Below are 55,979 nucleotides of genomic sequence, written 5' to 3' on the forward strand. Positions count from 1 at the left end.
CAGCCAGCCATAAACCACGAGCGCGATACTGGGCGGCAGAATTGGCCCGATCACGCTGGAGGCGGCAGTGATACCGGTTGAGTAACCCAACTCGTAGCCACGCTCTTTCATCGCCTTGATTTCGATACTGCCCAGCCCGGCAGCGTCGGCGACCGCGGTGCCCGACATGGTGGCGAAAATGGAGCTGGCCACAACGTTAGCGTGGCCAAGGCCACCTTTGGTGAAACCCACCAGCGCGGTAGCAAAATCAAAAATCCGCGTCGTCGTGGAGCCAATATTCATGATGTTAGCGGCCAGAATAAACAGTGGAATCGCCAGCAGGGTAAAGTTATTGAGGGTTTGCACCATGCGCAGCGGCAGCAGCTCGACGGGTAGCCCACCGGTGCCGGTCGCTACCAAGGCGATAAAGGAGGTCACGCCAATGGCGACCACCACGGGCAAGCCAATGGCCATCAGAACTAACAGGCCACCGACGAAAATCAGTAGTTCGGTCATGGCTGAGAGGCCTCCTCTTCATGGGACGTTTCCAACCACGCCACCGGGCCGCGCAGCATTTGCCAGAGGGCAATCAGCGCCATGCCCACAAAGCTGAAAAAGATGCCGTAATAGAGGTAGCTGAAACTGATACTTAGCGAAACGGTTTTATTGTTGGCGCTCATATCGGACATGATCCAAGCCCCCCAGGCGGCCAGTGCAAAAAAGCCGCAGGAGATCAGCGCGGTGAGCCGGTACTGGATATTCTTTCCCAACCCGGAAAGCTTATGGCTGAACAAATCGACCACCAGATGCTCGCTGCGTACCCAGGCGGATAGCGACCCGAAGCCAATCGCGTAAATCGCCAGCATAGACGCCACTTCTTCGGTCCAGGGCATGCCTAGCCCCAGCAGGTCACGGGCAATTACGGCCGCCACGATCAGCAGCAGAATGGCGGCCATCAGCGCCACGCCCACCCCATCGCACAGGCGTGTAACACCGCGCAGCGTATAGAAAGCAATTCGATCCGGCCCCTTATTGGGCGCTACCGCGTCTTCCACAGGAGAACTCCTTACCCTGACTGCTTTTTAGTCTTACATGAAAACTTATTTGTAATGAAGAAAAGCGACGGCCCGATGGGCCGCCGCAATTTCTGTCCAGCGCGTTTTACTCGCTGTCGTTACCCAGCGCATCTTCACGAACGCCCTCGGCCATGTCAGCCATGACACGATCGATAGCCGGTAACGCTGCCTCGCGGAAAGGCGCAACATCCGGCTCAATGACGGTCATGCCTTCATCCTGCAGGGCTTCCAGATAGAACTCGTCGAGTTCGCGTTCTTGCTCTGAACCATACTGGCGTGCCACCTCAATGGCTTCTTCGATCAGCGCTTGATCTTCCTCTTCTAGGCCATCCCACCAGCGAGAACTAGCTACCCAGCTCCACGGAAACTGCACATGGCTGGTCATGATCAGGTAGTCCTGCACTTCCCATAGACGACGGGTATAAGGCGAGGAGAGCGAGTTCTCGTGGCCATCGACCTGGCCGGTCTGCATGGCGAGATAAATCTCGGGTGCCGGCACGTTGACTACCTGAGCACCGATCTCTTCCCACACTTCCAACCATACCGGCAGTGAGGGCAGGCGCAGGCGGAAGCCATCCAGATCCGCCGGGGTATGAATCTCTTTATTGGCGGTCATATGCCGTGGACCGCGGTGCTGCAGGCCAAAATATTTCAACCCGCCCTGGCTTTCTGCTTTCTCGACCAGCGCTTGGCCGGAAGGACTCTCCATATAGGCGTCGACTTCATCCCAGGTAGTGAAAACGAAGGGAACCGTAATGGCGTCGTATTCAGGCGCATACTGTTGACGCCAGTTACCACCGGTCAAGGAGAGCTGGGTTTGGCCCAGATTAAGGAGTTCCAACACGGCATTCTCACCGCCCAGAGAACCCGCTAAAAAGGGGCGAACTTCAAAGCGCCCGGGGGCCTGTTCCTCTAAATATTCCGCAAAGCGTTCCACCGCGGCGCTTTCCGAGCCGCCTTCACTCATGGTGTTGTTAACTTGAATTTCGATTGGGTTAGCTAAAACGAACGGGGCCGTCGTTAGCATGCCTAGGGTAGCCAGCGTGGCAAACAGTTGTTTCCGCATGGGATGACTCTCTACGGTTGTCGTTATTGGGTGTGGTTCTTTATAGCTCCTGTAGGCAAGAGCTTTATGTCGCTTGCCTGATCTTGAAACAAGCAGCCGACGGGCTCAAATCGACGTTCAAGAAGGATGACTTCGTTAAATACGATGGCTAGAAACGTCGGTATGACGCGCTTTTTGACCGAGGTGCTTGCAGCCATACGACCAAAGATGAATACCTGACCGCCTTCGCTGCTCTTTCAAAAGCCCTCTCAATAGGCTGTGAAGGCATACTTCAGCGCCGCTGCTCAAGGCATTTTGCCACCACAAGATATTTGCCAGCTTTCACGAAGCACGAAGCCATTTGCAGACTTTTGCAATTAGTCCTCGCCCGCCTTCTGGGTAAGGTGGTCTACCAAGTGTCGCGCAGTGACATGCAAAGAGGCGTAGCGGCGCATGCCAATCACCAGCTCACGCTGGGCCCAAGGGTCGCTAAGCGGGATGCTTTTGAGCTGCAAATCCCCCAGATCACGATAGATGGTCTGCTCAGGGAGTACGCCAACGCCCATGCCGTGGTGAATCATCCGGCAAATAGCGTCAAAGCTACGTACCTGAATGCGCATACGCAGCGCTTTGCCTGCCAGGTTAGCTTGTTCATTCAACAGCGATTGCAGCGAGGCGTCCTGCTGTAAGCCAATAAAATCGAAAGCCAGCGCTTCATTAAAAGCGATGCTTTCACGCTCAGCCAAGGGGTGATCAATGGGCGTCATTAACACGAGTCGGTCATGCCGATAGGAGAGCTGCTGGAGATCAGGCGCCGCCACATGCCCAGCGAAAATACCGATATCGGTCAGCCCGTCGCGAACGGCGGCAATGATTTCGCTACTGACTCGCTCCTGAAGATCGATCTTAATTTCGGGATAAAGCCGGGAGAAAGCGCTGAGATCTTGGGGAAGAAAAGCAATGATCGCCGAGGTATTGGAGTGGATACGCACATGGCCGCGCACGCCTTCGCCGTACTCGCTGAGTTCCGCATGCAGGCGCTCGATGTTATCCAGAATACGTCTAGCATGGTGCAAAAATGCCTGCCCGGCGGGCGTCAGCTCAACACCGCGCGGGCGACGATACAGCAGCGTGGTACCTACCAGCGCCTCCAGATCACTGATCCGCTTGCTCACCGCGGCGAGCGCTAAATGCTCACGCTCAGCGGCGGCGGTCAGGCGCCCCTCATCTGCCACGGAGATAAACAGCTTAAGAGTGACGAAATCGAAGCGGCGCATGACACATGACTCCCGTAAGACAAGCGCATTATGCTAACGCACCCCTTCGCTAACCACGAACCCTTTGTTACCGATTGCCTAATTGTCGGCCTGTAGTGGCTCACGCATGCTGAACATCAATGACGATAACGACAAATAGAGGAAAGCCTAGATGAACGCTACCGAAGCCCGCCAGCTTCCGCTAAAGGGCTTAAAAGTGCTTGAGCTTGGCCAACTGATTGCAGGGCCTTTCGCCACCAAACTGCTGGGGGAATTCGGTGCCGATGTGATCAAAATCGAACCGCCAGGCACCGGCGACCCACTTCGCAAATGGCGAATGATAGAGGATGGCACCTCGCTCTGGTGGCACGTCCAGACCCGCAACAAGCGCTCGGTGGCGCTGGACTTGCGCAGTGAAGAGGGCCAAAAGCTGGTGCGCCAGCTCGCCGCCGAAGCTGATGTGGTGGTGGAAAACTTCCGCCCCGGTACATTAGACAACTGGGGGCTGGGCTGGGAAGCACTCTCCAAACTTAATCCACGGCTGATCATGGTGCATATTTCCGGCTATGGGCAAACCGGACCTTACCGCGATAAGCCCGGCTTTGGCGTGATTGGCGAAGCCATGGGTGGGCTGCGTTACCTCACAGGCCAGCCGGGCGAACCTTCGGTGCGCGTTGGCGTGAGTATTGGTGATTCGCTTTCCGCGCTCTACGCCGTGATTGGTACCCTACTGGCACTTCAGGAGCGCAACCGCAGTGGCCTGGGTCAAGAGATCGACGTCGCGCTGTATGAATCGGTGTTTGCGATGATGGAGAGCCTGCTGCCGGAGTTCGATGCCAGCGGTCAGATTCGCCAACCCAGCGGCAGCGCCCTGCCCGGTATTACCCCATCCAACGCCTACCGCTGCCAAGACGGTGATTACGTACTGATTGCCGGTAATGGCGACAGTATCTTCAAGCGCTTGATGGGCGTAATTGGCCGTGACGATCTCGCCAACGACCCGGCCCTGGCCCATAATGATGGGCGAAGCCAGCAAGCCGAAATGATTGATGCCGCGATTCAAACGTGGACGGAAGAGCGCCCGCGCGATGCCATTCTACAAGCTCTGGATGACGCCCGCGTGCCCGCAGGCTACCCCTACACGGCCGAAGATATCGCCTTTGACCCCCATTATTTGGCGCGGGAGATGATTCAAACCTTCACTCGCCCCAACGGCAAACCGCTAAAAGTGCCCGGCGTACTGCCCAAGCTTAGCGCTACCCCCGGGCGAATAGGCGAAGGCGGCCCCAAGCTTGGCCAGCATACCGATGACGTATTGGATGAGCTGGGCATCGATCACGAAACCCGCGCCAAGCTGCGCCAAGCGGGCATTATTTAGGGAGTGTTTTTATGAAGTTGGTAACACCTTGCCCCACCAAAATCGAGATCAACGAAGTCGCTCCCCGGGACGGCCTGCAGATTGAAGCACGCTTTGTACCCACCGAAGAGAAGATCCGCTGGATCGATGCGCTCTCTACCACTGGCCTACGGCGTATTGAAGCAACGTCGTTCACATCGCCTAAAGCGATCCCCAACCTGCGCGATGCCGCTGAAGTGGTGACCGGCATTCAGCGCCGGAAAGGCGTCGATATCACCGTGCTAGTGCCCAACGTAAAAGGCACCGAGCGGGCGCTCGCCTGCCAGGTGGATGAGATCAATCTGGTGATGTCCGCCAGCAATAGCCACGGGCTGGCCAACCTGCGCATGACGCCGGAACAATCCCTTGAACAGTTTGCGGCCATTCTGGACGTCACTGAAGGCAGCGGTGTGTTTATCAACGCCTCGCTTTCCACGACCTTTGGCTGCCCTTTTGAGGGCGACGTCCCTGAAGCGCGGGTGCTGGAACTGGTTGAAAAGCTGATTGGCCTTGGCATTCAGGGCGTCACGCTCTGCGACACCACCGGCATGGCCAACCCTGCCCAAGTCAAACGGCTATGCAAAGCCGTGCTTGATCGCTGGGCTCAAACGCCGTTCACGCTGCACTTCCACAACACCCGCGGAATGGGCTTAGCCAATGCATTGGCGGCTTGGCAGGCGGGCATCAGCCGCTTCGATGCCTCATTAGGCGGGCTGGGCGGCTGCCCCTTTGCTCCAGGTGCGACGGGCAACGTATGCACCGAGGATCTGGTGCATATGTTCGAATCCATGGGCGTCGATACCGGCGTCGATCTGGATGCACTGTTGGAAATCGCCGTCACCCTCCCCGACCTTATCGGCCACGATGTGCCGGGGCAGGTGGTCAAAGCCGGGAAATCGACCCGGCGTTATGCGATGCCTGAGCGCTAGTCTTAAGCGGGCGCTATTTCGGGCCTATCACATGCTTTACTTCTAGATAGGCGCTTAACCCCCAAGGGCCCAATTCACGGCCAATGCCGCTGCGCTTGAAGCCGCCCCAGGCGGTTTCGGGTAGCACCAACTGCTCGCTGTTGTACCAGATGCTGCCAGCCTTGAGCTGGCGGCCGATGCGTTTTGCCCGCTCAGGGTCGCCGCTGATGACCGTCGCTGCCAGGCCAAAGCTGCTGTCGTTGGCGAGCTGAATGGCCTCGGCTTCGCTTGTCACGCTGCGGGCGCAGAGCACCGGGCCGAAAATCTCCTCTTTCCACAGGCGGCTCTCGAGCGGCACGTCCCGGTAAAGCGTGGGCGCCAGGAAGTAGCCCTGGGTCGGCAGCGTGCGGTGCGTCGCATCGCGCACGACTGTCAGTTTTTCCTGTTCGGCCAGATCCAAATAGCGTTGCACGGCGTCGCGCTGTTTGGCACTGCTCAGCGGGCCTAAGTCGGTGCCTTCGGCAAGCGGATCGCCTAGCGTTAGCGCATCCATTCGCTCTCCAAGCGCGGTATAGAGAGCTTCCGCGACGTCTTCGTGTACTAATAGCCGCGAAGTTGCTGAGCAGATTTGTCCGGCATTGAAGTAAATGCCCGCCATCACCCAGTCAGCGGCTTGGGCTGGGTCGGCGTCTTCCATCACCACAATGGGGGATTTGCCGCCTAGCTCCAGCGATACGCTTGCGGTGCGGGCGCTGGCTGCCTGCATGACCGCTTCGCCCACGCGATTACTGCCGGTAAAGGAGATTTTATCCACACCAGAATGGTGGGTGAGCGGTGCACCGATGCCCTCGCCGTCACCATTGAGCAAGTTGAGCACACCCCCGGGCAGGCCAATCTCTAGAGCGATTTCTGCCAGCACTAACTCAGGGAGCGGTGTCACTTCGGAGGGTTTGAGCACAGCGGTACAGCCAGCGGCCAAAGCGGGTGCCAGCTTCCAGGCACTGGTGACGAGGGGGAAATTCCACGGCGCAATCAGCCCCACCACGCCCACGGGGTCGTGATAGGTGCGCGCTTCAACACCCTCCATTTCAACACTCACTAACTCACCCTGACGGGCATCCAACGCTTTAGCCTGCTTGGCGTAGTAGCGGTAGCAGGCAATGGCATCCTCTAGATCGATCTCCGCCTCCGCTAACGGCTTGCCATTGTTGGTCGCCGACAGGGTGGTAATCGAATCACGGCGGGCTTCCAGTGCATCGGCGAAGCCTTCCAAATACTTTGCACGTGCGGCGCCACCCAATGCCTGCCACTCAGGCTGCGCCTGCTGGGCGGCTTGTACCGCCGCATCGACATCGGCAGCATCCCCGGCAGTTACTTGGGCAATACGCTCTTCACGGTAAGGGTTCATTACATCGAGCAGGCGCGTGCCGTTTGAGGGCACCCACTGGTTGTTGATGAACTGCTGGTTGAGTAACTGCATGATGGAATCCTATTCAGAAAATGCGCACGCACGCTGCCAGGCAGCGGCGTCAATTTCGATCAGCAGCGGCCCGTTGGGCTCGCGGTTATCGAGCGCGTTGGCAAGTTCGGCAGGGCTCTCTACCAGCATGCCGGGGCAACCAAAGCCTTCGGCCAAGGTGAGAAAGTTAGGCGCCTGAATATCCACCCCTAAGCGCGCGACGCCGTTGGCATCCATATAGCGCCGGATCTCTTCGTAACCGGCGTTGTGCCACAAAACGATGACGACTGGCAGGCGGGCTTCGACGGCAGTGGCGATTTCCGACAGCGTGAACATCACCCCACCGTCTCCCACCAGCGCCACCACTGGCAAATCAGGCTGGGCCAGCTGTGCTCCCAATGCCGCGGGTAACCCGTAACCCAAGGTGCCGTAACCGGTCGAGGCATTGAAGTAGCGACGTGGTGCAGGCTGGCTAACAAGGTGGTTTCCGGCGTACACCGGCGCGGTGGAATCGCCTACCAGAATAGCCTCAGGCAGATGCTCGGCAAGCGTGGCATAGAGCGGGATAAAATCGCTAAACGCGGGATCGTCTGCCAAACCCAGCGCGTTCAGCGCAGCGGCGGTTCGTTCACCACCCTGGCGCTTCAGCGGCGCCGAGAAATGCGTTAGCAGAAGCTCCAAGCTACGCCCGGCATCACCCACCAAACCCAGCGTAGTACGCTGGTTACGCACCAACTGCTCAGGATCAAGATCGATACGAATCAGCGTCCCGTTGAGGTGAAAGCCGTCATCAAAAACGACGTCATAATCGGTCTCACCCAACTCGGTACCTATCGCCAGAATCACATCGGCGTTGGCGGCTAGTTCACGAACCGCGGGCAGTGCGGCATTGGCGCCCAAATCCAGCGGGTGGTCGCGGCCTAGCAGCCCTTTGGCATTAATCGTCGTTACCGTCGGGGCATCGAGTTTTTCTACCAATGCTCGCGCTGCTTCCGGCGCTGAAACGCAGCCGCCGCCCAATAGCACCAGGGGCTGCTTCGCTGCTTTTAGTAAGCGTGCAGCCTCGGCCAAGCCTTCTGGGTCAGGTGCCGCGCGGTATAGCGTTGGCGCTTGCCAGCTAGCCGGTATGTGTACCGGTGCATTGAACAGATCGATAGGGATTTCAATATGCACCGGGCCTGGGCGCGCGCCGTTGAAAACGGCAAAGGCGCGGGCCAGTACTTCAGGCAGTGTATTGGCATCCAGCAGCGTGTGGCTAAACCGCGCCACGCCGCTGATCATCTGCTGTTGACTGGGCAGTTCGTGCAGCCGCCCTTGGCCTAAGCCCAAAGTATCGCGGCGATTCACGCTGGAGATCACCAGCATGGGAATGGAGTCCGCCAGGGCTTGGCCCATGGCGGTGGCAATGTTGGTCATGCCTGGGCCGGTGATAATCAGGCACACGCCAGGCTTCCCGCTTGCGCGGGCATAGCCGTCGGCCATAAACCCGGCGCCCTGCTCATGGCGCGGGGTTATATGCTGCACATCGCTGCCTTCCAGACCACGATAAAGCTCTATCGTATGCACGCCGGGGATGCCGAACAGGGCGCTCACCCCGTAAGTCTCCCGCAGCAGCCGAATGAGTAGCTCTGCACAGGTCATGGCGGGTTGTTTACGTGCTTCTTCAACGCTCATTACAGTCCCCTTAGAAGAAAAACGTGTGGGCCATAAAGGCGATGATCGGCAGCGTAATCGCGGTACGCAGTAGAAAGATGGCCACCAGCTCCCAGAGTTTGATGGGGATTTTCGACTTGAGCAGCAGCGCGCCTATTTCAGACATGTAAATCAGCTGGGTCAGGGAGAGACAGGCGATCACAAAGCGAGTGAGCTCGCTTTCAATATTGGTCGCTAATACCGCTGGTAGGAACATATCGGCAAAGCCAACCAGCGTTGCGGGCGCTGCCGCTTCTGCCTCTGGAATACGCAGCAGTTCCAGCACCGGTACCATCGGGTAAGAGAGCCACGTAAACAGCGGGGTAAACTCCGCCAGAATGAGCGCCACCGTGCCAATGGCAAACACCAATGGTAGTAAACCTAGGAAAATATCCATCACGTTGAGCAGCGCCAAACGTGCTAGCTCGCGAGGGCCGGGAGCGCCAGCGGCGCGATTGGTGGCTTGAATCAAGCTATAGCGGAACAGGCCGACCTTTTCGGTACGTTCTTCGTTTAACTGACAGCCGACCGGCTCATAGTAATCATTGGACTTGCGCGATAGCGGTGGGATGCGCGGCACAATGACCGCAGCGATTAACCCTGCCACTACGACCGTCGTGTAAAACTGCACAAACAGATGGTTAATATCGACGAAGCTCGTCACTAACAGCGCAAAGGCAATAGATACCACAGAGAAGTTGGTAGCAATGACGGAGGCTTCGCGGCCATTGTAATAGCCCTGCTCATACTGCTGCGTGGTAATGAGCACACCCACGGTACCCGACCCCATCCATGAGGCAGTGGCATCAATGGCGCTGCGTCCCGGCAAGTTAAAAATTATCCGGAACGGCTTGCGTACCATGCTGCCGATAAACTCCATAAAGCCAAACTCGACCAGAAACGGTAGCAACAGCGCGGCAAAGAAGAAGAAGGTTAAGAGCACCGGCGCAAGATCATTGAGCATGACGCCACCGGTAAAGGAGGCAGTAACGAATTCAGGCCCAAACTGGAAATAGGTCATCACCGCAAACAGAGCGCCTAAAGCACGCATTGCCAACCACAGCGGCCCAACATGGAACATCTCGTGCAACATGCCTTTTTTGGCCCAGCCAGGGTTAGCTAGCTTGGCATAAACAGTGACTACCACTGACAGACAAAGCACGACTACCGCGATAGCTGGCAGCGCTGAGCCTAATAGCGTTTGCAACCCCTCCGCCATAAGGCCCATACCAATATTGATGGTATCGCCAAATTGAAAAGGGACGAGGAACAGCAAAACCCCAATTAAAGAAGGCACTATAAACTTCAGTAAATGCGCCTGGGGGATCGGCCCCGACGAGGTCGGCGTTGCGGTCTTAACGTTACTATTCGACATAGGGTTCACCTATTGGAAGTGATTATTAGAGGTGGGCTAGCGGCGTCGTGGCAGGAAGCAGACCTTCCTGCCATATGTCTTTTATTAGCGCCTTGTTAGATCGGCGCTTTTTAAATCAAAACTGTCTTAACAGTGGCTTAATCGCCGCGCTTCACGCCCGGCAGGACGCAGAGCATTTCATACAGCAGCGTGGCGCCCATCAGTGCGGTGTTGCCGCTGGGGTCATAAGGCGGGGATACCTCCACCAGATCACAGCCGACAATGTTCAGGCCCAAGGCGCCACGGACAATTTCCAACCCCTGAGCAGACGTTAGGCCCCCCATCTCGACCGTGCCGGTGCCGGGAGCAACGGAGGGATCCAAACCATCAATATCGAAACTGATGTATACAGGGATATCGCCCATCTGTTCGCGCACTTCCTGCATCAACGGCGCTAGCGAGCGGTACCAACACTCCTCGGCGGGAACAACGCGGAAACCTTGATCGCGGCACCAGTCGAAATCCTCAGCGGCGTAACCCGTACCACGCAGGCCGATTTGCACGACCTTACCGTGGGCCAACAAGCCCTCTTCCTGAGCACGACGAAATGGCGTGCCGTGGGCAATTGGCTCGCCGAACATATGCTCGTTTACATCGGCATGGGCATCGATATGAATCAATCCCACCGGGCCATGCTTTTTGGCCATGGCGCGTAGAATTGGCAGCGTCAACGTGTGCTCGCCGCCCAGGGTCAGCGGAATGCAGTCATGCTTTAACACGTCGTCGTAAAAGGCCGTGATGATGTCGACGCTTTTCGGCAGGTGGAACGTATTAATCGGTACGTCGCCGATATCGGCTACCTGGAGGCTTTCAAACGGCGCGGCGCGGGTTGCCATATTGTAGGGGCGCAGCATGCGCGACTCATCGCGGATCTGGCGCGGCCCGAGGCGCGTACCGGGGCGGTTCGAGGTACCGATATCCATGGGAATGCCGATAAACGCCGCATCTAAACCTTCAGCGGTGTCTTGGGTAGGCAGGCGCATCATGGTGGCGGGGCCTGCAAAGCGCGGCATGGTGTTGCCGCCCAGCGGCTGGTTGAACTCCGACATACACATCTCCTTGGATTTGTTGTGACGATTTAGCCTATGCAACTTTCCTGACTTTCAGCATTAGCTATCTCCTATAGGCGTTGCACAGATCATGCCAAGTCGTAGATCCCTATAAAGCGGTGGGATTACCAGCCAAATGATGCAAAAATGAATCAATTTGACGCTTAATCAATTCATTATTGAATCAAAGATTCAATAATGAATTGTTTGAAGGGAGTCGATGGCAGTGAGTGAAATAGACCAACGCGTCCTGCAAACCATAGTGGAGACCGCTAACGATCACTTCTTTATCGTCAGTGGCGAGGGGCAAGTGTTGGATATTAGTCCTGGAGCCGAAGCGGTTTACGGGGTATCACGAGAAGAACTACTTTCCAGTAGTGTTCAGCAGTTGCAGGCTGCCGGTGTACTGAAGCCGTCGATCACCATGGAAGTAATGCGTACCCGAAGGCCGGCTCAGTTAATGCAGGTCACCGGAACAGGCCGCCGGGTTATCGCCGAAGCCTACCCTGTATTCGTCAATGGCAAGCTAGAGCGTATTATCAGCCGCTCGCGGGATTTAACCGACTTGCAGCTATTGCAGGACGAATACGCGCTGCTACAAAAACGCTTTAGCGAACACTTAAAGCGCAGCCAAGCCGCCCCGGATGCGGAGGAGCAGGCGCTGGATGACGCCCTGGATAACCTGCAGGTGCGCAGCAGCGTCATGCGTGAAATTGCGCTACTGCTCAAGCGGGTCGCCCCTTCAGATGCCAATGTTTTGATGTTGGGTGAATCGGGTGTGGGTAAAACCGCCTTTGCCAAACAGCTGCATCGCTGGAGCCAGCGCTGTGACGGGCCGTTTATTGACGTTAACTGCGCGGCCATTCCTGAGAATTTGTTTGAGTCCGAGATGTTTGGCTATCAGCCCGGCGCTTTTAGCGGCGCGGCGCGGCAAGGTAAGGCGGGACTACTGGAGCAGGCCGAGGGCGGAACGCTGTTTTTGGATGAAATAGGCGAACTGCCGCTGCTAATGCAAACCAAACTGTTAAAGGTCATTCAGGATGGCAGCCTGACTCGGCTGGGTGACACCCGCTCTCGCAAAGTCAATTTTCGTTTGGTCGTGGCCACTAACCAAGACTTGGCTAAACAGGTTGAGGCTGGGCAGTTTCGGTTAGACCTTTACTACCGTCTCAATGTGATCCCGGTCACCCTGCCGCCCCTTCGCGACCGCCGGGAAGATATCCCAGACCTTGTCGAAGCGTGTTTAAACCGGCTCAACCAGCGCTATGGGCGGCAGAAAATTCTCGACACCCGCGTTTGGTCGACCCTGATGGGCAGCGAATGGCTGGGCAACGTGCGTGAGCTGGAGAACTGGCTGGAACGGGCGTGGCTTTCCAGCCCCACGGATCAGATTGAGGTGCCTGCCGCTCAACCATATACCGAACAACACCATGCAAGCCTGCCGAGCTCGTCACCAGCAACGTCGATACCTGCGCTGGAACCTCATGAAACACTTAAGCAGTATATGGCCCGTTTAGAGCGGGAAACGCTTGAGGCGCTGTGCACCACTCACCTCAGTACCTATGCCATCGCCGAGCGGCTGGGCATCAGTCAGTCCAGCGTGGTGCGTAGGCTTCAGCGCTATGGCATTAAAGTTGCCAAATGATTTTCTGCTTGACACAGCGGCTGTCATAAACGATCCATGTAAGTGTCATACAACGGCAACACCTTCAACACAAGCTGAACCAATAACAACCAACAGCCGGTGATGTGTGTGCTATGTCAAACCAATCGCGTATCCGCCTGGAACGCGTCACCAAACGTTGGGACGCGACTGCTGCCGTCGATGATATCTCCTTCGACGTCACGCCTGGGCAATTTGTCATTCTGCTAGGCCCTTCGGGCTGCGGCAAATCTACCACGCTGCGTATGATCGCAGGCTTGGAAGAGGCCAGCGGCGGGCATATCTATATTGGAGAGCGTGATGTGACACGCCTGCCACCCGGTGACCGTGGGCTGAGCATGGTGTTTCAGTCCTATGCACTGTTCCCGCATTTAAGTGTTGCCGACAACATCGTGTTTGGCCTGCGCAGTCGTAAAGTACCCAAAGCCGAACAGCGCGAACGGCTCGCCAAGGTTGCCGAGCTGGTCGATCTCACCGATTACCTGGCCCGCAAACCTGCCCAGCTCTCTGGTGGCCAGCGACAACGAGTGGCGCTGGCACGCTCAATTATCTCCGAACACCCCATTTGCTTAATGGATGAGCCGCTCTCCAATCTGGATGCGCGGCTGCGAAGCGATATGCGCAGAGAAATCAAAGCGTTGCAAAGTCGCCTAAATATGACGGTGATTTACGTCACCCACGATCAAGTTGAGGCCATGAGTATGGGTGATCGCGTCATTCTGATGCAGCACGGCAAAATCGTGCAGGACGGTACGCCCGACGAACTTTATAACCGCCCCGCCAGCGCCTTTGCCGCCAGCTTTATTGGTAGTCCAGCGATGAATCTGCTGCCGTTGGTGGCTGGTGAGACTGGCGCCGTCATTGAAGGTGAGCCAAGCACGCCGGTGGCGCCAATGGAGGCCGCCGGTGGACACTTGGGCGTGCGCCCAGAAGATATTGAGCTACGGCCAGCGGCGTCGCCAGGCGTACCCGCCAAGGTAGTCAGTGAAGAGTACTTGGGGGCAGATACCATCGCCTATGTTGAGGTGGGCTCGCATACCCTGCGCGTTCGATTAAGCGGCAAACCGCTATTGAGCGGCCAGCCATGCAGCCTCTATTGGGCGTCCAAGAACATACACCTTTTCGATGCTAACGGCCTACGGCGCGATGATATGCCACCAAGCGATTTCGCTCCGCCAATCCGCAGCATTCCTCGTCCACCGGCGGTGGGCTCTTTCCAACACTGATCGCTTTTCAACCTTGATTCAGTCCTGACACTTGTGGAGTCTCTTATGCGTTCGCGGATCCCTTTTGCGATGACGGCCCTGGCAGCGGGCTTGTTGAATGCCGCCCAGGTCAACGCTGATAGCGTCGATCTCACCATGTACTACCCAGTGTCGGTGGGCGGTGCGCTCACCAACGTGGTGGATAATCTGGTAGAGGAGTTCGAAAGCGAACACCCGGATATCAACCTGGAAGCGATTTACGCCGGCAACTACGACGACACTCGCGTACGGGCTATGTCCGCCATCGAGGCTGGCGATACGCCGCAACTGTCAGTTCTTTTTTCAATCGACCTTTATGAGCTGATTGAGCAGAACGCCATTGTGGCCTTCGATGATCTGGTCGAAACCGATGAAGAGCGTGACTGGCTGGATAGCTTTTACCCTGGCTTGATGGAAAACGGCCAGCTGGATGGCAAAACCTACGGCATTCCCTTCCAGCGCTCCACCATCGTGCTGTTCTGGAACAAAGACGCCTTTGAAGCGGCAGGCCTAGACCCCGAAACGCCCCCTGAGAACTGGGAAGAGATGGCCGAAATGGCCGCCACCGTTCGGGAAGCCTCCAATGGCGAGCAGTGGGGCGTGATGGTGCCTTCCACGGGCTACCCCTACTGGATGTTCCAGGCCTTCGCGTTTCAGAATGGCCATCGTTTGATGAGCGAAGATGGTACTGAGGTCTACTTTGACGACCCCGCCGCCGTTGAAGCGCTGGAATACTGGGTGTCGCTAGCCACCGAGCACGATGCCATGCCCGATGGCACCATCGAATGGGGCACGCTGCGCCAAAACTTTATCGAGCAATCTACGGCGATGATGTGGCACACCACAGGCAACCTAACGGCCGTACGTAGCGAAGCTGATTTTGACTTTGGCGTTGCTATGCTGCCAATGAAAACCCAGCGCGGCAGCCCCACCGGCGGCGGCAACTTCTACATTTTTGAAGATGCCAGCGAAGAAGAGCAACGCGCAGCGATGACCTTTATCCGCTGGATGACCGATCCCGAGCGCGCCGCGGCCTGGTCAATTGAAACCGGCTATATGGGCGTTAGCCCCGCCGCTTATGAAACCGATGCACTGAAAAGCTATGTGGAAGAGTTCGCTCCCGCAGCCGTAGCCCGCGACCAGCTTGAACATGGCACAGCTGAGCTTTCCACGTATCAGGGTGGCCGCGTGCGTCGTGCTTTGGATAACGCCGTACAAGCCGCGTTAACTGGCCAGATGTCACCGGAAGAAGCGCTTAGTCAAGCGCAGCAAGAAGCCGATGGCGTGCTGCGCCGCTACGCTCGCTAATCGTCATATTTATCTCTATTTGCCGGGGCATGCCCCGGCTTTTCCCACTTGCGGTACTTAACCATGTCCTTCACCAACCACCGCAAAATGCAGCTCTACGGTGCGCTTCTGCTGCTGCCCGCCGCCATACTGCTGGCCACCTTCGCTTACCTGCCCACCATCGCGACGGTGATCAACAGTCTGTTTTTACCTGGCTTTCGCGGTGCACCCACCGAGTTCGTGGGGCTTGAAAATTATCAGGTGCTTTTCGATGACCCGACGTTTTGGAAAGTAGCTCGCAACAACTTAATCTACGCCGTCGGTACGATTCCGACTTCTATCGCGCTGGCATTGTGCATGGCGCTATTTGTTAACGGAAAACTGCGCGGACGCGGCGTTGTTCGCATGGCCTACTTTACCCCGACCATCCTGCCCATGATCGCTGCTGCCAATATTTGGATGTTTTTCTACGCGCCGCAGATTGGCCTATTCAATAAGCTGCTCGGCGCGTTAGGTTTTTCGGGCGTGAATTGGCTCGGCGACCCAAGTGTGGCGTTGGGATCAGTGATCGTGATGTCGGTGTGGAAAGAGGCCGGCTTCTTTATGATTTTCTACCTCGCCGCGCTGCAGGGTATTGCGCCTGAACTCAAAGAGGCGTCTGACCTTGAGGGCACCAGCCGCTGGAGCTTCTTCTGGCGGGTGACCTTCCCACTGCTGATGCCCACCACGCTGTTTGTGCTGATTAATGCCTTGATCAATGCGGTAAGAGTCGTCGATCACCTGTTTATTTTGACCAAGGGCGGGCCCAACAACGCAACGAACCTGCTGCTCTATTACGTCTATGAGAACGCGTTTTCGTTTTTTGACCGCACCACCGCCGCCACCATCACGGTGGTTATTCTGCTGGTCCTCGCGGTCGTCGCCACGCTTAAGTTCACGATTTTAGATCGCAGGACGCACTACCAATGAACACGACCACATCCTATGCGCCCCGCTCCCGTTTTTTCTCAATTCCAGCGCTGGAAACGGTGGCCGCGTGGCTGCTGGCGGTTATTTGGATTTTTCCGTTGCTCTATGCCTTTTGGGCCGCCTTTCACCCCAGCGAATTTATGGTGAACTTCGAGATTTTCGCCCCGCTCACGCTGGAGAACTTCACCAATGCCTGGGCTCAGGCACCTTTCGGGCGCTACTACCTGAATACCTTTGCCCTCGTCACTGGCGTTGTATTTGCCCAGTTTGTGGTTTGTACTCTGGCGGCGTTTGCCTTTGCGCGCTTTCCAATTCCCGGCAAAAATGTGCTGTTTATGCTGGTGCTGATTCAGCTATTCGTATTTCCCGAAGTGCTGATCGTCGAGAATTATCGTATTGCCAGTGAGCTGGGGCTGATCAACACCATTACCGGCATAGGCCTGCCCTACGTCGCCAGCGCTTTTGGTATTTTTCTGCTGCGCCAGACGTTTAAAACCATTCCCCGGGAGCTGGAAGACGCCGCCCGGATTGAAGGCTGCAACTGGCTGGAGATCTTATGGAAGGTCTACGTACCGCTGGCCAAGCCGACTTATCTCGCTTATGGGCTGGTTTCAATCAGCCACCACTGGAATAACTTCCTGTGGCCGCTGGTAGTCACTAACTCGGTAGAGAGCCGACCGCTAACGGTCGGGCTAGGCGTTTTCTCCGCTCCGGAAACCGGCGTCAACTGGGCAACGGTGAGTGCCGCAACGCTGCTGAGCATCGCCCCTTTGCTGGTGGCTTTCTTACTCTTCCAACGCCAGTTTGTGCAGTCTTTCCTGCGCGCCGGGATTCGCTAAGCAAAACCCCGTGAGTTTTCGTGCGACAATTCTCCCTCAAGCACGCGAGAAGGAGAGCATTGATGCATGGCGACCCTCACCCGGCAGCCCTCAAGGTACTGCAGGAAGTATTTGGCTACGACAGCTTTCGCGGCGCGCAGCAGGCTATCATTGAGCATGTGATCGCCGGAGGCGATGCGCTGGTGCTGATGCCTACCGGTGGAGGCAAATCGCTGTGCTATCAGATCCCTGCGCTGCTGCGCGAAGGCACCGCGATTGTGGTCTCGCCGCTGATTGCGCTGATGCAGGATCAGGTAGCGGCCCTTGAACAGAACGGGGTCAGGGCGGCTTACCTCAATTCCAGCCTCGACTATCACGAGGTGGTCGAGGTAGAGAATCGCCTGCGGGCGGGCGATCTGGACCTTTTATATATCGCCCCCGAGCGGCTGGCCACGCCGCGTATGCAGATGCTTTTGGAGCAGAATCAGATTGCGCTGTTCGCTATTGATGAGGCCCACTGCGTCTCCCAGTGGGGTCACGATTTTCGTCCGGAGTATCGCCAGCTTTCCCATCTGCATCAGCGTTTCCCCCAGGTGCCGCGCATCGCCCTCACTGCCACTGCCGATGTGCCCACCCGGCACGACATCATGGAGCATCTGCAGCTCCAGGAGGCGGCGCTTTACAACAGCGGCTTTGACCGGCCCAACATTCGCTACCATATCGCTGAAAACCAGGGTAACGCCAAGGAGCAGCTGCTGCGTTTTATCCGTGAGCACCACGACGGCGAGGCGGGTATCGTCTACTGCCTTTCCCGGCGCAAGGTGGAGGAAACCGCCGCCTGGCTGGAGCGTCAGGGGCTGACCGCCCTGCCCTACCACGCAGGGCTTCCCCCCGAGCAGCGCCAGCACCACCAGACCCGTTTTCTGCGTGAAGATGGCGTGGTCGTCGTGGCCACCATCGCCTTTGGCATGGGCATCGACAAGCCGGACGTGCGCTTTGTCGCTCACCTTAATCTGCCCAAAAGCATCGAAGCCTATTACCAAGAGACCGGTCGCGCCGGGCGTGACGGCTTGCCCGCCGATGCCTGGATGGCCTACGGACTCCAGGACGTGATCACGCTGCGCCAGATGCAGCAGGGCTCCAGCGCCGCCGACCAGCAAAAGCGTATCGAGCAGCAAAAGCTAGATGCCATGCTGGGGCTGTGTGAAATCATCAGCTGCCGACGCCAGGCGCTTTTGCACTACTTTGGCGATCACCTGGACGACCCTTGCGGCAATTGCGACAACTGCCTCACCCCACCCGAGACCTGGGAGGCCACCGTAGCCGCACAAAAAGCGCTGTCGTGCGTCTACCGCACCGAGCAGCGTTTCGGGGTGACCTATCTCGTGGATGTCCTGCTGGGCAAGCGCAACGAACGTATCACCCGCTTTGGACATGACCAGCTAAGTACCTTCGGTATTGGTCAAGACCTTACGGGCAGCGAATGGAAAGCGCTCTTTCGTCAGTTGATTGCCAGCGGCTTTTTAAGCGTGGATATGGAAGGTCACGGCGCCATCAAGCTCACCGCCAATGCCAAGCCGGTGCTGCGAGGCGAGCAGAACCTCACCCTGCGCAAGCCAAGCAAAGCAAACCCTGCCCGACGGGGAAGCAAAGGCGCCTCAGCCACTCTGGGCCATGGCGCGCTATGGGAAGCCCTTCGCCAGCACCGCAAGGAACTTGCCGAGGCGCAGGGCGTGCCTGCCTACGTGATCTTCCACGACGCCACCCTGGCCGAACTGGTCGAACAGAAACCCCAGAGCATGGAAGCCCTGGGCGCGATTTCAGGCATCGGCGCGCGCAAGTTGGCAGATTACGGCGTGGGCTTTCTGGACGTTATTCTGGCGCATCAGGAAACCGAGCAAAACAGCTGAACCGGCGCGCCCTCAAAAAGCTCAAATGGTCGCTATTTTCAAAAATCGCTCACTTGGCGTAATATAACCATAAGTGAGGAGGGAAATAGATGGCTATTCAGCACAAAACAGCCGACAAGCGGCGCGAAATGGGGGCCGCAGCGATGCGCACCTACCCCAGCATTTCACACAGCTGGGGGTTAAAAGAGAGTGAAGCCGCTCTTCTATTGGGAGTACCTGATTCCACCTATCGGCGTTGGAAGCAGGCACCAGAGAATGCCCGCCTGGATGCTAATCATCTAGAACGGATGTCGTTGATTCTCGGCATCTACAAAGCACTGCATATACTGTTGCCCAACAAAGAAGCGGCCAACAGTTGGTTGCAGAGATCCAACAGCAACCCTCTTTTCGCCGGTCACTCGCCAATGGAGCGTCTGTTAAATGGGCAAGTCTCAGACCTCTACGTTGTTCGCCAGCATTTAGATGCAGCGCGTGGTGGAGGCCATGCATGACATTCCCGCTGAGCAATGTCACGTGGCGGCCCAGTTACCGCGTTATCCCCTCGCGTTTCCCACCGATTGATTTATTCGAAGGCGTCAATAGCAACGCTGATGACTGGGGCTTACTTAATGAGTTGGAGGGTGAAACCTCCGCAAGGCTTCGTGAGGAAGCGGGAGCCATCCATCTAGTCCGCGATGACGACCGCCGCTACGGCCCCGGCTGGACGCCAATCATGGCTGCCTTCTGCCACTTCCCCGCTACCGGTTCGCGTTTTAGCGATGGCACTTTTGGTGCCTACTACTGCGCACTCACCGAAGCCACCGCCATTGCCGAAACCGTTTACCACGCAGAACGCTTTATGGGGGAATCAAACGAACCGCCCATGATGCTTCAGCAACGTGTTTATCTGTCGGATTTAACAGGCCAACTACTTGATTTACGTGGGCAGGATGCTGCCCAAACGCTTCTCACGACGGATAGCTGGGCAGCCGGGCAAACCTTAGGTAGACAAGCCTGGGAGGAGCAAACGACTGGCATCGTTTACCCAAGCGTTAGGGACCCGGAGGGAGAGTGTGCTGCTGTGCTACGACCTCCCGTGCTCTCTGCGACAAGGCAAGGGCGTCATCTCGGGTATGACTGGGATGGTCAGCGTATCCGCCATGTCTACGAGCTCACGCTATTGGGCTAACAATTAACTTTCGCCCCTATTTTTCGCTCCGTCTCTGACAGTGCTCACCGCGTGCGATCGCAGCGGCATCAAATACGCCGGTATCCAACACCCAGGCAGTGACGAGCTTGGCGGGGGTGACATCAAACGCCGGGTTCCATACCGGGGCATCGTTGGGCGCCCACACGACCTCACCAAACGCGCCTGCGGCGCCGCGCACCTCAGCGGGATCACGCTGTTCAATAGGAATGTCCGCGCCGGTGGCGCAGGCAGGATCTACTGTGGTGTAAGGGGCCACCACATAGAACGGCACCTGATGGTAGTGAGCTATCACCGCCAGCATATAAGTACCCACTTTATTGGCGAAATCGCCGTTGGCGCAGATACGGTCAGCGCCCACCATTACTTTATCCACCTTGCCTAACGCCATCAGGCTCGCGGCCATACTGTCGGTAATTAACTGGTAGGGAATGCCTAGATCAGCCATTTCCCAGGCGGTTAAGCGGCCACCTTGCAGCAGCGGGCGGGTTTCATCCACATACACATGAAGTTCTACGCCGCGCTGTTTGGCCACTGCCAGCGCGCCAATCGCGGTGCCCACTCCTGCGGTGGCCAGCGCCCCGGTGTTGCAGTGGGTGAGCACACGATCACCCATTTCCAGCAAGTCAGCGCCCCGTTCGGCCATTTGTTGGCACAGCGCACGGTCTTCTGAAAACAGCGCAGCAGCGCGCTCGGCCAAGGCGCTTGCGCCTTGCTCAAAGCAGGCTTCCATGGCATCCAGGCAGTACATTAAGTTAACTGCGGTGGGGCGTGTGGCGCGTAAGCGATCACTTACCAACTGCCAATCACTTTGTGGATGGCGAGCGGCGTATTGGGCCAGCACAAAGGCGGCGCTCAAACCAATCAGCGGCGCACCGCGAATCGCTAAGCTTTTTACCGCTACCTGCCACTCTTCTGGCGAGTCACAGCGCACCCACTGCTCCGCCTGGGGCAGTTGGGTTTGATCCAAATACTCAAGGTGGTCGGCATAGATCCGCAAACTGCGTGACTGAAGTTGAGGCATCGATGGACTCCTTGAGCACTTGATCGGAACAGCTACACGGCTTATCAGCCGCGAAGCTTATCATATAGAATGGCTGCCAATAGAAGAGGCGACGCAGACCTTATGATGACACTACAAACTGAACTGCTGGCCGCCATTTCATGGGCGGCGCAGCAAGGCTGGACGCCTGCTACCGGCGGCAACTTTTCCGCCCGCACCGAGGCGGGCTATCTTGTGACCGCCTCTGGCCGGGATAAAACCCATATTCAGGCTGATGACCTATTGCTGTGTGACCTGGATGGCAAGGTGCTATCAGGTGATGGTAAGCCGAGCGCGGAGAGCGATCTGCATGCCGCGCTCTATCGCTTAGACGCTTCGATTAACTGCGTACTCCACACTCACACCGTGGCCAGCACGGTGCTGTCGCGGCGCTTTCCAGAGGGTGTCGAGCTAAGCGGTTTCGAGATGCAAAAAGCGCTACAGGGTAACGTTACTCACGATGCCTCCATCCATTTGCCCGTCGTGCCCAACTCCCAGGATATGGAAGAGCTAGCCGAGCATGTGCGCCTCGGCTGGCCAATGCCTTGGGGCTTTTTGGTCGCAGGGCACGGCATTTATGCCGTGGGTGATAGCATTGCCAGCTGCCGACGCCACTTGGAAGCGATTGAGTTTTTACTAGCCTGTGTTCTTGAAGAGAGTCGCTGGTCTTAAATGAGCAGTCTTTAATGAGTAGCCTTAAATGAGTAATCCAACTGTTCGCGCCATTGTGACCGATATTGAAGGCACCACCTCGGATATTAACTTCGTCCATAAGGTGCTGTTTCCCTACGCCCACAATAAGTTACCTGAGTTTCTACGCGCTAACGCAGAAATCCCAGCCGTCGCCGAGCAGATCGACGCCGTGCGCAGCGAAATGGGTGACCCTGATGCCACGCTGGAAGCTGTCATTGCTGAGTTGCTGCACTGGATCGAAACCGACCAAAAAGTCACCCCGCTGAAAGCACTTCAGGGCATGGTATGGGCCGACGGCTACCAGCGTGGCGATTTTAAAGGTCACCTATATAGCGATGTAGCACCTGCATTGCACCAGTGGAAAGAGGCAGGCAAAGCCCTTTACGTTTATTCGTCAGGCTCCGTACAGGCCCAAAAACTGCTATTCGGCTACAGCGATGAGGGCGATTTAACCCCGCTGTTTAGCGGATACTTCGATACCCATATTGGTCATAAGCGCGAGGCGACTGCTTATCAGCGTATTGTTGCCGAGCTTGACCTGCCTGCGGATGCGGTGCTGTTCTTATCGGATGTGGTCGAAGAGCTGGACGCCGCCAAGCAGGCGGGCATGCAAACGCTGCAACTGGTACGTGAAGGTACTCAGGCTGGTACCCATCATGCATGCGTCACCCGCTTCGATGAGATCGTTCTGTAACGTTCATCGCCTGTCACTTTTAAGGAGAGTTGTTGATGTCGCAACTAAAAGTATTTGCTGATCAAAACCCGAACGATGCCCTGATCGACACCACTGACGGCGAACAGATGACCACTGAGCTCAACAAGGTGGGCGTGCTGTTTGAGCGCTGGGCAGCGCCGGGCGAGATTGCTGACGATGCCACCCAGGAAGATATCTTGGCGCTTTACCAGGAAGATATTGACCGGGTCAAAGCTAAGGGCGGCTATCAAACCGTGGATGTGCTGCATATGGTGCCCACGCACCCTGAGAAGGACGCCATGCGGCAGAAGTTCTTAAACGAGCATCGCCACCACGAAGATGAAGTGCGTTTCTTCGTTAAAGGCCAGGGGCTGTTCTGCCTGCACATCGATGACAAGGTGTATCAGGTCCTGTGTTCTCGCAATGACCTAATCAGCGTGCCTGCCAATACGCCCCACTGGTTCGATATGGGCCCGGCACCGGAATTCACCGCGTTACGTTTCTTCGACAACGTGGAAGGCTGGGTACCCCACTGGACTGAAAGCGATATCGCCGGGAAGTTCGATCGTTTGGATCAGCTTTAAATAGTTCTGCTGTAAGCCTAGGCAGGGCCGGAACAAACCTACGCGGGGGCGCTGTAAACCCATCCCTGGGCGCTACTTTCGCCATCCATGGCGAAAGACCCCCGCTACGGCTTGTTCCGGCCCTGCCTGCTCGTTCTAACTCTCCTGTAAACCGCTTACAGCACTTCTTGCTGGTTATAAGCCCTGGCTAAATCCGCCAGCGCATTCAGGTCACAGTAGGCTTCCGGCTCCATGATCAGCGTTTGTCCCATCAGCACATTGCGCGCTTCAAGCTTGGCGCGTAGCGCGGTGTCTTTAATCTCTTCAAAGTCGGCGTTGTGGGCCAGTGATAAAACACGGCGGTGCATTTCGATGCCGCAGTAGGCCAGCGCATCCAGGCGTATCTCTTCAAGCAACGCATCGCAGGCGTCATCAGCGCTATTGCCCTGCTCTTCAAATAGAGACTTAGGAAACAGAATACCGGTGCGCTCGGTTTGCCACAGGTGGCGGAATTCGGCATCAAAACGGGTAAAGCAGGCTTCGATCGCCTCCAATATCCACGCCTGATAAGCCTCAAGCTCATCTTCTAGGCGATGAGCGGGCTGGCTGAAATAAGCCATTAGGAAGTTGGCCACCGCCATGCCCAAGTCAAAGGCCATCGGACCGTATTGGGAGAACTCAGGGTCAATGACCCGCACGTCAGTATCCGTGGCCATAATCGAGCCAGAGTGCAGATCACCGTGCAGCATGGTTTCGGTGTTCGAGGTGAACTTCATCAACAACCGCTGCACCTTGGCTTTCAGACGCGCATTGCGGCGCAGCTCGTCCACCACCGGTGAAAGTTCCGGGGTGTGGTGGTTCATTTCGGCGCCGTAATAGGGGTCGGTAAACACCAGCGACTCGGTGATGGCGGGAATCGCCACATTGCCTGAGAACAATCCTACGTCCGCTTTTTTCTCCGGGCTGCTCAGCGAAAGCTCCGAGCCACGAAATGCCGTGCGTGCGCAGAATTGGCCGATGGTTTCGCCAAGCTGGGCAACTCGCTCACCGTTGATTAACTTGCGGCGCAAAATCGTGTGCGGGTGAAGGTACTCCATCACAAACAGCGCCTGGGGTTTGTCGAAGTAGTACACCTCGGGGGCAATGCCGGGCGCACGCTTGGCTTGGCGAACCAGCGCATAATATTCAAAGTGGGCGCGATAAATCGGTAGCGGCCAGCTTTCGCCCACCATGCGTACATAGGGAAGCGCCTGCTTAACCACGACACTGCCTACGTCACCGGAGACGATAAACACTAGGTTGAGGTTGCCGTCACCCACCTCGCGAATGTCCCAGCTAGTGGGTTCTCCGCCCACTCGACTCGCCACCGCTTCAACCCCTCCCAAGCGTTGGGATAGCGTGTCGACGCCGAGCGCGCGATAATGTTGATCAATCTCCACAGGCCAATCCTCACCAAAACGTTGCATATATTCAGGCCCAAAGGGGGCTTTAAGACGTTTATTATCAGAGAGTAACGTTTAAAAGTTAATAAGGGGACTATCGTCATCGTTATTAATGGTGATCCCAATAGGGCCGTTCGCCAATCTCCGCGAACAAATACTCTAAAAAGGCGGCCACTTTCTGCGAGCGCAAGCGGTTTTCGGGGTAGATAGCATGGATTCCTTCTCGCGTCGCTTCGCCTAGGGCTTCATAGGTTTCCAAAATGGGCGTTAGGCCGCCATCGCGCAGCGCATCGAATAGCAACCATGTGGGGAATAGCACAATACCTTGACCTTGCAGAGCGGCTTCCACAAGACTCTCGGCATTGTTGCTATGCAAATTGCCTTTTACCGAATAACGCTGCGCTTGAGGATTGCCAGCCCCTTGGAAATACCAAGGCTGAATACCGCGTGTTCCTTTATAGACTAAGCAGTTATGGTCACTCAATTGTGCAGGCTGGTGGGGCTCGCCGCACCGCGTTAAATACGCGGGGGAAGCGCAGGCGACAAAGCGCTGGGTCGCGAGTTGCCGGGCCACCAGGCTTGAATCCCCCAGCGATCCCACCCGTATTACGACATCGGCGCCCTCTTGTACCGGGTCGATAAAGGCATCGCTTAAGGTTAGCTCTACCTCCACAGCCGGGTTTGCCTGCTGAAAACTAGCCAATAAAGGCGCGATATGCCGACGCCCAAACGCCACAGGTGCATTAAGACGCAACAATCCCTGCGGTTGCTTAGCGCCGCTAATCACCTGCTCGGTAGCGGCATCCAAGCTTTCTAATATGCTTCTTACCTCCCGATAGTAGCGCTCTCCGGCATCGGTGAGCCTTACCGCTCGCGTATGACGGTAGAGCAACCGCTGGCCTAGCGAACGCTCTAACCCTGCAATGTGCCGCGAGACCGAAGAGGCCGGCAAATCAAAGTAGCGCGCGGCTTCAGCAAAGCTGCCGCTTGAGGCCACTCGCACAAAAAGGCGTAACGCTAACAGGCGAAGCGAGTTGTCCAAAATGCAATAGTCCTTTGCTGTTTTGACGCATTGTAGCAATAACACTAACTCTCTACAGTACGCGCTTCTTTTACTTAGCGGAGCCACCTATGCGTCACGCACTTATTCTGCTCGGCGTGCTAATTGCCGGGATGGGGCTATCGGTCGAAGCCGGCTTGCTAGGCCCGCTTGGCGAGCAGGTTGGACACTTATCGGCCACCTTGTCGATTTTTATGGTGGGCGCGCTACTGCTCTCACTAGCACTGGTGTTTGCGCCTAAACGACAGCTGGGAGCCCTTTTTAAGCAGCCGCGCTGGCTACTGACGGGCGGCATCTTAGGCCCGGTCTACGTCATTGTGTTAACGCTTGCGACGCCGCTGGTAGGTGTTGGAATGACGATGGTGGGGATTTTGTGCGGTCAGGTAGCAGCCAGCGTCGCTATCGACCACTTTGGCTGGCTGGGAAGCGAACAGCGTAAAGTCGACGGCTACCGTATTGGCGCCTTGGCGATGATTCTTGCCGCCCTGTGGTTAATGTAACGGCTAACGTATTCAGGAGCTAAACCATGCTACTCCCTCTTATCTTTATCTTACTGCTCGTCGGTGGTGCGGTGCTGGCAGCCCAGTCCTCCATCAATGGCCGTTTGGGTGCAAAAGCAGGCGTCATCGAGAGTTCTTGGCTGACCTTTGTGATCGGCGCCGTCCTGACCTTTTTATTGATGTTGACCCGTCCTGAATAGAGTTGACACGTTCCCGTCCTTATTTTGGGAGAGCGTGATGAGTCAACGAGTTAAGCGCACACAGAAAGACTACACACTGGCCTTTAAACAGGCCGTGGTAGAGCAAGTGGAACGTGGCGAGATGACCTATAAACAGGCGCAGAGTCGTTACGGTATTCAAGGTCGCACGACGGTATTAAAGTGGTTACGTCGATATGGTCATCAGGACTGGAGTCCCGGTGCCACACAGCGCTCTAGAAGGAGTCCCGACATGCCCCGGCCACTTACCCCTGAACAACGGATCAAAGAGCTTGAAGAGAAGTTGCGGCTTGCTGAGCAAAAGGCTCAGTTCTTCGAAGCTGTTGTGGAGGTGATGGAGAAGGATTACGGGGTGTCCGTAAAAAAGCAGCCAGACAAGTCCTCACGCAAGAACGTGTTGCCGGATTAACCATCAGCAGGGTATGCCACCTTCTCGGCATCAGCCGCCAGGCTTGGTATCAGGCCAAAAAAGCGCAGCAGTCGCGAGAGGCCCGGGAGCAGCGGATCGTCGATTTTGTTCGAGACATACGACTTACCCAGCCTCGACTAGGCACCCGCAAGCTGCATCACTTGCTGCACCGCCAAGCAGATCAAGAGTTGCACGTGGGACGAGATCAGCTCTTTCAGGTCCTTCGTACGCGGCGTCTGCTGGTGCCCATACGCCGAGCTTATCATAAGACGACGCACAGCCATCATCGCTTCCGGCGACATCCGAACCTGCTCAAGCCAGGCCCCGAGCAGGTGGTTGCCTGCCGCCCTAATCAGGTCTGGGTCGCTGACATTACCTATCTACCGACGCGTCACGGGATGAGCTATTTAAGTCTGGTCACCGATGCTTACTCCCGCAAAATCGTCGGTCATCACGTCCATGAGAGCTTACGTAGCCAGGACGTAGAGCAAGCGTTACGCAACGCTCTACGCCAACGGTTAGGAAGCGAGCCGTTAATCCACCACTCGGATCGAGGCATCCAATACTGCTGTGACAGCTATCAGAAGATACATCGCCAGTACGGTATCCAGTGCTCAATGACAGACGGTTATGACTGTTATCAAAACGCTCTCGCAGAACGTGTAAACGGAATATTGAAGACTGAATTTCTCTTGGTTCAGCCAGGAGATGTTTGTCAGGCGCGTACGATGGTGAATGAGTCCGTCGAGATATATAACAGTCAGCGGCCGCACCTAGCGCTGAAATACAAAACGCCCAATGCAGTGCACTGGGCGTTTGAGATGAAATAAGTGTCAATCTATTTTAGGACTAGACATGTTCTTTTTTGAGCCAGCACAGCAAGCGACGCTCTTCAGCGTACCCAAATGGCAGCTAACCGGCGCGCTGTTTGGCGTGGTCTATATGTTGGCAATTGTGTTTGCCGTACCCCGAGTAGGCACCGCAGCGGCCACGGTAGCGGTCATTTCTGGCCAACTGTTGATGAGCCTGCTGATTGATCATTTCGGCTGGTTAAGCAATGCCGTGCGACCGTTAGATGCGTCACGCTACATTGCGATGGCGCTGCTCATAGGTGCTATCGGCTTAATCTATCTAAGTCACCAGCAGCGTCATCGTCGACTGGCAAGCCAGCCAAGTTAGTTACTCAGGCTCACCACTTTAACGTAGCTGGCTATCTTTGCTGCCGCGGCGATTATAGCCACTAAAGCTCGACTGCTTTTTATCTAGTTCACTCTGGCATTCCACGCAGAGCCGAACGCCTGGAATTGCCTTGCGGCGCGCTTCGGGAATGGGTTCGCCACACTCCTCACAAGTCTCAAGACTTTCGCCGCGAGGCAATTGGCTACGCGCACGCTGCACCGCATCTTCCAGCGTGCTCTCCATCTGCTCTTGTTCGGCGCCATCTTTCGCCCATCCACCTGCCATTGTCGCGTTCCTCGCTTCGGCACTAGGAATCTATCAGCATAGCAGTAACGCCCGATATTAACATTGCAAGCTCAAGGGGCTCATTGACAGTGGCTGGCGGTTAAAACTGAACAGGCACCCACCCACAGGCTAACTTGAACGGTTATTATGAGTAATCACCTCAAGCACTTCCGGATCTTCGAACACGTCGGGATATTTACGTTTTGCCCGCGCTAAACGAATGATAGTGATGATATTGGTCACTACGATTAGCCCTTCTGCAAGGGTGCCGCCGATGGAGCCAATTAATAAATTGTTCAACATCCATAGCGTGGCCGCCAAACCTAAAAACACTCGCATTGATATCCCGCGCAGCAGGAACATACCAAAGGTACCGAGCACCATGGCAGCGATGGGTAGAAAGTCCACCCAGCTTTGCCAAGTGAAAGTAGCAGCGACGCCGCTGGCCAGCAGCACGCCGACCATCACCGTTTTACTCCCCATATAACGACGGGCCAACACAATCCGCACAATCACTAACAAGGTCAGTACGGCAGCTGTCCAGCTTTCAAAAAATACGAATTGCAAGACAAACGCCACATTGGCGGAAATCAGTAACATCAACAACCTGTCATCGCTCTTACTGGCAAAGGCGATGACACAAATAACCAGCGCGACTAATCCACACACCTGACCAGCCAGGGCAGTGTCGCCGAGGTTTTCTAGCATCATGACCTGCCCTCTTTTAGCTCTTTTCGTTGCCCTATACTCGCATATAGAGCACTAACCCATCTTCATAAACCTCTTCCTGAGGAGCTATAAATAAGTAGTCAGACGATGGGAAGACAGGCAATGGCGATAACATCGTTGTGGTAATGATCGTTGCGCTTATATTCGCGATAGCCTGTCGATGCGACCATGGAAGACGCCCTCTACGAGATCGAGTCCATGCGCCAATTCGCCGGTTTGAAGCTGGATCGATTGCCGGACGAAACCACGATTCTCAAGTGTCGCCATTTTCTGGAACGCCACGGCCTTAGCAAGGTGTTGTTTCAGGAAGTGAACAAGCACCTGGAGGAAAATGGCCTGATGCTGCACGAAGGGAGCATTGTCGATACCACTATCATCTCTGCGCCTAGTTCCACCAAAAAAAAGGCGAGCGCGCCCCCGAAATGCACCAGACTAAAAAGGGGCTCTTGGCACTTTGGCATGAAAATGCACATAGGTGTCGACGATAAACTTGGGTTGATTCACAGTATCGAGACCACAGCTGCCAATGTCCTTGACATTGTGTCTGCCGATCAGCTGCTTCACGGTGAAGAGATTGCGCCCGTTTTCCGTTCAATGAGCGGGAAACGGGCAAAAATACACAAAGAAAGGGAGAAGAGTGTCTGAATTTTCGATTTTTGTCAGCTCAAGTGAGCGTTAATGAATATCGGCATTTATTCAGACCTTCCTTAAGTCTAATAAATGAGCATCTGCAGAGTGTGTAAGCACACGTTCAAATCTTCGATGATGCCATGCTGCTTTTTCGCTGCCACAGCAGCACCATCAACGGTACCAACGCAACGGGAATCAACAGCAAGTTAAGTGTCGCCCAGCCTAAGCCGCTGACCAAGGGCCCAGCGAGCAGCGCAGTGATAGCCGCGGTGCCAAACACCAGAAACTCGTTGGCTGCTTGTGTTCGCGCTTTATCCACCGGACGGTAGCTTTCGGTGAGCAGCCCGGTGGCGGGCAGAAAAGTAAAGTTCCAGCCAAGCCCCAGCAACATCAGCGCCACATTGAAACCGGCTAAACTGATACCTAATTGTGCGACTAAAGCACTCGCCACCAGTAGCAAGCAACCTGCCACAATGACTTGTTTGGCGCCGAAACGGGTAGCCAAATGCCCGGTAAAGAACGAGGGCAGAAACATCGCCACTACGTGCCACTGAATGGTCATTGAAACGTGGTTAAAGTGGTGTCCGGCTCCCGCCATAGCGAGTGGTGTGGCGGTCATGGTCAGGTTCATCACGCCGTACCCAACCATCGCCGCGCTTACTGCCACAATAAACCCAGGCTGGCGCATTATCTTACCCAGCGGCAGTGCGATGCCTTCGCCATGGGTGCGAGATGCGGGTGGTAGTTGTGTCCGCATCAACACCACCAAGGCCAACGCGTAGAGCGCGGCTAAACCCACAAAGCTGCCCAGAAACGGCACTTCGCCCAGCTCACGGCTTACTCTTGCCAGCCATGGCCCGGCAAACGCGGCCAGCACACCGCCCCCCATTACCAAGCCAATCGCGCGATCACGCATCGGCGTAGGCGCAGCTTCTACCGCGGCAAAGCGATAGAGCTGGCCAAAGCCAATGCCGATACCAATTAACCAAGTTGCCAGTAAAAACAGCCCAAAGCGCTCGCCGATCAGCGCCTGCACAGCAACCAGCGCGCCGATTAGACCAACGAGGTTGCCCAGCATGAAACCGCGCTTACGGCCCAACCTTGCCATGATCAACGAAACAGGAATGGTCGCGCACATCAGTCCAAGCCACTGGGTGGCAACCGGAGCGGTCGACCAAGACGCGTTTGGGGCTAACGATGCGCCAATCAGTGGCGAGACGGCAATCAGCAGGACATTGCCGGTGACCAGCAGCGCTTGGCAAAGCGATAACAGTGTGACGGTTAAAGGCATGAGGCGCTCTCCTGAAGTGGATCGGTATGGGAAGACGCAAAACGTTGGCGATAGACCGAAGGTGACACACCGTAGTAGCGCTGAAACTGACGGCGCAACTGCTCTGCACCGCCCAGTCGCCAGCGTTGTGCGAGCCGCTCAAGGGAGACCGGCTCGCGTTTACTGAGCAGTGCCAGGCGCGCTTGTTCAAGGCGTAGCTGGGTCAGGTAAGCACCAGGGGTCGTATTTAGGTGGCGTCTAAACAGCCGGGTTAAATGGCGTGGAGAAACCGCCATCAGGTCGGCCATGCTATCAAGCCCATGATCCACACTCGGGTCGGCATGAAGTTGATCCAGTAAGCGACGTAGAGGTCCCGCCGCCTGCTGGTGTCGCAGTATCTCGCTGAACTGCGACTGCCCACCTGGGCGCTGTAGAAATACCACTAACTCACGGGCCACTCGCCCGGCTAGATCAGCACCGTGATCCGCCTCTACCAGCGAAAGCGCCAGATCAATACCCGCCGTGACGCCTGCGCTGGTATAGCGACCGTTGCTTTCGATATACAGCGCATCGGGCTCGACGCTTAGCGCGGGGTACTCCTCAGCCAGTTGTTGTGCATGGCGCCAGTGGGTAGTGACGCGGCAACCATCCAGCAACCCTGCCGCTGCCAGTAAAAACGCGCCAGAACAGATAGAGCCAAGACGTCTTACTTCTGGGGCGACCTCAACAAGCACCTGCTTCACGGTAGCTATCTCACGCTGCTGTATTACGCCACTACCGCCCGCCACCAATAGCGTATCCAGTGGCAGTAAACGAGTAAGTTGCTGGTAGGTGTGGGTAGCATGCACGGCCAGGCCGCCGTTGGTGACAACCGGGCCGACGGCATCGGCAATCAGAGTCAACTGATAGAGCGGCTGGGGGCTTAACGCATTGGCGCTGGCAAACACCTGCCAGGGGCCGCTGACATCCAGCAGTTGGCAGTCGGGGTAAGCAAATAGGGCAATATGGCGAGTCACTGTCTCTCTCCGCTAGCGGGTATCGAAGCATTAGAGAGAGTGTCAGCGCTGCGCTCGATGTCGGCAAGGACCATTACCCCACCGATTCGGACATGGGGCTGGGTCAACCCTCAGCGGGCCAAAATTAGCCCGTTCTTTCTAACGGTGCCTCCATACGGCGGACGCTGGAAACGAAGTCACTAAAGCGCTCGCCCTGAATCAGTACATGGTCACTAAGCGCTTGCTGTGCAGCCAAGGGATCACCTTTTTCAATCGCTTCCACGATGGCTTGGTGCTCGCTGAGGGAATTATTTACCCGTTGGCGCACCTGCAGCTGCAGGCGCCGGTAAGGCTTTAAGCGCTGCTTTAGTTGGCGCGCTTCGCTGGCCAAAAAGGCGTTGTGGCTAGCGGTGTAGATACAGTCGTGAAAACCTTCGTTTTCGTAGTAATACTCATCGCTATCACCGGCCAGCGCCGCCGCTTCGCAGCGTTGGTGTGCTTCGCGAAGCGCGACCAGCTCGGGCTCGGTGATCCGGCGGGCCGCTAGGCGCCCGCACATGCCTTCAAGTTCCGCCATGACCTCGAACATCTCGATCAATTGATCAATTCCTACCTTCGCCACAAAGGTGCCTTTTTTGGGCGAAACCGTCACTAGGCCACTCGCTACCAACTGCTGAAAAGCTTCACGCACGGGTGTTCGCGAGACCTGAAACTCACGCCCCAAGGCTTCCGGGTCCAGGCGCTCTCCCGGCAAACGGCGGCCATTGATGATGTCATCCTCAAGAGAATCCCTTAATCGCTGAGCGTTGGAGCGCTTGGTGCCCGTCATGTTTACCTCCATGGATCGCGACTTATTTCAGGCCATTAAAATTGTCATAAAGTTGACATTAGCATATTTAAGCGCTATTGAAATATATATCAGATCTTCTGATAAACATATAAAGCTCATCCAAACACACAACAACAATTGTTGGAGACGCCACATGCAACGCTATTTAATCTCAACTGCCGCCGCCCTAGGCCTCGCCATTGCGGCGTCACACGCCTCTGCCGATACCGTACTGCGTGCTTCGCATCAATTCCCCGGTGGCCAAGGGGACGTGCGTGATGAAATGGTGCAAATGATGGCCCGCGAAGTAGCCGATGCAGATGTCGGGCTGACCATTGAAGTCTATCCCGGCCAATCGCTGTTTAAAGCGCGTGAACAGTGGGGCGCCATCGCCCGTGGTCGCCTGGACATCACTTCTCTACCGCTGGATTACGCTAGCGGCCGCCATCCTGAATTCTCGGCTACGCTGATGCCGGGGTTGGTGCGTAATCAGGAACATGCCCAACGCCTGAATGACTCTGAGTATATGGAGATGATTAAAGAGGTCATTCGCGAAGGCGGCGCTCGGGTACTTGCAGATGCTTGGCTATCGGGCGGTTTTGCCTCTAGCGAGCAGTGCGTTACGTCCCCCGATACCGTCGAGGGCCAGAACTTCCGCGCCGCCGGGCCTGCGTTTGAACAAATGCTGGAAGCCGCCGGTGCCTCCATCGCCTCGATGCCCTCTTCCGAGGTTTATACCGCCATGCAAACCGGCGTGCTGGATGCCGCCAATACCTCATCAATGTCGTTTATCTCCTTCCGGCTTTACGAACAGGTTGAGTGCTTGACCGAGCCCGGCGACTTCGCGCTGTGGTACATGTACGAACCCATTCTTATTTCCGAGCAGGTATGGCAAGGGCTCAACGAAGAGCAGCAAACAGCCCTGATGGAAGCAGGTGAAGCCGCCGAGGCGTTCTTTGCGGAAGAGGCCGCCGCCATTGACCAGGAGATGGTCGACCTCTACGAAGAGAATGGCGTGGAGGTGGTCAGCATGAGCGAGGACGACTACAACGCCTGGCTCGATATCGCTAAGGAAACCTCCTACAAAAACTTCGCCGAGAACGTTCCCAACGGCCAAGCCATTATCGATGCGGCGCTGGCCGTCGAGTAAGCAATAGCCAATCGCCTTACGGCACGGCCATTCCGACAGGAATGGCCGCGTTCTACTGATGATTGCTTGGCTTGGTGAGATAACCAGCTTGACGAGGGAACTATGGCACCTGCAACGACACACACTGCCCTTGCGCGGCGGGGCATCATTGGCGGCTACATTCGCGTCATGGACAAGCTCTCGCGGCTTTCTGCCTACTTGGCCTGCGCCCTGTTTATCGCTGGCGTACTCGTGATTTGTCAGATGGTATTTATTCGCTACTTACTGGGAATGAGCACCAGTTGGCAGACTGAATTCACCATCTTCTCAGTAACGGCAGCGATGTTGATGGGCAGCCCCTATGTATTGATGACTGGCGGCCATGTCGCCATCACGATTGTTCCCGATGCGCTAGGCGGTATTACCCGCACTATCATGCGCTTGATCGCGTCGCTGTTTGGGTTAGGTTTTTGCGCTGCATTGGCGTATGCCAGTTGGGTCTATGTTTTTGAGGCGCTCCACGGCGAGTGGACCACCGGCTCGGTATGGAATCCGCCACTGTGGCCCGCCTTACTGCCTATGGCGGTCGGCGCCACCCTACTTTCGCTGCAGTATATAGCTGAAATTTTGCGTGGGGAGAACTGAGTATGGATCCCATCACGTTAGGCATTATCGTTGCCATCGCGCTGATTGCTCTGATGGCCATTGGCACCCCTATCGCTTTCGCCCTGGGCGGTGTATCGCTGCTGGCACTGATCTACGACCGTGGCCTTGCTGAGCTCACCTACTTCGGGGAAACCTTTTTTGACCGCATCGCAGAGTTTGGTTTTGTCGCCATTCCGATGTTTATTTTGATGGGCGCCGCAGTGGCCTCCTCCCCCACCGGGCGTGACCTGTATCGCTCGCTGGATCTGTGGATGGGCAAACTGCCCGGCGGTCTGGCGGTTTCCAATATTGGCGCCTGCTCCATTTTTGCGGCTCTGTCGGGATCATCCCCCGCCACCTGTGCGGCAATTGGTAAAATGGGCATTCCTGAAATGCGCAAGCGCGGCTATCCCGATGGCGTGGCAGCAGGCTGTATTGCAGCGGGCGGTACCCTGGGCATTTTGATTCCGCCGTCGGTCACCATGATCATCTACGGCATTTCCACCGAAACCTCGATTGGTCGGCTGTTTATTGCCGGAGTGGTGCCGGGCTTCATGCTCGCTGGCCTGTTCATGATCTGGACCATGATCGCCTGCAAGATGGCCGGTGGTTATAACAACCCAATGGCAGAGTCCGTCGAACGGCTCAAAAACAATGTTAAACAGAATGTCGATACCAACCTAAAGGCCTTAGTGCGCGTGCTGCCCTTCCTTGGCGTGGTCGCGGGCATCCTGTTTGCCCTCTACGGCGGGGTGGCAACGCCTTCTGAAGCCGCTGGCGTTGGGGCATTTCTCTGTTTGGCGTTGGCCATCCTGATTTACCGCATGTGGCAGCTGGGCCCCATCAAGCTGATCATGCGCGACTCGCTGCGTGAAAGCGTGATGATCATGTTGGTGATCGCCACCGCCGAGGTATTCGCCTACGCCCTCTCCTCCATGTTCATCACCCAGACGGTGGCAGCCGCGATTGCTGGTCTGGAGATTAACCGCTGGGCACTGATGGGGGTGATTAACCTCTTTTTGCTAGTAGCTGGCTTCTTCCTGCCGCCCGTGGCCGTGATCGTAATGACGGCGCCGATTTTGTTGCCCATCATCCTGGCGGCTAATTTTGATCCCTATTGGTTTGCGGTAATTTTGACCATCAACCTGGAGATCGGCCTGATCACACCGCCGGTAGGTCTCAACCTGTTCATTATTAAAGGCATCGCGCCGGATATCTCACTGCGCGACATTCTGATGGGGAGCTTGCCCTACGCGCTATGCATGGTGCTGGGAATTTTGTTGTTATGCCTTTTCCCAGGCATCGCGCTTTGGCTACCTAACTTGATCATGGGGTAAGGAGTTCGACCATGAACATGATGTTTTTGCAGGAGCTGTTTAACAACATCACCCAGCGTGATGCCTTGTTACGGCGACGTCAGCCTGAGACAGTGACGCCCGACCATCAGCAGTTGGTCAAAGCGTGCCACAAGTTGCTGGAAAGCGATGGCGAAGCCTCCAGCATTGCGCTAGCAAGCCGTGCTTTGGCGATTTACCAGCGGCTCCCGGCAACTGAAAAAAATAGTTTCTTTGACCGTTTAATAACAGACTTTGCCGCCGACCCAGGCCCTATTGATGCGGCCTATACGGCGTATCGGGAAGCCCGCGACAACCCCACTTTACAGCGGCTATTTGAAGCCAGCGAACCTAGGCGCCAGGAACTTTTCCGGCGTTTAAATCTGGCCAGCGATGGTACCTATGAGTTGGTTAAAATGCGTGAAGATCTTCTGTCGTTGCTGCGTGAGCAGCCTGAGCTGAAGGCCATTGACGACGATTTTGCTCACCTGTTCGGCTCCTGGTTCAATCGCGGCTTTTTGATGCTCAAGCGCATTGATTGGAATACCCCCGCTTCGATTCTTGAGAAGATCATCCGCTACGAGGCGGTACACGAAATCCAGGACTGGGACGATCTACGTCGGCGGCTGGATGCACGTGATCGCCGCTGTTTCGCCTTTTTCCACCCAGCGATTGGCGACGAGCCGTTGATCTTCGTGGAAGTCGCCCTGCACAAGGGACTGCCCAGCCGTATTCAGCCTATTTTATCGGGAGAAAGGGCGGGCGAAAGTAGCGCTAAAAAAGCAATCGAAGAACCTGAAGACGCTGATACCGCGGCGTTCTTTGGTATTAGCAATTGCCAGACCGGTCTGCGCGGCATCTCCTTTGGTAACTTTTTGATCAAGCAAGTGGTGCAGGAGTTGTCTCAAGAGCTGCCGCAGTTGAAATACTTCGTCACTCTTTCGCCGGTGCCCGGCTTCGCCCAGTGGTTACAAGAACAGCGCGATGATGAGCAGTTGCCCGAGTCACTGCGTCAGTCGCTAAAAGGGCTTGAAACGCCTGGCTGGCATCAAGATAAAACCCGTGAGGAGCCATTGAAAGCCGCGATCCGCCCGTTGGCGGCGCGCTACTTAGCTGAGGAGAAGAACCGCCACGGCCTGCCGCTGAACCCTGTGGCCCGTTTCCACCTTGGCAATGGGGCCGAACTCCACCGTATCAATTGGCTGGGCGATATCTCCGAGAAGGGCTTTAACCAGGCCGCAGGCTTGATGGTCAACTACCTGTACGTGCTGGACGATATCGAACGCAACCACGAAAACTATACCGCCAAGGGCACCGTTGCCTGCTCCAATGAGGTGCGCGACCTCGCTCGACGCGCCCGCAAGCTGGCCAAGGGAGAGACCACCAAATGAGCCACAATCTATTTGAAACCTTTGCTGCCAAAATGCGTGAGCGCGCAGAGGCCGATTTTATTACTACCCGCGATGGCCGCCGCTACAGTTACACCGATGCGCTGAGCATAAGCGCGAAACTTGCCGGTGCGTTGACTGAGCTGAGCGTTAAGCAAGGCGATCGTGTCGCTGTGCAGGTGGATAAAAGCCCTGAAGCGATACTGCTTTATTTGGCCTGCCTGCGCATTGGCGGGGTCTACTTGCCCCTTAACACCGGCTATACCGGCGATGAAATCCGCTACTTTTTGAATGATGCCGAGCCTGCGTTGTTTGTCTGCCGACCCAAGATAGAAGAGGAAGCGCGAGCGCTTGCCGCTGAAACCGGCTGCCCGGCCGTGGCCACTCTAGGCAGCGCCGCCGATGGCAGCCTGATGGAAGCTACCAGCGCAGCAACGCCACGGGAGGATATCGTGGCACTGGGCGAACGCGATCTGGCCGCCATTCTTTACACATCCGGCACCACCGGGCGCTCCAAAGGCGCCATGCTGACGCACAAGAACCTCGCCTCCAATGCTGAAACCTTGGTAACAGCTTGGCACTTCAGCGCCGATGACCGGCTAATCCACGCGCTGCCGATCTTCCATACTCACGGTTTGTTCGTTGCCTGCAACGTCACTCTGATGGCGGGTGCCAGCATGCTCTTCCTGCCGAAGTTTGATGCCGATGTCATTTTTGAAGAGTTGCCCCGTGGCACTGTGATGATGGGCGTTCCTACCTTCTATACGCGCTTGGTTCAGGATGAGCGCCTGACGCCTGACGTTACCGCCAATATGCGGCTGTTCGTCTCCGGCTCTGCCCCGCTCACCGCCGAGACCCACGAGGCGTTTGAAGCCAAAACGGGCCATGCAATTCTTGAGCGCTACGGTATGACCGAAACCAATATGAACCTCTCCAACCCCTATGAAGGCGCGCGGCGAGCAGGCACCGTGGGCATGCCGCTACCCGGTGTGGAGATGCGTATTACCAATCGCGAAACTGGCGATGAAGTGCCTTTAGGTGAGATCGGCATGCTGCAGATTCGCGGTCCGAATGTGTTTATCGGCTACTGGCGGATGCCCGAAAAGACCCGCGAGGAGCTGTTAGACGACGGTTTTTTTATTACCGGCGATCTCGCCATGGTCGACGAGCAGGGCTATGTGCATATTGTGGGCCGCGACAAAGACCTGGTGATTTCCGGCGGCTACAACGTCTACCCCAAAGAGGTCGAGCAGGTGATCGACGAGCTCGATCAAGTGGCTGAATCCGCGGTCATCGGCCTACCCCATCCTGACTTTGGCGAGGGCGTGACCGCTGTGGTCGTGCGCCAGCAAGGAGCTCTTGAAGATCAGCTTAATGAAAATAAGGTGATCAGCCACTTAGACGGTCGGCTAGCCAAGTATAAGCAGCCCAAACGGGTCTTCTTTGTCGATGAACTACCCCGCAATACCATGGGCAAAGTGCAGAAAAATGAGCTGCGCAAGCAGTTTAGCGATACCTATCGCACTCCTTAGTCGCCCGTCCTTACAGGATACTCCTCCCAGCCTTTTGCCCCGCCGCGCGCGGGGCTTTTGGTACGGCTTTGCTGGGAAAAGGAACCATTTGCTCTACTAAGTGTTAAGGTGAAACGACTTAACGAACGATGGAGCAAATCACCTTGACTACGCCTACCGTCACGAGCGGCATCACTGCCAGCGAACTATATAAGTTAGTCAGCCAGCCAGCATCCGTCAGCAGCGAAAACGCGACCTTTGAGTGGCCCGAAGCGACCATTAGCCTGGATGAGACGAACCAGACGCTGATCTGGGAGCTCAACGACTACGGCAACTTGCCGATTACCCTCTCGCGCAGCGAAAATGAGTGGGTCGCCATGGCGCCCATTGTGGCCGTCGACAGCGTCAAAAAAAGCGCCGAACTTAACGAAGTGCTGCTGCGCCAGGGCATCTCGTTACCGCTGGCCTCTGTGGGTATTGTCGAGATCGACGGGCACGACTTTTATGTGGCCTACGGACAGCTATTTGGCGATTCCAAGCTTGAGTCAATTTGCGCTGAGCTGCACGCCACGGCCAGCGCAGCCATGGACGTCGCCGAACTGATACAAACGCACTTCGCCTAACGTTTACCCATTGTTCGTCTATTATCCAAATCACCGTTATCAATTAGTGTCACCACCCAGGTGACGTATAAGCGAGATTATTTATGTTAAGCAAAATCATGACCGCCCTACGTGGCAAAGCGACTGAAACCGGTCAAACAGTGGTAGATTCCCAGGCACTGCGCATTTTAGACCAGGAGATCCGCGACTCGGAAAATCACCTGAGTCAGTCTAAAACCGAGCTCACCCGCTTGATGGGCCAGCGCCAGTTGAACAGCAACAAAGCCGATACGCTGGAAGCCAAGATTGCCGAGCTGGAAAAAAGTGCCGAAGCCGCGCTGGATAAAGGCGAGGAAGCGCTTGCAGTAGAGGTGGCTGAACGCATGGTCGCCCTGCAGGATGACCTGGAAGCAGAGCGCGCGATTGTTAGCGAGTACGACGCCAGTATCGAAAAACTGCGTGGCGCGATTCGTGGTACCGACAACCAGCTTCGCCAGCTCAAGCAGCAGGTCAGCGTCGTTAAAGCCACCGAGTCAGCGCAAAAAGCCCAATCTGCCGTCGCGTCTCGCCATTCAGGCCAGAACAGCGCGATGAGCAGCGCTATGGAATCACTCGATCGCATCAAAGAGCGTCAGCAGCTTAATTCGGCGCAAATGCAGGCCGCTGACGACATGGCCGCGGAAGAGAGCGGTAGCTCGCTGGAAGCCCGCCTCAAGGCTGCCGGGATTGGCGGTCAAGAGCGTAAAGCGGATGATGTGTTAGCGCGCCTGAAAGCCAAGAAAAACGCTCCACAAGAGTAAGTTCTCTCTAAAACCAGCACATTAGCGAGGCAGGCCATGCTTAACAACTTGAAAGCACTTTTTCGCGCGACTACGCAGAAGCAGCCTGAGCAGGCAACGGGCCGCCCGGTAGCCGCAGGCCTGCCGATGGGTGTCAGCCAGGAAGATCTTGAAGGCTTGCGGCTGGATGGTCGCGTCAATATTAAGCTGATTGGCCTGCGCGCCCATGCCGATGCGCTGTTTCACTGGGACGACGATGCCTATCACCACATTGCCGCCGTCGGGCATGTCGATTTAGGCCAGGGGGCGCACCTCGTGCGTTTCTATCTGGATAACGATACGTGGCTGCAGGCCAATATTGAGAACGGTCAGGTGCTTGAATATAAGCTGTTCGACTTTTACCGTGTTGCCCATCTCTCGGATGCCGAGTTTGATAATTTGATCAACGGGGAAGATAAGCAGCCCGACAGCCTTGGCGCTCAAACTGTCTCGCTTACCTCGACCACTGAGGAGCCACGCACCTGTACGTATCAGCGAGTGTGGGGGGATAGCGACAGCCTTTGGTCGCCACCGGTGGTTTTTGAAGAACAAGTAATGACCACCGAGAGCGTGTCTGCACGCCATGTGACCCATCATGCGATGCTCTATGAGCGCACTATTCTAGATACTGAACGCATGGAATACCTGCTGCTGAGCGCTGAAAACGACGGTGAAGGCAGCTTTATGTTGGTTCAAAACGTGGGGGTTGACGTGGCCTCCATCGATATCGACGCTATGTAATTTAAAAGGAAACGACCACCATGGTGAATTATCTCTACGGCTTGCCGTCATTTATCGCCTATCTAGTGACCGCAATTGTACTGCTTGCCGCTTTTATGTACTGCTACAGCCGCATTACCCCGCACCACGAGTGGACACTGATTCGCGAAGGAAATGCGGCGGCGGCCTCCGCCTACGGCGGCTCCATTCTGGGCTTTACCATTCCGCTGTATAGCGCAATGGCGCACTCGATCAACTTTATCGATTTTGTGCTTTGGGGCATCGTCGCTTTTATCGTTCAGTTAGCCACCTTCTTTGGCGTTAAGCTGTTTCTGCGCAAACAGGGCGAAAGCCTTTCCCAGCACATCACCGAAGGCCATCAGGCCTACGGCATTTTAATGGCCAGTGTGGCCGTGGCAGTCGGCTTGCTCAACGCCGCTTCGATGACTTGGTAACGACGACGTGGTAAAGGAGAGCCTGCATGTCTAAACACGATCACACACCCCATCTGCCCCGCCGTAAACGTAGTGCGCGTCTGTCATTGGCGATGATGGGCGCCAGCGCCTTTGGACTCACCGCCTGTGGCCAACCGCCCCAGGAAGAGCAAATCACCGAGATCGAATTTGACGAGCCGCGCAGCTTTGAAAGTGTTGAAGCCTGCGTCGCTGAAAATGTCTATACCCGTAGCGCCTGCGAAGACGCCTACGAAGCCTCTTTAGAAGCGGTGCCGCGTTATAGCACCCTGGAAGAGTGCGAAGCTGAGAATGGTGAAGGCGCTTGCACCGCGCCAACCGAAGAGCAGTCTCAAGCCGCGACGGGGAGCACCGGTGGTAGTTGGTTTATGCCCGCCATGATGGGTTATATGGTTGGCAGCATGATGTCCAACACCAACCGTGGACGCTCCTTCGAGCGGGTTTACCAGGAGCCGGTGTACCGCAACCGTCAAAACCAGGGCAACTGGAATACGGCGACCAATCAAGCGACCCAGCGGGTAAGCCAGCGTAACGATGCCATGCGTAATTCGGTAGCGACCTCTCAGCGTCGGGGCTTTGGCTCGCGCTCTTCGGCCCGGGGCGGCTGGGGCTCCTAGCTATCACCGGATACCAACATGCTGCGAATTGATATCCCTGAACGGAAAGAGTGGAAAGCCCTGGCCCACGAGCTGGGCTTTCATTTTCACACCATCGACGGTGAGCCCTACTGGAAAGAGGACGCCTACTACCAGTTCACCATGGAGCAAGTAGAGCAGGACATTGAAGCGCCTACCGAAGCGGTGCATGAGATGTGTATGGAGCTGGTTGATAAGGTCTGCCACTCCAATGCATTAATGCAGCGCTTAGCACTGCCAGAACATATGTGGGACAGCATCCATAACTCGTGGAAATCGGGCCAACCGCACCTCTACGGGCGGATGGATTTTGCCTACTCGGGCGATGGTCCGGCGAAGTTACTAGAACTTAACTACGATACACCGACCTCGCTTTACGAAGCGGGCTTTTTTCAGTGGGTGTGGCTTGAGCAGGCCATCGCGCAAGGTATCCTGCCGCGCCACGCGGATCAGTACAACTCGATCCAAGAGCGGCTGATCAATGCCATGGCACACCTTGGTGATCGCATTGAAGCGCGCACGCTCTACTTCTCCTGCATCAAAGATAACGCCGAAGAGCGTGCCACCGTGCACTACCTGCAGGATGTGGCGGTGCAGGCGGGACTCAAGGCGCCGTTTATCTATACCGAAGATATTGGTTTGCGGCCCGGTGCCGAGCATTTCGTTGATCTGGATAATCAACCTATTCACGCACTGTTCAAACTCTACCCGTGGGAGGAGATGGCCGACGACGCGTTTGGCGAGTACATCCCACAGCTAAACACGCACTGGTTTGAGCCGCCCTGGAAAGCCATTCTCTCCAACAAGGGTATTCTGCCCCTGCTATGGGAGCACTTTGAGGGCCACCCCAACCTGCTACCGGCGTTTTTCGAGGATGCCAATAGCCCGCCGCTGCCAGCAGGCTGGGTGCGTAAGCCATTCTTCTCTCGAGAAGGCAGCAACGTTGAGTTGATCACACCAACCGGCCATCGCGAGGCAGTAGACGGCCCCTACACCGACAGCCCCTGGATTCGCCAGGCCTATCACCCCATGCCCCGCTTTGGTAACAACCACGCGTTAATTGGCAGTTGGGTCGTGGGTGACCGCGCTTGTGGCATGGGCATTCGCGAAGATGTTGGCCGCATCACCAAAGACTCCTCCTGCTTTGTGCCCCACGCCATCGTGTAAACGCAAGCACCAAAACTAGTCAATACAGGCTAGACAGTTCTCATAAAAAAAGCTGAAATCGTTGCTAGCACCCTAAGTAGAGTGGTAAGTATCACTCTACTTTTTACCCTGAGCGCTATTAAGCAGCGTCGTTAGGGACACCGTTTATTTTGGAGCAACGGCAAACATGATGGCGCGCTGGAAATCCCTACCTCTACGGCTTCGGCTATTTCTCTCTTTTGGAACGGTCTTAGCGCTCGCGATGCTCCTGGCACTCTACCTCCAGGCTCGCACACAGAGTCAGGCGCGGCTGGATAACTTGCTAAACAATGAGCTACCGGCTCAGGTCGAAGGGCTTGCCGCCCATATCAATCTTAGTCTCAGCAAGGACTTGGCCGTTTCTGAGAGTCTTGCTAACAGCTACTTTATTGAGCAGTGGGTACAGGATGGGCTACCTCAAGAACGCCAAGATGAGATTACCGCTTACCTCACGCGTTTAATGGCACAGCTAGATACTGAGCTACTGTTTATCGCCGCGCAGTACCAGGGCCGAGGCTACTATTTCCAACTGCGCGACGGCGAATTTCTGCAGCGCATTATTCAACCGCCGGGTAATGAAGACGACTGGTACTACGATTTTACTGATAGCAATGCTTCTTATGAGTTGAATTTAGATAGCGATACCTTCTCGCCCGATGATGCTTTTGTATACATTAACTACCGCAGTGCAGTAGACGCCGCTAACGGGCGGCCTTCAGTGGTAGCCGGTGCCGCGCTTGATCTTTCTGAAATGGCCACGCTCATTGAAGACTTTCAGCTAGGCGAATATGGCCGAGCCTCGTTGCTTAGCGCCGAAGGCGAGCTGCTTATTCGCAGTGATGCAGCCACCATGGATACCCTGCCTACACAAGCATCGCAGCGCGTGCTAAATGACGACCAGCTACAGATACACGACATTGAGCGTGACGGCCAAACCCTATTGGTCAACACGCTTTGGTTACCCGAGCTGCAGCGCTATTTAATGGTCGAAGTCGACAAAGAGACCTACCTGACGTCTACCCGTGAGCGCTTTCTGGAATCCAGTGGTATCGGCCTGCTCATTTTGCTGGTGGGTTTACTAGTGCTCTATCCACTGACCGGCACGCTGGTACGACCAGTGGTTCAATTTCAGCGCCAGTTGAAAGAGATCACGCACAGTTTAGACCTAACACGCCGTGTCAGCACCGATGACCGAGCAGAGCTAGGCGATTTAGCGGATCAAACCAACGAACTCCTTGAACGCCTCTCCCGCGCTATTGTGGCGGTAGCTAAGAATTCACAGGCACTGACACAGATAGCAGAACGACTTGCCAGCACCGCCGGCCTTTCCGGTGTGCACGGCAGTGATATTCATCATGAAGCTAGCCAGACCATGGCGGCGGCAGTCGAAGAGATGGCCTCATCGGTAGCCGAAATCACCTCCACCATGGAAGAGCTTTCCACCTCTTCGACCCAAATAGCCGATCACTCCCAGTCGGTGGTCGATGTGGCCAACCAAACGCTAGAGCGTAGCCGTAAAGGCAGCACCGCCATGCAACTGCTACAGTCCAAAATGCAGGGCATCCGAAGCGATAGCGAGCAGAGCCTGGCCGAAATTATGGTGTTGGGAACCAAGTCCAAACAGATCAGTAAGGTCATGGAGCTGATCAACACCCTGGCAGCCCAGACCAAGCTGATTGCCTTCAATGCCGCGTTGGAAGCCTCAAGTGCGGGCGAGTCAGGACGTCGCTTTTCGGTGGTGGCCAATGAAATACGTCGCCTAGCGGATAGCGTGACGGACTCGACCCAAGAGATTGAAAGCCATACCGATGATATCCAGACAGCGATTAATCGCTTAGTGATAGCGTCTGAAAAAGGCGCTGCTTCCATTGAGCAAGGCGTTGAGGCAAGTATGAGCACCGCTCAAGATTTAGATGCACTGCTTAAAGCGGCTAGTCAAACGAGTAGCGCGGCACAACAGATTTCGCTATCCACCCAACAGCAAAAAACAGCCAGCAGCCAAGTAGTGATTGCACTACGCGATATTGATACCGCCAGTTCACGCAATGCGCACTCGGTGCGTAGCATTACCGACATCAGCCAAGAAATGATACATATGTCGGCAGAACTTAAAGAATTGGTGAAGGAGTTCAACTTGGCTCAAACAGAAACAGTTCTTAACAATAGTTAAAGAACCGCTGATAAGGATACCGGATGACTGTAATTCGGGTAGTCATTGCTGACGACAGCCAAGTAGCCCGCGACGTGCTACGCGATATCCTTAGCCGCGATGGTGATATTGATATCGTTGGGGAAGCCACCAACGGCCGAGAAGCGGTGGAGCTTGCTAAACGTTTAGTGCCGCAACTGATCACCATGGACCTCAATATGCCGGTGATGGATGGTTTAAGTGCCATAGAAGAGATTATGCACACCAAAGGTATCCCTATTTTGGTGATTAGCGATCGCTCCGATGCACAGACTGCCTATCAAGCCATGGATGTGGGCGCACTGGAAGTGATGCCGAAACCCTCACTGGACGAAGCTGATGGTGAGCGACTGTTAGCGCGTGTGCGCTTGCTCGCTGGGGTGTCAGTGTTTACCCGCCTGCGGCGGCGCAGTATTGCGCCTGCTCCGCTTAACACCATGTCAGCAACGCCTACCAAAGCACGTGGCATACCACGGGACTTTCAACACATCATCGCCATTGCTTGCTCCACTGGCGGCCCACAAGCATTAGTACGCTTACTGCGAACACTCCCCGCCGGATTTCCAGCGCCCATTGTGATCGCCCAGCACATTAGCCATGGGTTTATCAATGGCATGGCCCAGTGGCTGGCGTCGCTGTGTGCCATGCCGGTCAGTGTTGGCCAAGAGGGCGAACAATTGCGCCCTGGGCATATTTACCTGTCACCTTCCGAGTGTGATTTATGCGTGACCTCACGGCACCGTTTTCGTCTTCAACCCAGCCACGAAAGATCGCTATACCACCCTAGCTGCGATGTGTTGCTGGTAAGTGTCGCTGAGGTCTACGGTAGCGATGCTATTGGCATTATTTTGACGGGTATGGGACGCGATGGCGTTAATGGCATGCGAGCTATTTACCAGGCAGGCGGGACCACCTTCGCCCAGGATGAAGCTAGCTCGGTTATTTACGGCATGAATCAAGAAGCGGTCAAAGCGGGTGTTATTCAGCATGAATTACCGCTCGACAGTCTTCCGGACCGGCTATTTCGCGATGTAAGCGCTACCTCCCATCGCCGCCCGGAGCCCTCGGCATGAGTGCATTGGCCGCTTTTAAACACCTGGTTCATGAACGCTGCGGTTTACATCTGGAAGAGTTAGCGGAAGCCAGACTCTACCGGGCAGTCGCCAGTTTACAAGCCTCTACAGGGCTCACCGACACCACGCAATTAATCAAGCGTTTAACCATCGATCCAGCGCTGTTCGAACACTTTGTCAGTCAGTTGACGGTTAACGAAACCTATTTTTTTCGTGAGCCGGACGCGCTGAATTGGCTGGTTAACACCTATTTACCCAAGCATTTAGCAGCGGGGAAGGCACCGTTATCTATCTTCAGCGCGGGCTGCTCTTCCGGCGAAGAACCCTATAGCGTCGCGATGATGTTGTATGAACGTTTTGGTGAACGCGCCAAAAAGCTGTTTAACATCTCAGGTGGCGACCTCGATCATCAAGTTCTCGCCAAGGCACGCCAAGCCGTTTACGGCGGCATGGCGTTTCGCGCCCTTACGCCCGCCTTCAAAGAACGTTATTTTAGCCCTTATCAGGGGCGCTTTAAGCTTTATGAATCACTGCGCCAATGGGTTACCTTTCACTCCTTCAATTTACTAAACGCCAACGAGAGCAGCCCAGGCGGCCCTTTCGATGTCATCTTGTTTCGCAATGTATCGATTTACTTTGACGAGCAGACACGGCGCCATATTCATCAGCAGCTCAGCCAGTTACTGGCACCGAACGGTATTTTACTCTGTGGGGTCACGGAAACCTTAGGTAATGATCTGGGCGTTCTTGAACTGACCGAAGCTCAGGGAGTGTTTTATTTTCGCCGCGCAGAGCAACCTCCGGCCTTGGTCACGGCTCCTCTTCAGTCTCCCTGGGTCGCCATCGATAACAAGGCCGATGAGCGAATTGAAAGCAGTGATGGTTTCGCTATTGGGGATGACATAACGAGCAGTGATGACTTAATCCCCACAACTCCACATGAGCCAACAGCGGAAAGCAAAAAAACAGACAGCATCACCCAACAACTTTACACCGCGCATAGGCTGCTCAATCAAAACGCCTTCGACGAAGCCGCTACACTGCTAGAGGCGCTGCTTAAGCAACAGCCGTGGTCAATCGATGCGCTGGTACTGGCCGGGTTAGTCGCACGCTGGCAACAACAGCCCCATCTGGCCTACGACCACTTTAAGCGAGCCATTTATGTGGCACCGGAGTGTTGGCCAGCGCACTTCTATTTAGCCGAGCTTTATCGCCAGGGCGAGCTAACCGACGAGCCGTTACAGCGTCAACGAGGCTATGCCGCCGTGGTTCGTTTGCTCAAAGCCGCGCCTACCTCAAACGGTGGGCTAGCCACCATTGCCCCGCCGCTACCTCCAGGCGATGCAAGCTTTCTAGCCGAACGTCATCTAAAAGCGGTTAATACCACACTGGCAACGACCAGTCACACACAGGGAGTGGGATAATATGGCGCTGGATATTCGCCGCTTTATACAGCGCTTTGTGGAGGAGGCTGCCGATCATTTGCCCCGCCTGCGCGAAGGGATTAATGCCTTGGAGCAGGGTAACGCTGACCGCGAGCAGATCAACGAGCTGTTTCGCGCTGCACATACACTGAAAGGCTCATCGCGGATGCTGAAGCTGGTGCCCATCACGGCACTAGCGCATAGCACCGAAGAACTGCTCAGCGCCCTACGCGAAGGCACGCTCACCATAACGCCTGAGATGACAAACTTGCTCAACCAAGCGGTTGATGAGCTGACAGGCTTTGTTGGTCGACTGGCCGAAGGGGCAACGGGAGAAGAGCTACCCGCGGCGGATGCGGCGCTATGCAGCGCGCTGGAAAACGCAGCGCATGGCCAACTGCCCACTCAGCCTAGTTCACCCGTTCCCGTTGCACCGGCCACCGCGCCACTCCCTCCCTCAACGCCAGTGTCGGAGAGTGAATTACGCCTTAGCGATACGGTACGCGTGCGCCTGAACCGACTGGACGACGTGATTCGTTTGATGGGCGAAGTCCTTTCTGGTCACCATCACCTGCACTCACTCGTAGATCAGGCGCGCGAGCTGAGCGCTACACTCCCTGCCGACCAACAGTCGCCGTTTCAAGCCTTTCACCGGGAGCTGAAAGATAGCGTTTTGACGCATGATTCGTTGATGAGCGACCTGCATGATCGCGCCCTGCAAATGCGGATGCTGCCGCTCAGCGTGGTATTGGATCCTTTCGCGCAGATGTCGCGTGAATTAGCCCAGTCCCTTGGCAAACAGGTCGACTGCCGTGTACGCGGCAGCGAGATTGAACTTGATCGCCAAATGATTGACCGTCTGTCTGACCCGCTCATTCACCTGCTGCGTAATGCGTTAGACCACGGTTTGGAGCCCCCCGCCGAGCGCCAGGCGGCAGGTAAGCCGCCTCGGGGTCAGCTAGTCATCGAAGCGAGACAAGACGCTGGCTGGGTGGTGATTGAGATGCATGATGACGGCGCCGGTATTGCGCTGGACGCGGTGCGCCAAAAAGCGCTCGCTAAGCAGCTGGTCAGCGAAGAACAGTTGAATGCCCTCAGCGAACAGGAAACGCTAGAACTTATTTTCCTGCCCGGCTTCTCTACCAAAAGTATGATTACCGACTTTTCTGGCCGCGGCGTAGGTATGGATGTGGTGAAACGCACCGTGATGGATGAGCTTAACGGCGATTTACAGCTTGCAAGCGTCAGTGGCCGTGGCACACGCTTCACCTTGCGCTTGCCACTATCGCTGGCGATGATGCGGGTATTGCTGGTCAATGTCGGTGGCGTCACTTTGGGTGTAACGGCGCCTTACGTATCGGAACTCGTCGAGTGTTCAACAGACACCTTTATTGATACCGCTGGGCAGCGCACGCTAATTTTACGCAATGAATTTGTCCCCGTCGTGTCCCTGGCTCAGCTACTCAAACTGCCTAGCACCACATCAAGCAATGAATCTTCCCTGTTACTGGTCGTTCACCAACGTCATCAAAAACTTGCCCTAATCATTGATTCATTGATTGATGAACGCGATATGGTCATCAAGCCACTGCCTGTGCATCTACGCCATTTACCGCTGGTATCGGGGATGGTGTCCATGGGACGCAATGCACTGGTAAGCCTGCTGCACGTACCCGCCTTATTGGAGGCAACCCGGCGTAGTGTGCTGCACCCAAGCGTTGAGCGCCCATCATCAACCAGCGCGCAGCGAATTTTGGTGGTCGACGACTCGCTGAACACCCGTGAAATAGAAAAAGATGTCCTCGAAGCATGGGGCTATCATGTGACCCTTGCCGAAAACGGACGTGATGGCTTAGCCAAAGCACTGGCTGAGCCGTTTGATGCGGTACTGACCGATGTGGAAATGCCGGTGATGGATGGTTTTGCGCTGACTGCCCGACTACGCGAAAATGAGGATTACCGTCATCGGCCCATTATTATCATCACCTCGCGGGAAAAAGAGGCCGATCGCCGACGTGGCATTGAAGTCGGCGCTGACGCTTATATCGTCAAGGGCAGCTTTGATCAAAACAACTTGGTAGAGACACTTCAGGCCTTACTGGGCTAACCGCGAATATCACTTACAGAATAATCATTACGAGGTTATGGGATGCACATTCTGGTCGTAGACGACGATCCGCTTGCAGGGGAAATGACGGCCGCACTGATTGGATCACAAGGTTATGACACCTTAATGGCCTTTGATGCGATGGGTGCCGTCGAGCAACTGGACACACACAGCGATATCGCACTGATTGTCAGCGACATGCATATGCCTTTGATTAGCGGGTTAGCGCTGCTGGCAATGCTCCGTGAACAAGATAATGACCTGCCGTTTATCTTACTCACCGGAGATACTCCAGATGCTGAGCTGCGCCAGACGCCAGGCCTCCACGCCTGTCTGAGCAAAGATGCAGAGCTGGCTAGTAATCTGGAAACCGCCATAAAACAGGCGCTTAACAAGTAAGTAACGCAAGATGGAAGAAATAATGGATGGAATGGATCGCCGCTTTCGATCACTCACGCAGGTAGTTTGATGTCTAAGCCCGCCCCCTCGCTGCACGATAAGCTAAACCAGCTGCGTGAGCGATTTATTGAGCAATTGCCCCAACGCTTGGCGACAACCACTGAGCAGTGGCAGCAGAGCCGCCTGTCGGCGGAAGAACAGACGCGACTAGCACCAGAGCTGCATCGTTTCTTCCACAGCCTAAAAGGCACCGGTCGCTCACTGGGTTTTGAGCGCCTTGCGATGCTTGCAGAACAGGCAGAAGAGGCGCTCACCACCGCGTCTCCACGCGACGATATTGATGCTTACATCAGCCAACTGTTACTAAAACTTGAGGCTGAACAACAGCACCTGCGTTCTCACCATGGTCAACAGAAAGCGCTGGCGGCAGTGAATAGCTTTGAGTTTTCTAGCCAAGCCCAGCCTTTGCGTAATAAGCGCCAGCGGTTAATTTACCTGTGTGACGATGAGCCAGACCAGGTCGATCAACTGATTCATCATCTGCGCTGCTTTGGCCATGAAGTCGTGCATTTTATCGACACGGAAGCATTTTTTAACGCCGTGTTAACCTGTCGCCCAGACGCGGTGATTATGGATGTCCACTTCCCCTTAGGACAAACTGCCGGCACTGAAACCATCACCAGCTTGAATAAACTCACTGGCGAGCCACTCCCTACCATTGTGTTGTCTGCCTATGGCGATTTTCACTCGCGCCTCAGTGCCGTTCGAGCAGGCTGCGACGGGTACTTCACCAAGCCGGTGAAACCGCTAGACCTAATGCTGGCCGTAGATGAAATCACCGCCCCAACGGCAGAAGAGCCTTTGAAGGTGCTGATTGTGGATGATGAGCCCGAAGCAGCTGCGTACCACGCCTTATTGCTTGAAGAAGCCGGTATGATTGCCCAGCAGGTACACCACCCCGCTGATGTGCTTCATGCATTGGACCACTTTAGTCCTGATTTACTATTGGTCGATGTGTATATGCCTGTCTGTTCGGGTGAAGAACTGGCAACCATTATTCGTCAGCAGCCGGAACACTTGGGCCTGCCGATCATTTATCTCTCAAGTGAAACGGATAGCCAAAAGCAGATTTCCGCCATGGCCGCTGGCGTTGAAGCATTTCTGACTAAACCCGTGCAGCCCGAAGAGCTTGTTTCAGCCGTGCGACTGCGCGTCGAACGCCTGCGCTTGCTGCGCTCATTAATGACCCGCGATAGTATGACCGGGCTGTATAACCACAGCACGACGACCGAACTGATTAATAAGACCCTCGCTCAGGCGCACCGTGAAGATAGCCAGCACGCCATGGCGATGATTGATATCGACCATTTCAAGCAAGTGAATGATACCCATGGCCACCTAGCGGGTGATCAAGTGATTATCACCCTGGCAAGGCTGCTTAAAAGTCGCTTGCGGCTCTCGGATATTATCGGCCGCTACGGCGGTGAAGAGTTCGTCGTATTGCTGAAAGGCGTTAGTGGGGAGCAGGCTGCTAGGCTCATCGAAAGCTTACGTGAAGACTTTGCACTGGTTGATTTTCACGCCGGTGATGTTCGCTTTCGCTGTACGTTCAGCGCAGGTGTTAGCAGTTTTCCCGAGCAGCCGTCGACCGAGTCGCTGCGCCTAAGCTCCGACCAGGCGCTTTACCGCGCTAAAGAGCTGGGTCGTAATCAGGTGAGTACGGAGTTAGCTGATGAATTCTGAAACCTCCCGCGACAGCCACGCTAATGATCAGCAGCAGATCTCCCAAACATTGGAAGAAGCGTTAGCTGCCCACCATGATGACGAAAGCGTTGTGGATGTTGATGAGCCCACGCAGCAGCTAGTGTTATTTCGTATTAACGGCCAGCGTTTTGCGCTGCCCGGTAGCGCGGTGAGTGAGATTTTACCCAGCGACCAGCCTGTCTATTATGTGCCAGGGCTACCCGCATCTACCGAGGGTGTGCTGCACCTGCGTGGCAAAATTGAGTCGGTAATAAATCTGCAGCCGCTGCTCGGTTTACCCACACTGGAAGGCACGCCTAGTGGCATGATTTTGTTGGTCAGTGCATCGGGTATTCGCAGCGGCGTGCGGATAGAGCAGCTTGATGATGTGTGTGAAGTCGCCCAGAGCCTGCTACAGCCACCCCCCGAAACGCTTTCCAGTACATTGCTTCCTTACGTCAGCGCGTTATGGCAGATTGATGAACGCCAAGCGCTGGCCCTGCTTGACCCGGAGGCGTTGTTTAGTGCCTACCAGCAAGGGTTGGGTTAAGGTGCCCCTGGAACGCGAGCATCATGAGCAAGCCCAAGTCACCTTGGTGCTATTTTGGGTAGGGCCTTATCGTGCTGCTCTGGAAGCGCGTCATGTGCTCGCCATGACCGAACGCCCTACCGAATTACGCACTACGAATGCCCACTCGCTACTCTATGAAGGCGGCGACCATCAGCCCCCACCTAGCCGCTGGTTAACCTTGCGCGATACTCAAACAGCCAAGGGCCAAACCGCCAGCACTTGGCAATTGGGCGTGGACGGCGACATCACGCTTCAGCAACTGCCCGCCAGCACGCTCTATCCACTGCCTAAGCTGCTCCAATCCCGCCACTTCTCGCCAGCGCTATGTGGTTTCACCTTTGAGCGGGAAAAACTTGTGCTACTGCTGGATGCAAACAAGCTTAGTCTTCATAAGTCTTAGCTCGCCAGCCATAAGCAGCTAATCAAATCGCCTTCTGCTATGTCGCTATTAGGGGGAATCACCGCAAAGGCATCAGCGTTGATACACGACGAAAGCACGCCAGAGTTCTGATCCTCAAAGGCCATCGCCGTCACGCCACGGGGCGTAAATTTCAGCGTCACGCGCATATAGTGCTCGCGTGGGCCAGTGGAGGTGGCGAACCCAGCGCTGGCGGTAATCGTCGGTAGTGTTCTCAGCGCAGGACAGCTAAGCATTGCCCCCAGCAATGGGCGCAAAAATAGCCAAGCACCGACAAACCCTGATACCGGATTCCCTGGCAAACCAACAAACCGCGCCTGGCTGCCATCGTCGCGAGGCAAACGACCGAGTGCTAGCGGCTTACCGGGACGAATTGCCAGTTTCCACATATCCAGTTGGCCAATCGCTTCCAGCGCAGCTTTGACGTGATCCTCTTCGCCTACGCTCACACCGCCGGTGGTAACCACTAAATCTGTCTCAGCAGCGGCAGCCCTTAACAGTGTCACGGTGCGGGCATAGTCATCCGGCACGCTAACGGTACTTACTACCTCGGCGCCAAAGTTCTCCAACAGACGTTTAAGCATTGGTCGGTTGGAGTTGTAGAGCTGACCCGGCTTGAGCGGCGTGCCCGGATCGATGATCTCGTCACCAGTCGAAAGCAGCGCCACACGGGGCCGTCGACGCACACTGACTTGGGTAATCCCCTGGCCCGCCAAGTGACCAAGTGCCGCCGCTTCGAGTCGCTCACCGGCATTTAGCAACACACTGCCTTGGCGCACATCGCGGCCCTGGCTCCGAACATTATCACCCGCTGGAATATCGGCAGGAATCAGCGCACGCTCACCATCAACCTCCACACGCTCTTGCATCACTACGCAGTCAGCCCCCGAAGGGATCTCGCCGCCAGTAAAAATCCGTGCACAGCTGCCGGGCGCAAGCGCTTGAGCCTGCGTACCTGCAGCAATACGTTGGCTGACCGGCAGCCACTGCCCCGCATCGGCGGTGCGCAAGGCGTAGCCATCCATCGCGCTGTTATCAAACGGCGGCACATCCAGCTGTGCTGTCACTGCTTCGGCCAGCACACGCCCGGCGGCGGCTTCCAGTGGAACGCTCTCTGCTTTTAGTGCGCTCACATCTGCCAATAGCGCTTCAAGCGCGGCTGAAATCGGCTGCAAATCAGCCATGTTGCCCCCGGCCTGGGATGACCAGGTTGGCGAAGTTGCAAGGTTTGTGACGGCTATCCAACTGCTCAGCCAAAATGCCGTCCCAGCCGGTGCGGCAAGCGCCCGTTGAGCCCGGCAGGCAGAACACCACCGTGGCGTTGGATAGGCCGCCGAGGCAACGGCTTTGAATAGTGGAGCTGCCGATCTCATCACCGCTTAGTTGGCGAAAGCGCTCACCAAAGCCTTCGATATGCTTATCCAGCAGCACAGAGATAGCTTCAGGCGTAGAGTCGCGGCCGGTAAAGCCGGTGCCGCCGGTGGTGATCACCACCTGCACGGTTGAGTCGGCTATCCAGTTCGCCACTACCGCACGAATACGGTAAACGTCATCAGGCACAATGCTTTTTTCAGCCAGCGTGTGGCCCGCCTTGGTTAAGCGCTCCACAAGGGCTTGGCCACTGCGATCGGTCTCTTCATTACGCGTGTCAGAGACCGTCAATACGGCTATGTTGAGGGGCACCATTGGCTCACTCATTGACGTCACCCTTGTTTGGCTGCTTTCTTCTTGGCGTGGTGTGCTTCCCAAGCCGCCATTTGCTCTGGCGTGGCTTCCGGTTGATAAAGCTCTTTCCACTCGCTATAGGGCATACCATAAACGTACTCACGGGCCTCATCGTAGTTGAGGCTTTCATCCCGCGCTTCAGCGGCACTCACCAGCCACTTAGATAAGCAGTTACGGCAAAAGTCCGCCAAGATCATCAGGTCGATATTCTGGACATCTTTGTTATCGTCCAGGTGTTGAAGCAATCGACGAAATGCGGCGGCTTCCAGCTCAGTGCGGGTCGCTGGGTCTAACTCATCAAATGCTGACATAACCGTTGCTCTCCTAAAATGACGTTTGGCTATTTAAGAACTTAAGGTGAAGCATAACAAAAGACACCGCCAAAAGGCGGTGTCTTCGCTACCATCAAGCACGTATCAACTGGTTCGCGTTGCCGACGGTTCACTGCTACCGCCAGATGACTTACGCGCAGCCACCTCTTCTTCCGATAGCGTTTGGTCTTTGACCTCGTCGTACCACAGGTTGTGGTGCTCTTTAGCCCAGGTTTCATCTACATAGCCAGTGGTCATACCCTCTAGCGCGCCTTCGGTACCCAGCGTGCCGATATAGATATGACCTAAGGAGATGGCGGTGAGTCCTAGCGCACCGACTGCGTGGATAATGTTAGCCCACTGCATGGTGTCGCGCCCCTGATTGAAGTTGGGGAAGTCGAGCACAAAGCCACTGGCGATGACGAGAATACCGACCGTCGCCAATATCCAGTACCAAGCCTTCTCCCCACCGTTGGCAAAACCCGCATCCACATGCTTTTTGCCAATCATGCCGCCGCCTTTCTTAAACCACACCCAGTCGTGCTTTTTGGGAATGTTCTCTTTGATCAAACTGACCAGCAGTATGACGAGCAGAATGCCAAAGATCGGCCCCAGGTAGTTGTGCAATACTTTCGTGGCCGCAATCATCCACGCCCAAATCCCATCGCCAAACAGGGGGCGGAACACGAAC

General features: G+C 55.8%; 57 protein-coding genes (2 of these 57 cut by a window edge). 37 read left to right on the forward strand and 20 right to left on the reverse strand.

The features are described 5' to 3' along the window. The 4 genes from ACWI0H_RS18355 to ACWI0H_RS18370 form a co-directional block, all read right to left on the reverse strand. Positions 1-495, reverse strand: the 5' end (the start) of a protein-coding gene (locus ACWI0H_RS18355; RefSeq protein WP_485874170.1) for a TRAP transporter large permease. The gene continues 801 nt to the left of window position 1, outside the view; only the first 495 of its 1,296 coding nucleotides appear in the window; the start codon lies at positions 493-495; its stop codon lies off the left edge, out of view. After that, complete coding sequence (locus tag ACWI0H_RS18360; RefSeq protein ID WP_485874171.1) at positions 492-1,034, reverse strand: TRAP transporter small permease; 543 nt, start codon at positions 1,032-1,034, stop codon at positions 492-494. The genes ACWI0H_RS18355 and ACWI0H_RS18360 overlap by 4 nt, the downstream gene beginning before the upstream one ends. A 106-nt stretch (positions 1,035-1,140) precedes the next feature. After that, positions 1,141-2,121, reverse strand: coding sequence for a TRAP transporter substrate-binding protein (locus ACWI0H_RS18365; RefSeq protein WP_485874172.1), 981 nt, complete (start codon positions 2,119-2,121; stop codon positions 1,141-1,143). A gap of 356 nt (positions 2,122-2,477) precedes the next feature. Further along, on the reverse strand, positions 2,478-3,377 hold the full coding sequence (locus ACWI0H_RS18370) for a LysR family transcriptional regulator (protein WP_101148072.1): 900 nt from the start codon (positions 3,375-3,377) through the stop codon (positions 2,478-2,480). Positions 3,378-3,528: 151 nt separating this feature from the next. Here ACWI0H_RS18370 and ACWI0H_RS18375 point away from each other — a divergent pair, with 151 nt between their 5' ends. Together ACWI0H_RS18375 and ACWI0H_RS18380 are read left to right on the forward strand one after the other, a co-directional pair. Beyond that, positions 3,529-4,734, forward strand: a complete 1,206-nt coding sequence (locus ACWI0H_RS18375) for a CaiB/BaiF CoA transferase family protein (protein WP_485874173.1) — start codon at positions 3,529-3,531, stop codon at positions 4,732-4,734. An 11-nt stretch (positions 4,735-4,745) separates the two neighbouring features. Next, a complete protein-coding gene (locus ACWI0H_RS18380; protein WP_176304011.1) occupies positions 4,746-5,681 on the forward strand; it encodes a hydroxymethylglutaryl-CoA lyase in 936 nt (311 codons plus the stop codon). Between the two features lie 13 nt (positions 5,682-5,694). Here ACWI0H_RS18380 and ACWI0H_RS18385 read toward each other — a convergent pair whose 3' ends face one another. The 4 genes from ACWI0H_RS18385 to speB all read right to left on the reverse strand — a co-directional run bounded on the left by ACWI0H_RS18385 (position 5,695) and on the right by speB (position 11,274). Continuing rightward, positions 5,695-7,140, reverse strand: a complete 1,446-nt coding sequence (locus ACWI0H_RS18385) for an aldehyde dehydrogenase family protein (protein ID WP_485874174.1) — start codon at positions 7,138-7,140, stop codon at positions 5,695-5,697. 9 nt (positions 7,141-7,149) lie between these two features. Continuing rightward, a complete protein-coding gene (locus ACWI0H_RS18390; protein ID WP_485874175.1) occupies positions 7,150-8,793 on the reverse strand; it encodes a 5-guanidino-2-oxopentanoate decarboxylase in 1,644 nt (547 codons plus the stop codon). A gap of 10 nt (positions 8,794-8,803) precedes the next feature. Then, positions 8,804-10,186: a YjiH family protein gene (locus ACWI0H_RS18395; RefSeq protein ID WP_485874176.1), complete on the reverse strand. Its 1,383-nt coding sequence runs from the start codon at positions 10,184-10,186 to the stop codon at positions 8,804-8,806. Between the two features lie 137 nt (positions 10,187-10,323). Then, a complete protein-coding gene (speB, locus tag ACWI0H_RS18400) occupies positions 10,324-11,274 on the reverse strand; it encodes an agmatinase (RefSeq protein WP_485874177.1) in 951 nt (316 codons plus the stop codon). A 220-nt stretch (positions 11,275-11,494) separates the two neighbouring features. Between speB and ACWI0H_RS18405 the strand changes: the two genes are divergently transcribed. The 8 genes from ACWI0H_RS18405 to ACWI0H_RS18440 all read left to right on the forward strand — a co-directional run bounded on the left by ACWI0H_RS18405 (position 11,495) and on the right by ACWI0H_RS18440 (position 20,333). Then, positions 11,495-12,919, forward strand: a complete 1,425-nt coding sequence (locus ACWI0H_RS18405; RefSeq protein ID WP_485874178.1) for a sigma-54 interaction domain-containing protein — start codon at positions 11,495-11,497, stop codon at positions 12,917-12,919. A gap of 113 nt (positions 12,920-13,032) precedes the next feature. Beyond that, positions 13,033-14,163: an ABC transporter ATP-binding protein gene (locus tag ACWI0H_RS18410; RefSeq protein WP_008959396.1), complete on the forward strand. Its 1,131-nt coding sequence runs from the start codon at positions 13,033-13,035 to the stop codon at positions 14,161-14,163. Positions 14,164-14,208: 45 nt separating this feature from the next. Continuing rightward, positions 14,209-15,489 carry an ABC transporter substrate-binding protein gene (locus ACWI0H_RS18415; RefSeq protein ID WP_101148078.1) on the forward strand — a complete coding sequence of 427 codons (1,281 nt, stop codon included), beginning with the start codon at positions 14,209-14,211 and terminating at the stop codon, positions 15,487-15,489. A gap of 63 nt (positions 15,490-15,552) precedes the next feature. Further along, positions 15,553-16,437 (forward strand): carbohydrate ABC transporter permease, encoded by an 885-nt coding sequence (locus ACWI0H_RS18420; RefSeq protein WP_008959394.1) that lies wholly within the window; start codon positions 15,553-15,555, stop codon positions 16,435-16,437. After that, positions 16,434-17,276: a carbohydrate ABC transporter permease gene (locus ACWI0H_RS18425; RefSeq protein WP_485874179.1), complete on the forward strand. Its 843-nt coding sequence runs from the start codon at positions 16,434-16,436 to the stop codon at positions 17,274-17,276. Before ACWI0H_RS18420 ends, ACWI0H_RS18425 begins: the two co-directional genes overlap by 4 nt. A gap of 62 nt (positions 17,277-17,338) precedes the next feature. Continuing rightward, on the forward strand, positions 17,339-19,165 hold the full coding sequence (recQ, locus tag ACWI0H_RS18430; protein WP_485874180.1) for a DNA helicase RecQ: 1,827 nt from the start codon (positions 17,339-17,341) through the stop codon (positions 19,163-19,165). An 89-nt stretch (positions 19,166-19,254) separates the two neighbouring features. After that, positions 19,255-19,656: an MbcA/ParS/Xre antitoxin family protein gene (locus tag ACWI0H_RS18435; RefSeq protein ID WP_008959391.1), complete on the forward strand. Its 402-nt coding sequence runs from the start codon at positions 19,255-19,257 to the stop codon at positions 19,654-19,656. Next, positions 19,653-20,333, forward strand: a complete 681-nt coding sequence (locus tag ACWI0H_RS18440) for an RES family NAD+ phosphorylase (protein ID WP_008959390.1) — start codon at positions 19,653-19,655, stop codon at positions 20,331-20,333. The genes ACWI0H_RS18435 and ACWI0H_RS18440 overlap by 4 nt, the downstream gene beginning before the upstream one ends. 16 nt (positions 20,334-20,349) lie before the next feature. On the opposite strand, the gene mtnA is transcribed toward ACWI0H_RS18440, so the two are convergent. Then, complete coding sequence (gene mtnA / locus ACWI0H_RS18445; RefSeq protein WP_485874181.1) at positions 20,350-21,375, reverse strand: S-methyl-5-thioribose-1-phosphate isomerase; 1,026 nt, start codon at positions 21,373-21,375, stop codon at positions 20,350-20,352. A 102-nt stretch (positions 21,376-21,477) separates the two neighbouring features. On the opposite strand from mtnA, the gene mtnB reads away from it, so the two are divergent. From mtnB to ACWI0H_RS18460, 3 genes are read left to right on the forward strand one after another with little or no spacing between them, the layout of a single operon-like run. Next, a complete protein-coding gene (gene mtnB, locus ACWI0H_RS18450; RefSeq protein ID WP_281662122.1) occupies positions 21,478-22,065 on the forward strand; it encodes a methylthioribulose 1-phosphate dehydratase in 588 nt (195 codons plus the stop codon). Positions 22,066-22,093: 28 nt separating this feature from the next. Further along, on the forward strand, positions 22,094-22,780 hold the full coding sequence (mtnC, locus tag ACWI0H_RS18455) for an acireductone synthase (RefSeq protein WP_485874182.1): 687 nt from the start codon (positions 22,094-22,096) through the stop codon (positions 22,778-22,780). A 35-nt stretch (positions 22,781-22,815) separates the two neighbouring features. Next, positions 22,816-23,364 carry a 1,2-dihydroxy-3-keto-5-methylthiopentene dioxygenase gene (locus ACWI0H_RS18460; RefSeq protein WP_336273885.1) on the forward strand — a complete coding sequence of 183 codons (549 nt, stop codon included), beginning with the start codon at positions 22,816-22,818 and terminating at the stop codon, positions 23,362-23,364. Positions 23,365-23,519: 155 nt separating this feature from the next. Here ACWI0H_RS18460 and mtnK read toward each other — a convergent pair whose 3' ends face one another. Both mtnK and ACWI0H_RS18470 read right to left on the reverse strand, forming a co-directional pair. Continuing rightward, complete coding sequence (gene mtnK / locus ACWI0H_RS18465; RefSeq protein WP_485874183.1) at positions 23,520-24,782, reverse strand: S-methyl-5-thioribose kinase; 1,263 nt, start codon at positions 24,780-24,782, stop codon at positions 23,520-23,522. 112 nt (positions 24,783-24,894) lie between these two features. Continuing rightward, on the reverse strand, positions 24,895-25,827 hold the full coding sequence (locus tag ACWI0H_RS18470) for a LysR family transcriptional regulator (RefSeq protein ID WP_485874184.1): 933 nt from the start codon (positions 25,825-25,827) through the stop codon (positions 24,895-24,897). An 89-nt stretch (positions 25,828-25,916) separates the two neighbouring features. Here ACWI0H_RS18470 and ACWI0H_RS18475 point away from each other — a divergent pair, with 89 nt between their 5' ends. The 4 genes from ACWI0H_RS18475 to ACWI0H_RS18490 all read left to right on the forward strand — a co-directional run bounded on the left by ACWI0H_RS18475 (position 25,917) and on the right by ACWI0H_RS18490 (position 28,151). After that, positions 25,917-26,345, forward strand: coding sequence for a DMT family transporter (locus ACWI0H_RS18475; RefSeq protein ID WP_008959383.1), 429 nt, complete (start codon positions 25,917-25,919; stop codon positions 26,343-26,345). 26 nt (positions 26,346-26,371) lie between these two features. Continuing rightward, on the forward strand, positions 26,372-26,545 hold the full coding sequence (locus ACWI0H_RS18480; protein ID WP_485874185.1) for a DMT family transporter: 174 nt from the start codon (positions 26,372-26,374) through the stop codon (positions 26,543-26,545). 37 nt (positions 26,546-26,582) lie between these two features. Then, positions 26,583-27,802 (forward strand): IS3 family transposase gene (locus tag ACWI0H_RS18485; RefSeq protein WP_336274203.1). Its coding sequence is split into 2 segments (ribosomal slippage): positions 26,583-26,930 and positions 26,933-27,802, totalling 1,218 coding nucleotides; the frame shifts between segments, so codons are not numbered across the junction. A gap of 25 nt (positions 27,803-27,827) precedes the next feature. Further along, complete coding sequence (locus tag ACWI0H_RS18490) at positions 27,828-28,151, forward strand: DMT family transporter (RefSeq protein WP_485874186.1); 324 nt, start codon at positions 27,828-27,830, stop codon at positions 28,149-28,151. Between the two features lie 18 nt (positions 28,152-28,169). Here ACWI0H_RS18490 and ACWI0H_RS18495 read toward each other — a convergent pair whose 3' ends face one another. Together ACWI0H_RS18495 and ACWI0H_RS18500 are read right to left on the reverse strand one after the other, a co-directional pair. Next, positions 28,170-28,436, reverse strand: coding sequence for a DksA/TraR family C4-type zinc finger protein (locus ACWI0H_RS18495; RefSeq protein ID WP_008959381.1), 267 nt, complete (start codon positions 28,434-28,436; stop codon positions 28,170-28,172). A 129-nt stretch (positions 28,437-28,565) separates the two neighbouring features. Further along, positions 28,566-29,144 carry a YgjV family protein gene (locus ACWI0H_RS18500; RefSeq protein ID WP_339882806.1) on the reverse strand — a complete coding sequence of 193 codons (579 nt, stop codon included), beginning with the start codon at positions 29,142-29,144 and terminating at the stop codon, positions 28,566-28,568. A gap of 189 nt (positions 29,145-29,333) precedes the next feature. On the opposite strand from ACWI0H_RS18500, the gene ACWI0H_RS18505 reads away from it, so the two are divergent. Further along, a complete protein-coding gene (locus ACWI0H_RS18505) occupies positions 29,334-29,810 on the forward strand; it encodes a transposase (RefSeq protein WP_485874187.1) in 477 nt (158 codons plus the stop codon). Positions 29,811-29,916: 106 nt separating this feature from the next. Here the strand turns inward: ACWI0H_RS18505 and ACWI0H_RS18510 are convergent, their stop codons facing one another. From ACWI0H_RS18510 to ACWI0H_RS18520, 3 genes are all read right to left on the reverse strand, one after another. Next, a complete protein-coding gene (locus tag ACWI0H_RS18510; RefSeq protein ID WP_101148092.1) occupies positions 29,917-31,086 on the reverse strand; it encodes an MFS transporter in 1,170 nt (389 codons plus the stop codon). After that, positions 31,077-32,081 carry a GlxA family transcriptional regulator gene (locus ACWI0H_RS18515; RefSeq protein ID WP_485874188.1) on the reverse strand — a complete coding sequence of 335 codons (1,005 nt, stop codon included), beginning with the start codon at positions 32,079-32,081 and terminating at the stop codon, positions 31,077-31,079. Before ACWI0H_RS18515 ends, ACWI0H_RS18510 begins: the two co-directional genes overlap by 10 nt. Before the next feature lie 124 nt (positions 32,082-32,205). Next, positions 32,206-32,889, reverse strand: a complete 684-nt coding sequence (locus ACWI0H_RS18520; RefSeq protein WP_101148094.1) for a GntR family transcriptional regulator — start codon at positions 32,887-32,889, stop codon at positions 32,206-32,208. A gap of 154 nt (positions 32,890-33,043) precedes the next feature. On the opposite strand from ACWI0H_RS18520, the gene dctP reads away from it, so the two are divergent. The 19 genes from dctP (at position 33,044) to ACWI0H_RS18615 (ending at position 53,234) form a co-directional block, all read left to right on the forward strand. Continuing rightward, positions 33,044-34,039: a TRAP transporter substrate-binding protein DctP gene (gene dctP / locus ACWI0H_RS18525; protein ID WP_101148095.1), complete on the forward strand. Its 996-nt coding sequence runs from the start codon at positions 33,044-33,046 to the stop codon at positions 34,037-34,039. 102 nt (positions 34,040-34,141) lie between these two features. Next, entirely contained in the window at positions 34,142-34,663 is a 522-nt protein-coding gene (locus ACWI0H_RS18530) for a TRAP transporter small permease subunit (RefSeq protein ID WP_101148096.1), read from the forward strand. Positions 34,664-34,665: 2 nt separating this feature from the next. Next, complete coding sequence (locus ACWI0H_RS18535; RefSeq protein ID WP_101148097.1) at positions 34,666-36,000, forward strand: TRAP transporter large permease; 1,335 nt, start codon at positions 34,666-34,668, stop codon at positions 35,998-36,000. Positions 36,001-36,011: 11 nt separating this feature from the next. Continuing rightward, a complete protein-coding gene (locus tag ACWI0H_RS18540) occupies positions 36,012-37,388 on the forward strand; it encodes a malonyl-CoA decarboxylase (RefSeq protein WP_485874189.1) in 1,377 nt (458 codons plus the stop codon). Further along, entirely contained in the window at positions 37,385-38,917 is a 1,533-nt protein-coding gene (locus ACWI0H_RS18545) for a malonate--CoA ligase (RefSeq protein WP_485874190.1), read from the forward strand. Before ACWI0H_RS18540 ends, ACWI0H_RS18545 begins: the two co-directional genes overlap by 4 nt. A gap of 143 nt (positions 38,918-39,060) precedes the next feature. After that, the gene (locus tag ACWI0H_RS18550; protein ID WP_485874191.1) at positions 39,061-39,519 is read left to right on the forward strand and encodes a DUF2170 family protein; all 459 of its coding nucleotides are present in this window, start codon (positions 39,061-39,063) and stop codon (positions 39,517-39,519) included. An 83-nt stretch (positions 39,520-39,602) separates the two neighbouring features. Further along, positions 39,603-40,298, forward strand: coding sequence for a PspA/IM30 family protein (locus ACWI0H_RS18555; protein WP_485874192.1), 696 nt, complete (start codon positions 39,603-39,605; stop codon positions 40,296-40,298). A 36-nt stretch (positions 40,299-40,334) separates the two neighbouring features. Then, positions 40,335-41,057, forward strand: a complete 723-nt coding sequence (locus ACWI0H_RS18560; protein WP_101148102.1) for a DUF2491 family protein — start codon at positions 40,335-40,337, stop codon at positions 41,055-41,057. Positions 41,058-41,077: 20 nt separating this feature from the next. Next, a complete protein-coding gene (locus ACWI0H_RS18565) occupies positions 41,078-41,491 on the forward strand; it encodes a DUF350 domain-containing protein (RefSeq protein WP_101148103.1) in 414 nt (137 codons plus the stop codon). Positions 41,492-41,517: 26 nt separating this feature from the next. Beyond that, positions 41,518-42,126, forward strand: coding sequence for a DUF1190 domain-containing protein (locus ACWI0H_RS18570; RefSeq protein WP_485874193.1), 609 nt, complete (start codon positions 41,518-41,520; stop codon positions 42,124-42,126). 18 nt (positions 42,127-42,144) lie between these two features. Then, positions 42,145-43,311 (forward strand): glutathionylspermidine synthase family protein, encoded by a 1,167-nt coding sequence (locus tag ACWI0H_RS18575; protein ID WP_485874194.1) that lies wholly within the window; start codon positions 42,145-42,147, stop codon positions 43,309-43,311. Between the two features lie 166 nt (positions 43,312-43,477). Then, positions 43,478-45,499, forward strand: a complete 2,022-nt coding sequence (locus ACWI0H_RS18580) for a methyl-accepting chemotaxis protein (RefSeq protein ID WP_485874195.1) — start codon at positions 43,478-43,480, stop codon at positions 45,497-45,499. 23 nt (positions 45,500-45,522) lie between these two features. Continuing rightward, a complete protein-coding gene (gene cheB / locus ACWI0H_RS18585; RefSeq protein WP_485874196.1) occupies positions 45,523-46,590 on the forward strand; it encodes a chemotaxis-specific protein-glutamate methyltransferase CheB in 1,068 nt (355 codons plus the stop codon). After that, positions 46,587-48,014 carry a CheR family methyltransferase gene (locus ACWI0H_RS18590; protein ID WP_485874197.1) on the forward strand — a complete coding sequence of 476 codons (1,428 nt, stop codon included), beginning with the start codon at positions 46,587-46,589 and terminating at the stop codon, positions 48,012-48,014. The genes cheB and ACWI0H_RS18590 overlap by 4 nt, the downstream gene beginning before the upstream one ends. A gap of 1 nt (position 48,015) precedes the next feature. Continuing rightward, the gene (locus ACWI0H_RS18595; RefSeq protein WP_485874198.1) at positions 48,016-50,121 is read left to right on the forward strand and encodes a hybrid sensor histidine kinase/response regulator; all 2,106 of its coding nucleotides are present in this window, start codon (positions 48,016-48,018) and stop codon (positions 50,119-50,121) included. Positions 50,122-50,163: 42 nt separating this feature from the next. Further along, the gene (locus tag ACWI0H_RS18600; protein ID WP_485874199.1) at positions 50,164-50,520 is read left to right on the forward strand and encodes a response regulator; all 357 of its coding nucleotides are present in this window, start codon (positions 50,164-50,166) and stop codon (positions 50,518-50,520) included. Between the two features lie 69 nt (positions 50,521-50,589). Further along, complete coding sequence (locus ACWI0H_RS18605; RefSeq protein WP_485874200.1) at positions 50,590-52,263, forward strand: diguanylate cyclase; 1,674 nt, start codon at positions 50,590-50,592, stop codon at positions 52,261-52,263. After that, the gene (locus ACWI0H_RS18610) at positions 52,253-52,813 is read left to right on the forward strand and encodes a chemotaxis protein CheW (RefSeq protein WP_485874201.1); all 561 of its coding nucleotides are present in this window, start codon (positions 52,253-52,255) and stop codon (positions 52,811-52,813) included. Before ACWI0H_RS18605 ends, ACWI0H_RS18610 begins: the two co-directional genes overlap by 11 nt. Next, positions 52,788-53,234 carry a hypothetical protein gene (locus tag ACWI0H_RS18615; protein ID WP_485874202.1) on the forward strand — a complete coding sequence of 149 codons (447 nt, stop codon included), beginning with the start codon at positions 52,788-52,790 and terminating at the stop codon, positions 53,232-53,234. Before ACWI0H_RS18610 ends, ACWI0H_RS18615 begins: the two co-directional genes overlap by 26 nt. On the opposite strand, the gene ACWI0H_RS18620 is transcribed toward ACWI0H_RS18615, so the two are convergent. From ACWI0H_RS18620 to ACWI0H_RS18635, 4 genes are all read right to left on the reverse strand, one after another. Next, positions 53,231-54,436 carry a molybdopterin molybdotransferase MoeA gene (locus ACWI0H_RS18620; RefSeq protein WP_485874203.1) on the reverse strand — a complete coding sequence of 402 codons (1,206 nt, stop codon included), beginning with the start codon at positions 54,434-54,436 and terminating at the stop codon, positions 53,231-53,233. The genes ACWI0H_RS18615 and ACWI0H_RS18620 overlap by 4 nt on opposite strands. After that, on the reverse strand, positions 54,429-54,950 hold the full coding sequence (moaB, locus tag ACWI0H_RS18625) for a molybdenum cofactor biosynthesis protein B (RefSeq protein WP_339881795.1): 522 nt from the start codon (positions 54,948-54,950) through the stop codon (positions 54,429-54,431). The genes ACWI0H_RS18620 and moaB overlap by 8 nt, the downstream gene beginning before the upstream one ends. Positions 54,951-54,955: 5 nt before the next feature. Continuing rightward, the gene (locus ACWI0H_RS18630) at positions 54,956-55,288 is read right to left on the reverse strand and encodes a DUF1244 domain-containing protein (protein WP_176303973.1); all 333 of its coding nucleotides are present in this window, start codon (positions 55,286-55,288) and stop codon (positions 54,956-54,958) included. Positions 55,289-55,393: 105 nt separating this feature from the next. Continuing rightward, positions 55,394-55,979, reverse strand: the 3' portion of a protein-coding gene (locus tag ACWI0H_RS18635; protein ID WP_485874204.1) for a formate dehydrogenase subunit gamma. The gene runs 515 nt beyond the window's last position; only the last 586 of its 1,101 coding nucleotides appear in the window; its start codon lies beyond the right edge, outside the window; the stop codon is at positions 55,394-55,396.

The sequence above is a fragment of the Halomonas sp. NYA30 genome, from assembly GCF_976980765.1.

What these genes read in the sequence shown, in the direction of transcription:
- ACWI0H_RS18505 (WP_485874187.1), top strand. Translation starts at nt 29,334, where the DNA reads ATGGAAGACGCCCTCTACGAGATCGAGTCCATGCGCCAATTCGCCGGT.
- ACWI0H_RS18475 (WP_008959383.1), top strand. Translation starts at nt 25,917, where the DNA reads ATGCGTCACGCACTTATTCTGCTCGGCGTGCTAATTGCCGGGATGGGG.
- ACWI0H_RS18490 (WP_485874186.1), top strand. Translation starts at nt 27,828, where the DNA reads ATGTTCTTTTTTGAGCCAGCACAGCAAGCGACGCTCTTCAGCGTACCC.
- ACWI0H_RS18580 (WP_485874195.1), top strand. Translation starts at nt 43,478, where the DNA reads ATGATGGCGCGCTGGAAATCCCTACCTCTACGGCTTCGGCTATTTCTC.
- ACWI0H_RS18405 (WP_485874178.1), top strand. Translation starts at nt 11,495, where the DNA reads ATGGCAGTGAGTGAAATAGACCAACGCGTCCTGCAAACCATAGTGGAG.
- ACWI0H_RS18435 (WP_008959391.1), top strand. Translation starts at nt 19,255, where the DNA reads ATGGCTATTCAGCACAAAACAGCCGACAAGCGGCGCGAAATGGGGGCC.
- dctP (WP_101148095.1), top strand. Translation starts at nt 33,044, where the DNA reads ATGCAACGCTATTTAATCTCAACTGCCGCCGCCCTAGGCCTCGCCATT.
- moaB (WP_339881795.1), bottom strand. Translation starts at nt 54,950, where the DNA reads ATGAGTGAGCCAATGGTGCCCCTCAACATAGCCGTATTGACGGTCTCT.
- cheB (WP_485874196.1), top strand. Translation starts at nt 45,523, where the DNA reads ATGACTGTAATTCGGGTAGTCATTGCTGACGACAGCCAAGTAGCCCGC.
- ACWI0H_RS18390 (WP_485874175.1), bottom strand. Translation starts at nt 8,793, where the DNA reads ATGAGCGTTGAAGAAGCACGTAAACAACCCGCCATGACCTGTGCAGAG.
- ACWI0H_RS18560 (WP_101148102.1), top strand. Translation starts at nt 40,335, where the DNA reads ATGCTTAACAACTTGAAAGCACTTTTTCGCGCGACTACGCAGAAGCAG.
- ACWI0H_RS18425 (WP_485874179.1), top strand. Translation starts at nt 16,434, where the DNA reads ATGAACACGACCACATCCTATGCGCCCCGCTCCCGTTTTTTCTCAATT.
- ACWI0H_RS18530 (WP_101148096.1), top strand. Translation starts at nt 34,142, where the DNA reads ATGGCACCTGCAACGACACACACTGCCCTTGCGCGGCGGGGCATCATT.
- ACWI0H_RS18555 (WP_485874192.1), top strand. Translation starts at nt 39,603, where the DNA reads ATGTTAAGCAAAATCATGACCGCCCTACGTGGCAAAGCGACTGAAACC.
- mtnA (WP_485874181.1), bottom strand. Translation starts at nt 21,375, where the DNA reads ATGCCTCAACTTCAGTCACGCAGTTTGCGGATCTATGCCGACCACCTT.
- ACWI0H_RS18605 (WP_485874200.1), top strand. Translation starts at nt 50,590, where the DNA reads ATGTCTAAGCCCGCCCCCTCGCTGCACGATAAGCTAAACCAGCTGCGT.
- ACWI0H_RS18495 (WP_008959381.1), bottom strand. Translation starts at nt 28,436, where the DNA reads ATGGCAGGTGGATGGGCGAAAGATGGCGCCGAACAAGAGCAGATGGAG.
- ACWI0H_RS18520 (WP_101148094.1), bottom strand. Translation starts at nt 32,889, where the DNA reads ATGACGGGCACCAAGCGCTCCAACGCTCAGCGATTAAGGGATTCTCTT.
- ACWI0H_RS18460 (WP_336273885.1), top strand. Translation starts at nt 22,816, where the DNA reads ATGTCGCAACTAAAAGTATTTGCTGATCAAAACCCGAACGATGCCCTG.
- ACWI0H_RS18395 (WP_485874176.1), bottom strand. Translation starts at nt 10,186, where the DNA reads ATGTCGAATAGTAACGTTAAGACCGCAACGCCGACCTCGTCGGGGCCG.
- mtnC (WP_485874182.1), top strand. Translation starts at nt 22,094, where the DNA reads ATGAGTAATCCAACTGTTCGCGCCATTGTGACCGATATTGAAGGCACC.
- ACWI0H_RS18590 (WP_485874197.1), top strand. Translation starts at nt 46,587, where the DNA reads ATGAGTGCATTGGCCGCTTTTAAACACCTGGTTCATGAACGCTGCGGT.
- ACWI0H_RS18365 (WP_485874172.1), bottom strand. Translation starts at nt 2,121, where the DNA reads ATGCGGAAACAACTGTTTGCCACGCTGGCTACCCTAGGCATGCTAACG.
- ACWI0H_RS18510 (WP_101148092.1), bottom strand. Translation starts at nt 31,086, where the DNA reads ATGCCTTTAACCGTCACACTGTTATCGCTTTGCCAAGCGCTGCTGGTC.
- ACWI0H_RS18500 (WP_339882806.1), bottom strand. Translation starts at nt 29,144, where the DNA reads ATGCTAGAAAACCTCGGCGACACTGCCCTGGCTGGTCAGGTGTGTGGA.
- ACWI0H_RS18415 (WP_101148078.1), top strand. Translation starts at nt 14,209, where the DNA reads ATGCGTTCGCGGATCCCTTTTGCGATGACGGCCCTGGCAGCGGGCTTG.
- ACWI0H_RS18375 (WP_485874173.1), top strand. Translation starts at nt 3,529, where the DNA reads ATGAACGCTACCGAAGCCCGCCAGCTTCCGCTAAAGGGCTTAAAAGTG.
- ACWI0H_RS18440 (WP_008959390.1), top strand. Translation starts at nt 19,653, where the DNA reads ATGACATTCCCGCTGAGCAATGTCACGTGGCGGCCCAGTTACCGCGTT.
- ACWI0H_RS18570 (WP_485874193.1), top strand. Translation starts at nt 41,518, where the DNA reads ATGTCTAAACACGATCACACACCCCATCTGCCCCGCCGTAAACGTAGT.
- ACWI0H_RS18630 (WP_176303973.1), bottom strand. Translation starts at nt 55,288, where the DNA reads ATGTCAGCATTTGATGAGTTAGACCCAGCGACCCGCACTGAGCTGGAA.
- ACWI0H_RS18380 (WP_176304011.1), top strand. Translation starts at nt 4,746, where the DNA reads ATGAAGTTGGTAACACCTTGCCCCACCAAAATCGAGATCAACGAAGTC.
- ACWI0H_RS18535 (WP_101148097.1), top strand. Translation starts at nt 34,666, where the DNA reads ATGGATCCCATCACGTTAGGCATTATCGTTGCCATCGCGCTGATTGCT.
- speB (WP_485874177.1), bottom strand. Translation starts at nt 11,274, where the DNA reads ATGTCGGAGTTCAACCAGCCGCTGGGCGGCAACACCATGCCGCGCTTT.
- ACWI0H_RS18385 (WP_485874174.1), bottom strand. Translation starts at nt 7,140, where the DNA reads ATGCAGTTACTCAACCAGCAGTTCATCAACAACCAGTGGGTGCCCTCA.
- ACWI0H_RS18410 (WP_008959396.1), top strand. Translation starts at nt 13,033, where the DNA reads ATGTCAAACCAATCGCGTATCCGCCTGGAACGCGTCACCAAACGTTGG.
- ACWI0H_RS18565 (WP_101148103.1), top strand. Translation starts at nt 41,078, where the DNA reads ATGGTGAATTATCTCTACGGCTTGCCGTCATTTATCGCCTATCTAGTG.
- ACWI0H_RS18610 (WP_485874201.1), top strand. Translation starts at nt 52,253, where the DNA reads ATGAATTCTGAAACCTCCCGCGACAGCCACGCTAATGATCAGCAGCAG.
- recQ (WP_485874180.1), top strand. Translation starts at nt 17,339, where the DNA reads ATGCATGGCGACCCTCACCCGGCAGCCCTCAAGGTACTGCAGGAAGTA.
- ACWI0H_RS18620 (WP_485874203.1), bottom strand. Translation starts at nt 54,436, where the DNA reads ATGGCTGATTTGCAGCCGATTTCAGCCGCGCTTGAAGCGCTATTGGCA.
- ACWI0H_RS18575 (WP_485874194.1), top strand. Translation starts at nt 42,145, where the DNA reads ATGCTGCGAATTGATATCCCTGAACGGAAAGAGTGGAAAGCCCTGGCC.
- ACWI0H_RS18370 (WP_101148072.1), bottom strand. Translation starts at nt 3,377, where the DNA reads ATGCGCCGCTTCGATTTCGTCACTCTTAAGCTGTTTATCTCCGTGGCA.
- ACWI0H_RS18600 (WP_485874199.1), top strand. Translation starts at nt 50,164, where the DNA reads ATGCACATTCTGGTCGTAGACGACGATCCGCTTGCAGGGGAAATGACG.
- ACWI0H_RS18540 (WP_485874189.1), top strand. Translation starts at nt 36,012, where the DNA reads ATGAACATGATGTTTTTGCAGGAGCTGTTTAACAACATCACCCAGCGT.
- ACWI0H_RS18480 (WP_485874185.1), top strand. Translation starts at nt 26,372, where the DNA reads ATGCTACTCCCTCTTATCTTTATCTTACTGCTCGTCGGTGGTGCGGTG.
- ACWI0H_RS18545 (WP_485874190.1), top strand. Translation starts at nt 37,385, where the DNA reads ATGAGCCACAATCTATTTGAAACCTTTGCTGCCAAAATGCGTGAGCGC.
- ACWI0H_RS18595 (WP_485874198.1), top strand. Translation starts at nt 48,016, where the DNA reads ATGGCGCTGGATATTCGCCGCTTTATACAGCGCTTTGTGGAGGAGGCT.
- ACWI0H_RS18420 (WP_008959394.1), top strand. Translation starts at nt 15,553, where the DNA reads ATGTCCTTCACCAACCACCGCAAAATGCAGCTCTACGGTGCGCTTCTG.
- mtnB (WP_281662122.1), top strand. Translation starts at nt 21,478, where the DNA reads ATGATGACACTACAAACTGAACTGCTGGCCGCCATTTCATGGGCGGCG.